The organism is Microvirga guangxiensis, assembly GCF_900102135.1.
Taxonomy (GTDB): Bacteria; Pseudomonadota; Alphaproteobacteria; order Rhizobiales; family Beijerinckiaceae; genus Microvirga; species Microvirga guangxiensis.
In genome coordinates this window covers 211,709-269,379 of the sequence record NZ_FMVJ01000002.1, presented here as the reverse complement: position 1 = coordinate 269,379, position 57,671 = coordinate 211,709, and the positions used below count along the sequence as shown (strand labels likewise).

Here is a 57,671-nt window from a genome sequence, read left to right as displayed (position 1 = left end):
CACATCGGCAGCCTTCGACACGTCGGCGGCAAGGCCTATGGCCGAGGAGCCGATCTTCTCCGCAGCAGCCTTTGCTGCAGCTTCGTTGATGTCGATAATGGCAACCTTCGCCCCTTCGCGAGCAAATGTTTCCGCGATGCCCAAGCCGAAGCCGGAACCGGCGCCAGTCACGAGCGCCACCTTGCCTTCAAGGCGTTTCATGTCTCTTACCCTTCTTAAATACGGTTTATGATCCTCCGCCCTCATCCTGAGGAGGCCTGAAAGGCCGTCTCGAAGGATGATCCAGAGCGTATTGGAGGCTCCTTCGAGATGGTCGCTTGAGCGACCTCCTCAGGATGAGGGCGGGGAACGCTGATTTCCTACCCGTGCGCGATAACGAGCGTTTTCGTCGTCGTGAACTCGACGAGGCCCTCGAAGCCTTTCTCGCGGCCATGGCCCGAACGGCCGAAACCGCCGAAGGGCAGTTCGATGCCGCCGCCTGCTCCGTAGCAATTCACGAAGACCTGACCGACACGCATGGCGCGGCCAACCCGGGTGGAGCGCATGGCATCGCGCGTCCATACGCCGGCGGCGAGACCATAGGGTGTGCCGTTGGCGAGCCGGATCGCGTCGGCCTCGTCCTCGAAAGGCGTTGCCACAAGAACCGGACCGAAGACTTCTTCCTGGGAGAGGATGCTTTCATGCGGCACGGGCGCAAGGAAGGCCGGTGGCACATAGAAGCCCTCGGCCGGCGCATCGATAGCCACGACGCCCTCGCCGACGATGCGAAGGCCTTCGTTGCGGGCGCGCTCCAGATAGCCAAGAACGCGGCGCTGCTGGGCTTGATTGATCATGGGGCCGAGATCGGGCTCACGTTCCGGGTGGCCTGCGCGCAGCGCCCGGAAACGCTCGGCGATTGCTGACACCACATCGTCGAAAATGCCGCGCTGGATCAGAAGGCGGCTGCCTGCAGAGCAAGTCTGGCCGCCGTTCTGGATGATGGCGTTCACGAGGGTGGGGAGCGCGCGTTCGAGATCGGCGTCGTCAAAGACAACCTGCGCCGACTTTCCGCCGAGTTCGAGGGTCACGCCCACATGATTTTTCGCGGCAGCAATCTGCACGGCGGTGCCGGTTTCCGGGCTTCCGGTGAAGGACAGGAAGTCGATGCCAGGATGTGCGGCCAGCGCGGCACCTGCGGTGCGCCCGAGGCCCGTCACGATGTTGAGCGCACCGTCGGGAAAGCCTGCTTCGCTCGCAAGCTGCGACACGCGAAGGATCGTAAGCGAAGCATCTTCTGCAGGCTTCACCACGGTGGCGTTGCCTGCAGCCAAAGCCGCGCCGACGGAGCGGCCGAAGATCTGCATCGGATAATTCCAGGGCACGATATGCCCAGTCACGCCGTGCGGCACACGCTCGACACCGATGAAATGAGTGTTGAGATAGGGAATGACATCGCCATGAAGCTTGTCGGCGGCGCTGCCGTAGAACTCGAAGTAGCGGGCGAGTGCAACGGCGTCGGCCCTGGACTGGCGCAGGGGCTTGCCGTTGTCGCGGCTTTCGAGCGTCGCAAGTTCGTCCGCATGCGCCTCGACGATGGTGGCGAGCTTCATCAATAAGCGGCCGCGCTCGGTGGCCGTCAGCTTGCCCCACGGCCCTTCGAAAGCAGAGCGTGCGGCTTTGACCGCCGCATCGACATCCTGTGCCGTGCCGGCGGCGATCTTGGCGAAGAGCGTGCCGTCCACAGGCGAGACGACGTCCAGCAGCATTCCGTCGGAAGCCGGAACCTCCTTGCCGCCGATGAGATTCTTGAAAACCATGTTCGGTGCGATGTGCGGATTGATCTGGTCGTTCACCGGTCTTGGACTCCTTCGAGTATTCTGGTTTTTCCCGGCACGGCAGCCAGGAGTTGGCGCGTATAGGCGTCGCGCGGATCGGCAAAGAGTTGCGCTGTTTCCGCCATTTCCACAATTCGACCTTTTTGCATGACAGCCACGCGATCGCAGATCTGGGCAGCGACCCGCAAATCGTGGGTGATGAAAAGGATGGAGAGGCCGAACTCCTTCTGCAACTCGCGGATCAGCTTGAGGATTTCGGCCTGCACGGATACGTCGAGGGCGGAAACCGCCTCGTCCGCCACCAGCACATCGGGCTTCATGGCAAGAGCACGGGCGATGCCGATGCGCTGACGCTGGCCGCCTGAGAACTCATGCGGGTAACGCTCGGCGGCCTGAGCGGGAAGTCCGACCCTTTCGAGCAAGGCATGAGCTTCCTTGAACGCCTGCTCGGGATCGACACCTTGCGTGATCGGGCCTTCAGCAATGATGTAACCCACCTTGCGCCGTGGGTTGAGGGAGGCGAAGGGGTCCTGAAATACCATCTGGATCTTGCGCCGATGCGGGCGCATATCGGCTTGCGACAGGGAGCTGAACATCAGGTCGCCGATCTCGATCTTGCCTCCATCGGGCTCGATCAGCCGGAGGACGCAGCGCCCTACGGTGGACTTGCCGGAGCCAGATTCGCCGACCAATCCCAGGGTCTCGCCGCGACGGATGTCGAAGCTCACGGCATCCGCGGCCTGGACCTCTCGGCTTCTGCGGAAGAAGCCGCGTCCGCCATAAGTCTTGGTGAGAGCGTCGACCTTGAGAGTGATCGGTTCGCGCTGCAATTCCTTCGCAGGGGGCGGGGTCAGGGAGGGCACGGCCGCCAGGAGGCGCTTGGTGTAAGGGTGCTGCGGGTTTTTCAGCACCTCGTCCACCGTTCCCTGTTCTACCAGCTCGCCGTGCTGCAGCACGGCGACGCGGTCGGCGATTTCTGCCACAACCCCGAAATCGTGAGTGATGAAGAGAACCGCCGTGCCCTTCTTGCGGCGAAGGTTGTCGATGAGCTTCAGCACCTGCGCCTGCGTGGTCACGTCCAGAGCCGTTGTCGGCTCATCGGCAATGAGGAGCTTGGGCTCCAGGGCGAGCGCCATGGCAATCATCACGCGCTGGCGCTGGCCGCCTGAAAGCTCATGCGGATAAGCCCGTGCGATGAGTTCCGGATTCGGCAGGTTTACCTCGGTGAGCAGTTCGATGGTGCGCCTGTGCCGGTCCGCCTGGCTCAACAGTCGGTGAGCCTGGAAGGTCTCGGCGATCTGGTCCGCCACGCGCATGACCGGGTTGAGAGAGGTCATGGGCTCCTGGAATACCATGCCGACATCCCGCCCGCGCACATCGCACCATCCCTCCTCGTCGAGGGACAGAAGGTCCAGACCGCCGAGCTTGATGGAGCCTGCGAGTACCGTAACCGAGGGTGGCAGAAGGCCGATGGCCGCCATGGCTGTCATGGACTTGCCGGAGCCCGACTCCCCGACAACACAGAGGGTTTCGCCAGCGCGAATATCGAGGGACAGGTTTTTGATCGCGTGCTGTCGGTCTGCCAGGGCGGGCAGTCCGATGGACAGGTTCTCAATCGACAGCACGGGGGAGGGATCGCTCACTCACATTCTCCTGCCGCGGACTGTGGGGAGTAGTCCGACGGATGGGGAAGCATCCTCGCCCCATGGGCCTCTCGTCAATCCACCCGCGCCCTTTGCCGCTTGAAAACCGGTTCGGTTGAGAATGAGCGGGCATCGCCCATATCTTAGCCGAGGTTCACGCGGAGTATGTGCTGGCGTGCATGATATTGTTTCTCTCCCGGCCAGGGGGCGGCTCCAGGACGTTTTTGATCTGCAAAGACGCGCCTGGTCCGAACAGGGGGCTCTTTCCGTCGAACGCCGTGAGGAGGCATTGGGCGCTCTTGCCGACGCGCTGGTGCGCCGTGCGGATGAGTTCGCGCGTGTCATCGCGCAGGATTTCGGCCATCGCTCGCTTCACGAGACGAAGCTCGCCGACCTCTATCCTGTCGTTTCCAGCTTACGCCACGCCCGAAAGCATTTCCGCCGCTGGATGAAACCGCAGCGACGGCCGATCCAGATGATGTTCCAGCCGGCTTCCGGACGCGTCCATTATCAGGCTCTCGGGGTGGTCGGCATCGTCAGCCCCTGGAACTATCCGGTTCAGCTTGCCCTCTCGCCGCTCGCAGGTGCCCTGGCCGCAGGCAATCGCATCCTGATTAAGCCTTCCGAACTCACGCCCCGCACTTCAGCCTTGCTGGCTCATGTGATTGAGGAGGTCTTTGACGAGAGCGAGGTGGCGGTGGTGCAGGGGGGCGTGGATGTCGCTCAGGCTTTCATACGGCTGAAGTTCGATCATCTCTTCTTCACGGGTTCGACGGCGGTAGGGCGCGAGGTGATGAAGGCCGCCGCCGAGAATCTCGTGCCAGTCACGCTCGAGCTCGGAGGCAAATCCCCCACGATCATCTGCCCCGAATACCCGATTGAGAAAGCAGCCGAACGCATTGCCGTAGGCAAGTTGTTCAATGCGGGTCAGACCTGCATCGCGCCCGATTACGTCCTCATTCCCCGAGCGCAGCAGAGTGAATTCATTGCTGCATTCCGCAATGCCGTCGTTCGATTATACCCGACTTTCTCCGCCAACCCCGACTACACGGCCATCATCAGCGAGCGGCATTACGAACGCCTCCGCAAGCTGATCGCGGATGCGCAGACAAAAGGCGCCGTCGTCCATGAGGTCGGTTCAGACAACGAAATCCTCGAAACTGCGGGACGCAAGATCGCGCCTGTCCTCCTGACCGAAGTGCCTGACAGCGCCCTGGCGATGCAGGAGGAGATCTTCGGTCCTGTTCTTCCCGTCGTCACTTATGAGGACATCGAGGACGCTATCCGCTTCATCTCGGATCGGCCGCATCCTCTGGCGCTTTACGTCTTCAGCCATGACAGGAGGCTCGTGGAGCATATCCTCGACCGCACAACCTCCGGCGGCGCCGCCATCAACGAGACGTTGCTCCATTGCGTGCAAGAGGAGTTGCCGTTCGGTGGCGTGGGGAACAGCGGCATGGGCGCCTATCACGGCGAGGCGGGCTTCAGGACATTCAGTCATGCGCGCTCCGTGTTCCAGCAGGCGCGGATCAACGGTGCAGGCATGACGAAGCCGCCCTATGGCAGCCGTATCGAGCGTATGCTGTCCTTCCTTCTACGCTGAGGGCAGGGGGACGGACAGGTCATAGGAAACACCCGACGCATCGAAGTCGATCGTGATGTTCCCGTCGAGTTCGCCTTCGATGCTGCGGCGGATAAGGCGGGAGCCGAAGCCCTGACGCTTGGGCGGCTGGACTGGCGGTCCGCCGCTTTCCTTCCAGGATAGGCGAAGCTGTGGGGGGGCGTCTTCAGGGGCAATGACTTCCCATGCTAGATGGAGACGTCCTGTCGGGACCGAGAGTGCCCCATATTTGGCGGCATTCGTTACGAGTTCATGCAGAACGAGGCCGAAATTGATGGCATAGCGTGACGGAAGATTCACCCTGGGCCCATCGATCACGACCCGCTCGTCTGCCTCACGCATGTAGGGAGCGAGTTCCTGCGCCGCGATGTCGTGCAGATCCGCCTCGCGCCAGGATTTCAAGGTCAGAAGGTTGTGTGTCATGGAAAGGGCAAGCAAGCGGCCCTCGAACGCCTCCTTGAACTGCGCCGAGCCGGTGCTGGAGCGCAGGGTCTGCGCGGCAATGGATTGCACGGTTGCCAGCGTGTTCTTCACTCGGTGATTCAACTCATCGAGGAAGAAGCGCTGCTGCTCCTCGATCTGCCTGCGCTCCGTGATGTCCTGGATGATCCCGACAAAAAAGATGGGCTTCTTCCGGGCGTCGAAGGAAACCTTTCCCTTCGAGTTGATCCAGCGGATCTTCCCGTCGGGACGCCGCACCCGGTATTCGTCTTCGTAGTTGCCATTCCCCTCGTTGAGAACGGCAGCGCGTAGTTTCTCGACAGCATGGTGCGCATCGTCCGGATGGAGAAGTGAGCGCCATTCCTGAACGTTGGTCGTCGATTTCGTCGGGGGCAGGCCCAGGATCTGGGCGGCCTGGCTCGACCAGCCGCCTATGCCCTTGCGGTGATCGTACCACCAGGTTCCCATATGGCCGGCCTCCAGGGCCAGCCGCGCCCGCTCCTCGCTGGCCTTCAAGGCCTCCTGACGCTCGGCGACATCATCCATGAGGTCATTGAACGCTTTTGAGAGAAGTCCAAGCTCACCCGAGTTCTTCGGCAGGTCGATGCGTGCCTGATAATCTCCGCGCCGCCAATCCCCGACGGCGTTCGTCATGATTTCGAAAGGCTTCGTAATGAAGGCGCGGCTTGCCAGCCATGAGAGCGAAAGGGCCAGGACCAGTGCCGCCGCAATCAGCATGAAGCCGCGCTTGGCTGCCTCGTTGATGGTGGCGAACGCCACCTTCGTCGACAAGCCCGCACTCACATAGATGTTGTCGGCGGGAGGGTAGTTCACCGGGATGTAGCCATAGATCCGGTTCGTGCCGTCCTGGCTGTTCGTCTTGAAGCTGCCCGGTCTGTCGGCGGTCAGCATGGGGAGGAATGGGTCAGGAATGCGAGTTCCGATGAAACGCTCCGGAAATGGCTCCCGCGAGATGATGACGCCGTTCCTGTCGCTAATCGTGAGAGAGCCTCCGGTGGGGATCACCCGCTCCTTCAACTCCTTGTCGAGCCAGTTAAGATCCAGAGCGGCGACGATGACCCCGACGACTTGCCTGTCGTTGCTCCAGATCGGCAGCGACAGGGGCAGGACGGAGTAGGCACCAAGCCCACCCTCCGTGAATTCCTGCGTATAGGTGCCGATGGAGAAGCCTTTTCGGGTGATCGTATCCTGGAAGTAGGGACGATCCTTGAAACGCAGATCGGAGTTGATGAACCCCCTGTCGTTGCAATGGACCTTCCCGTTCAGGTCGAGAACCACGAATGAAACGATGTGCAGCACCTTCTGCTGAACGGAGTGCAGATAGGCGTTGCAGGCCGGCGCGTCGAAGGAGCGGATGGCCGGCGCTTCGTCCATGGCCAGAAGCAGGCCGTTGATCCCCTCGAAGATGTGGTCGACCTCCGAGGCTGCCAGCTCTGCCTGACGGATGACGAGATCGTTGATTTCAGCCTCGCGGGCGCGCCTCAGGGAAACTTCCGTAAAGGCCCAGATGACGAGCGCTGGCAGCACGGAGATCAACGCCAAAAGGAGCAAACGTCTCGTCAGAGTCATGCAGAGGCCCAGCTTCAGGAGAGCAGGGGACCATAAAGATCGTTGAGCGTCCACCCCGTAACAACCACAGGATGGCCTTGCATCCTCAGGCAAGAGGTGTCAGGTGGCAGACATGGCGCTTCCTCCTCTGCTTCTCCTTCAGGAAATTGCTCTCACCTTCGGCGGTACGCCCTTGATCGAGAGCGCAGAACTTTCCGTTTCTCCCGGCGAGCGGGCCTGTCTTGTAGGCCGCAACGGCTCGGGAAAATCCACCCTGCTCAAGATTGCCGCAGGCCTCGTCGAGGCCGACGGCGGCAAGCGTTTCGTGCAGCCCGGAGCCACCGTGCGCTATCTGGCGCAGGAGCCGGACCTCTCCGCATTTCCGAACACGCTGGCCTATGTTGAGTCTGGTCTGGGACCTGGCGACGATCCCTACCGGGCACGCTACCTGCTGGAGCAGCTGGGGCTGACGGGCGAGGAGAAGCCGTCCGACCTCTCGGGTGGAGAAGCCCGCCGGGCAGCGCTCGCCCATGTGCTCGCGCCTCAACCCGATATCCTGCTGCTGGACGAGCCTACCAACCATCTGGACCTCCCGGCCATCGAGTGGCTGGAGAGCGAACTGAAGAGCCTGCGCTCGGCGCTGGTGCTCATCAGCCACGACCGGCGCTTCCTGGAAAGCCTGTCTCAATCCACCATCTGGCTCGACCGGGGACGGACCCGTCGCATGGATCAGGGCTTCGCCCATTTCGAGGAATGGCGCGATCAGGTGCTGGAGCAGGAGGAGGCCGAGCACCACAAGCTCGGACGCAAGCTCGTGGCTGAAGCCGATTGGCTGCGCTATGGCGTCACCGCCCGGCGCAAACGCAACGTGCGCCGCCTCGGCAATCTCCATGCGATGCGCCAGCAATACCGCGACCGCACGCGAGCCGTTGGCACGGTCAGCATGACCCTGGCCGAAGCCGAGCAGTCGGGAACCCTCGTGGTGGAGGCGGAAGGCGTTTCGAAGGCCTACGGAGATCGCCCCATCGTGTCGAACCTCTCCCTGAGGCTTCTGCGCGGGGACCGCCTCGGCATCATCGGCCCGAACGGGGCTGGTAAGACGACCCTCATCAATCTGCTCACCGGCAACCTTCAGCCCGATTCCGGCCGTGTGCGCCTTGGCTCGAACCTGCAGATGGTCACCCTCGACCAGCGCCGCGCGAGCCTCGACCCCAACGCCACCGTGGCGGAGACGCTCACCGGCGGGCGCGGCGACAGCGTCACCATTGGTGGCCAGACGAAGCACGTCATCGGCTACATGAAGGACTTCCTGTTCTCGCCCGAACAGGCCCGCACGCCCGTCGGCGTGCTCTCGGGCGGTGAGCGCAACCGGCTCATGCTGGCGAGGGCTCTCGCTCAGCCTTCGAACCTTCTTGTCCTCGACGAGCCGACCAACGATCTCGACCTCGAAACCCTCGACCTGCTGCAGGAGATGATCACGGATTACTCCGGCACGGTCCTTCTGGTCAGTCACGACCGCGACTTCCTCGACCGTACCGTCAGCTCCGTTCTCGTCTCGGAAGGCGAGGGGCGTTGGGTCGAATACGCGGGCGGCTATTCCGACATGGTGGCCCAGCGCGGGCAGGGTGTGCAGGCCCGCGTCGTCGAGAAGGATGCGAAGCCCAAGAGCACGGACAAGCCTGCGGCCGTTCCTTCTCAAAACACCAAGCGGAAACTCAGCTTCAACGAGCAGCACGACCTCAAGACCTTGCCCAAGCGCATGGAGGAGCTGGAAGCCAAGATCGTGAAGGTGCAGGAAATCCTGGCCGATCCTGAGCTCTATTCCCGCGATCCGGCCCGCTTCCAGAAAGCGATGGATGCGCTCACGCAACTCCAGACCGATCTGCATATGTCTGAGGAGCGCTGGCTCGAGCTGGAGATGCTGCGGGAGGAGCTTGAGGGTTGAGCTGGTTGCAGGCCTCTCAGACCTTTTGGGCCCGTTGTGCGTTCTAGCCCGAACGGCTCAATGTGCCGGGATTCCTCGTTCCTTGAAGGACAGCCGATGGCACCTGCAAAACTGTTCACGCCCTTCCATGTGGGAAAGCTCAATCTCGCCAATCGCATCGTGATTGCGCCCATGTGCCAGTATTCGGCCGAGAACGGCTGCATGACAGATTGGCACACGATCCACCTGGGGCAGCTTGCCCTGTCGGGCGCCGCGCTCCTCACCATCGAGGCGACCGCCGTCGTGCCAGAAGGGCGCATCACTTATGGCGACGTGGGGCTCTACTCGGATGAGACCGAGGCCGCCATGGGGCGTGTTCTGGACAGCGTCCGCCGCTGGTCCGACATGCCGATTGCGATTCAGCTGGCCCATGCCGGGCGCAAGGCTTCCACAGACCTGCCGTGGAAGGGCGGGAAGCAGATTTCTCCCGACCATGCCAATGGCTGGCAGACGGAAGGGCCGTCGGCGATTCCCTATGCATCGAGCGACAATGCACCCACGGCCCTGGATCGGGATCGGCTGGCGCAGCTTCGCAACGCATTCGCTGATTCAGCCCGGCGCGCAGCCCGTCTCGGCATCGGAGCCGTGCAGATCCATGCAGCCCATGGGTACCTGCTGCACGAGTTCCTTTCCCCACTGTCCAATCAGCGCACCGACGAATATGGCGGCTCGCTAGAGAACCGGATGCGGTTTCCGCTGGAGGTGTTCGACGCGATCCGTGAGTCATTCCCTGCTGACCGGCCCGTCACGGTGCGGGTTTCGGGAACCGACTGGGCCGAAGGTGGCTGGACGATCCAGGAAACCATCGCTTTCGCCCAGGCACTCGAAGCACGCGGCTGCGACGCGATCCATGTTTCGAGCGGCGGCCTGACCTCGGCGCAGCAGATCCCGATCGGCCCCAACTATCAGGTGCCGTTGGCCCGCGCAGTGAAGGAAGCCACCAGGATGCCCGTCGTCGCGGTGGGTCTCATTACCGACTACGTGCAGGCCGAAGCGATCCTGGCCACGGGAGACGCGGACCTCATCGCGCTCGCCCGCGCCATCCTCTACGATCCCCGCTGGCCATGGCACGCGGCAGCGCATTTCGGCGCCTCGGTCAAGGCACCCGATCAGTATCTGCGCTCGCAGCCCCATCAATATCCGCGCCTCTTCGATCTGCGTGCGGACGACTGATGGTTCGGAAGGGCGGCTTACGAGCCGCCTTCCTCCAGGGTGAAACCGGCCTTCAGCACGACCTGATAATGGCGCACCTTGCCATCCTCCACATGCCCGCGCGTTTGCAGGACCTCGAACCAGCGCATGTTTCGCAAGGTCCGTCCGGCCCGCGTGATTGCGGTTTGAATTGCGTCCTCGATGCTGGTTTCGGATGAGCCGACGAGTTCGACGACTTTGTAGACGTGATCGTTCATCAGGTGCTCCATGCTGTTCGGAAGAGCTGAATTGGAGCCGTAACGGGCGAAGCCTAGGGTGCACTCGAGGAAAGTTTGGGTGACTTTGGACGAAATAGCTGACGAGGCGCAGGAACTTAGGATGATGTTCCATCGTTGGGGAGCGTCGACTCGGCCATATGGGCCGGGGCAGGAAGGAATTTCCCATGAACATCAAGATAGCTCTCGTGGCGAGCGCACTGGCACTGGGCGTGGCAGGCTGCATGACGCCGACGGCATCGGCTCCTCCCACCGCCGCTGTGACGACCGCATCGGTTTTCGTGCCGACGGCGGCTTCCTCGAACCTGTTCGAGATTGAATCGAGCCGTCTGGCCCTGCGTCGCGCGCGGGATCCGGAAGTTCGCCGCTTCGCCCGCCAGATGATCCGCGACCATAACCTCGCGACCCGCCGCATGGCAGCGACCCTGCGCACCGCAGGCATCCCGGTGCCGCCGCCGGCCCTGAACGCCAAGCACCAGCAGATGCTGGCAACGGTCGAAGGTGCCTCCGACTTCGATGCAGCCTACGTGAATGCCCAGCTCATGGCCCACCAAGAGGCTGTCGCCCTGTTCACGTCCTACTCCTCGAGCGGCGACGTGCCCCAGCTCGCATCCTTTGCAGCCCAGACCCTCCCGACCCTGCAGATGCATCTCGATCACGTGCAGAGCCTGAGCGGCGGCGCAGCCGCAGCCATGTGAGACCTTTGAACTTTCGGAATATGGAGCCGCCGGCATGCCCGGCGGCTTTTTCTTTAGGTTTGATCGTTTCGATCATAGGCCACCACTTCCTGCTCGATGGCGCCGAAGATCGAGTGGCCGGTTCTGTCCTTCATTTCGATGCGGATGGTATCGCCAAAGCGCATGAAGGGCGTGCGCGGCTCGCCATGGAGGATGGTCTCCACCGTGCGTTGCTCCGCGAGGCATGAGTAACCGAGGCCTCCATCGGCGATGGGCTTGCCCGGTCCGCCGCCCTCGTCCCTGTTGGAAACTGTGCCCGAGCCGATGATCGTGCCCGCTCCGAGAGGGCGGGTCTTGGCCGCATGGGCGATCAGGGTCGGGAAGTCGAAGGTCATGTCCACCCCGGCATTGGGCCTTCCGATGGGCTGGCCGTTGAGGATGGAAAGCAGGGGCAGATGAAGCTTGCCGCCGTCCCAGGCATCCCCCAGCTCGTCGGGGGTGACGGCTACCGGCGACAGGGCGGAAGAAGGCTTTGAATGGAAGAAGCCGAAGCCCTTGGCGAGCTCGTTGGGGATGAGGTTTCTCAGGGAAACGTCATTGACGAGAACGACGAGGCGGATGGCTTTGGCCGCCTCCTCAGGTGTTGCGCCCATGGGCACATCCCCCGTGATTACGGCGATTTCAGCCTCGAAATCGATGCCGTGCGCCTCATCGACAGCGGGAATGGGATCGCGCGGGCACAGGAAGGAATCCGAGCCTCCCTGATACATGAGCGGGTCGGTCCAGAAGGATTCCGGCATCTCCGCCCCCCGGGCTTTGCGCACCAGCTCTACGTGATTCACATAGGCAGAGCCGTCCGCCCACTGGTAAGAACGGGGCAGGGGCGAAGCGCAGTCATGCTCGTGAAACCGGAAAGAGGGCACGGACCCATGTTCGAGCTGCTCGGCGAGGTCACGCAGGCGAGGCTCGACTTTTTCCCAATCGTCCAGGGCTTGCTGTAGCGTCGGAACAATGAAAAATGCGTCCGTCGCGCGGGTCAGGTCCCTCGAGACGATCACGAGCCGGCCATTACGGCCCTGTTTGAGCGAAGAGAGCTTCATAGCCACCCACCTGGTTGTTATGGTTCATTGAGCTTGCAACGAAAGAGACTGCGGGGAAACGCCAATGACGACGATGAAGAGAAGAAACTTCCTGAAAGGGGCGGGCCTCGCGGCTGCGGCCACCACGGTGGCGGCTCCCGCTATCGCACAGTCGATGCCTGAGATCCGCTGGCGTCTGACTTCGAGCTTCCCCAAGTCGCTCGACACGATTTTCGGCACGGCTCAGACCTTCGCCAAGTACATGGCGGATGCGACCGACGGAAAGTTCCAGATTCAGGTCTTCGCCCCGGGCGAGATCGTGGGCGGCCTTCAGGCCATGGACGCCGTCGAGAACGGCTCGGTGGAATGCGCTCACACCCCGCTTTATTACTATATCGGCCGTGAGCCGGCGCTCGGCGTCGCTACTGGCCTCCCGTTCAGCCTCAACGCCCGCCAGTCTCATTCCTGGTGGCACTTCGCCGGTGGACGGGAGATCATCAACGAGGTGCTCGCCAAGTATAACTGCACCTCCCTGGTCTGCGGCAATTCCGGTGCGCAGATGGGCGGCTTCTTCCGCAAGGAAATCAACACCGTCGACGATCTGAAGGGGCTCAAGTTCCGCATCGGCGGTCTCGGTGGCCAGGTGCTCGCCAAGCTCGGCGTCGTGCCGCAGCAGATCGCGCCCGGCGACGTCTATCCCGCTCTCGAGCGCGGAACCCTGGACGCCGCCGAGTTCGTCGGCCCCTACGACGACGAGAAGCTCGGCTTCCTGAAGGTCGCCAAGTACTACTATGCTCCCGGCTTCTGGGAGGGCGGCGCCATGCTGCACCTCGTGATCAACAAGGCGAAGTGGGACGAGCTGCCGAAGCACTATCAGGCCATCATGGCCAATGCCTCGGAAGCCGCGAACAACTGGATGCTCGCGAAATACGATGCGGTGAACGGTCAGGCCCTCCGCCGCATGGTCGGTGCGGGCGCGGAACTGCGCACGTTCTCCCAGCCCGTCATGGAGGCCTCGCTCAAGGCGGCCAACGAGCTTTATACGGAGCTCTCCGCCAAGAACGAGAACTTCAAGAAGGCCTACGATTCCATGGTGGCCTATCGCAACGATGTGCTGCCCTGGTGGCAGCTCAACGAATACGCCTTCGACACGTTCATGATTCGCACGCGCGGACGGGCGTAGTTCCTGGCATTGAGTGGCAAGGATCGGACTTGCAATGAACCTTGCCGTTTTGAAGAAATCACGCCGCCGCCCGGAAACAGGCGATATCTTTGCGATGTTGCCTCCGGACGGCGCTTTCTTGTTTGGCAGGGTCATTGCGACCAATGTCAACGCGGGAGGGTTCGAGGGCTCTAACCTCATATATGTATACAGGAATCGCTCAGTAGAGAGGTCATCGCCCCCGAAACTGAGCCGAGAGGAACTCTTGCTTCCTCCCATGATGACGAACAATCTTCCTTGGTCGAAAGGATACTTCGAATTTTTGGAAAACCGTGCGCTTGAGGCTGCAGATCGATTTCCCGTCCATTGCTTCAGAGATACACGAGGTTGGTATTTCGAAGAAACAGGCAGGCGGCTGACAGGCATTATTGATCCCGTCGGCACCTGGGGGCTGCATAGCTTTCGCACCATCGATGATGAAATTTCCAAAGCTCTCGGAATTCCCTTAGCGGCACCCGCCTGATACGAGGCAAATTCACTTCGGCTCGCGCTGGTTGGGATCGAAGTGCTTCTTCAAGTCCTTCCAGCAATCGATATAGTTGTCCTGCAGGGTCGAGAGTTCGGCGGCGTATTTCGTTACGCGTTGAGGAAAGCGTGTTTCGAACATGAAGGCCATGGTTCCGGTGAGCTTTACGGGCTTCAGCTCCACGTTGCTCGCATGCTCGAACGCCGTCGTATCGGGCCCATGCGGCAGCATCTGATTGTGAAGCGAGAAGCCGCCCGGCACGAATCCTTCGGGCTTCGCGTCGTAGACGCCGTAGATCAGCCCCATGAATTCCGACATCAGGTTGCGGTGATACCAGGGCGGGCGGAATGTGTTCTCCGCCACCGACCAGCGCTCGGGGAAGATCACGAAATCCACGTTCGCCGTGCCTGGTGTCTCGGATGGTGCGGTGAGAACCGTGAAGATCGATGGGTCGGGATGATCGAACATGATCGCGCCGACGGGCGAGAAGTGGCGCAGATCGTATTTGTAAGGCGCGTAGTTGCCGTGCCATGCCACCACATCGAGCGGAGACTGCTCGATCTCGGTGCGATAAAGTTCCCCGCCCCATTTCACGAAGAGGAACGAGAGCGCTTCCTTGTCTTCGTAAGCCGCAACAGGCGTGAGGAAGTCGCGCGGATTGGCAAGGCAGTTGGCGCCGATGGGGCCGCGGTCGGGGAGGGTGAACGCGCCACCGTAATTCTCGCACACATAAGCGCGCGCGGAGCCATTGAGTAGCTCCACCTTGAAGATCACACCCCGCGGAATGATGCAGATCTCGCCCGGCTCGATGTCGATCACCCCGAACTCCGTGCGGAAGCGTAAATTCCCCTCTTGCGCGACAACGAGATACTCGCCGTCCGCATTGAAGAAGTATTCGTTGTCCATGGAGTGCGTGACGAGAAGCATGTGGGCGGCCATGCCCACCTGCGTGTCGGAATCGCCCGCCGTGGTGATGGTTTGCAGCCCCGTTACGAAGGTAAGGGCTTCATCCGGAAAAGGGGTCGGGTCCCAGCGCAATTGCCCGAGGGGCAGGCCGCTTTCTTCCCGCGCAGCGGGTGCGGTGCGCATGAGGCCTTTGTCCACTTTTACGTAGCGCCCCGAGTGCTTCACGCTCGGGCGGATGCGGTAGAGCCAGGAGCGTTGGTTCGTCGCCTGCGGGGCCGTGAAGGGCGAGCCGGAGAGCTGCTCGGCATAGAGGCCGTAATTCAGCTTTTGCGGCGAGTTGCGGCCGATGGGAAGGGCCCCTTCCAGAGCCTCGGTCTCAAAGGAATTGCCAAACCCGGACATATAGCCAGGCACGATGGCGCTCTTGCGCGACTGCTCGGATTGGAAGCCGGAAACGTTCTGGACGTTCATGGCGCTCTCCCTGAAGCGGAACCGGTGGTGATCAAGGAATATTGACCGACTGATCCGCAAATCTAGTTGCTTGTGCAACGAATTCATCCTATTTAGTTGCATGCGCAACGAATTTGTCAACCATGGCCCATCAGATCGCAGCACAGAAACGTGAAAGCTCCAGCCCGACGGTGATCCTGGAGAGCTTTCTGCCGTACCGTCTCAATGTGCTGGCGAGCCTGACCTCGAACGCGCTGGCGCAGATCTATGCCGAGCGGTTCGGCCTCTCGATTCCGGCTTGGCGAGTCATCGCGACCCTGGGGCAATATGAGTACCGCACGGCGCGGGACATCGCTTCTCATGGGGTCATGCACAAGTCCACGGTCTCCCGGGCAGTGGCCTCCCTCGAGCAGCGCGGCCTGATCGTCCGCAAGCCCAACCAGGACGACCGACGCGAGGAATGGCTGGAGCTGACGGAGGAGGGGCGTGAGATCTACGAGGCTCTTGCCCCGGAAGCTCTAGCCTTCGAGGACCGTTTCGTCTCCGTGCTCACCGAGGAGGAGCAGAAGGTACTCGCGGCTCTCATCGATCGATTGAGCGGCCATGCTCGGCTGCTAGGGCCGGAAGGAGAGGTGGAGGGGTGAAGCTTTATACCTATTTCCGCTCATCGGCGGCTTACCGGGTTCGGATCGCGCTCAACCTGAAAGGCGTGTCTTACGAGGCCGTGCCGGTGAATCTCCTGAAAGGGGAACAGCGGGGAGAGGCTTATGGCGCCGTCAACCCTCAAAAGCGCCTGCCGGCTCTCGACATCGGCGGCACGGTTCTTGTCCAATCTCCCGCCATCCTCGAGTATCTCGACGAGGCCTACCCGCAACCGCCGCTGCTTCCCGTCGGAGCCGTGAACCGCGCGAAGGTGCGCGCCGTCGCTTCCATCATCGGCTGCGACATCCATCCCTTGAACAATCTCGGCCCGCTCAACTATCTCAAGAAAACCCTGGGGCACGATCAGCAGGTTGCCGACGAGTGGTATGCCCATTGGGTGCGTGAAGGGTTCGAGGCCATCGAGTCCATGATCGAGCCCGGTCCCTATTGTTTCGGCGCGCGCGTGACCCTCGCCGACATTTATCTGGTGCCGCAGGTCTTCAATGCGCGGCGCTTCAATATCTCTCTCGATGCCTATCCGAAGATCGTCGCGGCGGATGCTGCCTGCGCCGAGCTTGCCGCCTTTCAGGATGCCGCGCCGGAACGACAGCCCGACGCGGTTTGAAAAAACCGGCAGGCCAGTGAAGGGCCTGTCTTTGATAACAGGAGGAAAGCCATGGGACCGTTCCCGCACGACGCACCGCCGCCGGCCATCAGCGAAGAGAATCCGATGGGCACGGACGGTTTCGAGTTCGTGGAGTTCTGCCATCCGGATCCGCAGGAGCTCGACAAGCTGTTCAAGACGATGGGGTTCTCCGTCGTTGCGAAGCATCGCTCGAAGAACGTGCTGCTCTACCGGCAGGGCGACATCAACTTCATCGTGAATGCCGAGCCCGGCTCCTTCGCCGAGCGCTTCGCCAGCCAGCACGGACCCTCCGCGCCGGCCATGGCCTTCCGCGTGGTCGATGCGAAATACGCCTATGAGCGCGCACTCTCCATGGGCGCGAAGCCGGCACAGACACAGGTCGGTCCCAACGAGCTGGAGATCCCCGCGATCGAGGGCATCGGCGGCCTGCAGATCTATTTCGTCGACCGCTACGGCGCGAAGGGCTCGATCTACGACGTCGATTTCGAATGGCTCGGCGAAAAGGACCCCAAGCCGCAGGGTGTCGGCCTCTACTACATCGATCACCTTACCCACAACGTCTATCGCGGACGCCTGAACGAATGGGCGGGCTTCTACGAGCGCCTCTTCAACTTCCGCCAGATTCGCTACTTCGACATCGAGGGCAAGCTGACGGGGCTGCATTCCCGCGCTATGACGAGCCCTGACGGCAAGATCCGCATTCCGATCAACGAGGATGCGGGTGAAACCGGTCAGATCGAGGAGTATCTGCAGGAGTATAAGGGCGAGGGCATCCAGCACGTGGCTCTGGGCTCGCACGACCTCTACGAATCCATCGAGTCGCTGATCGGACACGGGCTCGAATTCATGCCTGCCCCGAACGAGATCTATTACTCCCGTATCGACAAGCGCCTGCCGAACCATGAGGAGCCGCTCGAGCGTCTGCAAAAGAACGGCATCCTCATCGATGGCGAGGGCGTTGTGGAAGGTGGCTTTACGAAGGTGCTGCTCCAGCGCTTCGGCAAGACCGCCATCGGGCCGATCTTCTTCGAGTTCATCCAACGGAAGGGTGACGAAGGATTCGGCGAAGGCAACTTCAAGGCGCTCTTCGAATCCATTGAGGAAGATCAGATTCGCCGTGGCGTTCTGAAGCCGAAAGTCGCCTGAAAAACGATTCACCAGGATGATTCCAAGGAGGCCGGGTAGCTCCCGGCCTCCTTTTTTGTGGCAGGTGACGTATGGTTCTGCCCCAATTGCGAACGGAGTTATTCACAGCCTCACCCGTTCGTGATTCCTGGAATAGAGCCTCCAAAGCTAAGTTTCGGGCACGCCCTTGAAGGTCTAAAGCCTTTGTATATTAAGGGTTTGTTAAGATCCCGCTCCAAAGTTTGACGAAAAGTAAACCGCCGAGGGTGAAAACGTTGCGTTTGTGCAACATGCCCCTGAAAAGCCCCTCGGGTTGCCCAGTTTGTGCCTTCATTCGGTTGCTTGCGGTCCCGCTCTGGCTAATGTGACACCAGCGACGGGGGCACCCCAGTCGTCATTTGATGAGTCCCAGCCAACCGGCAGGGTCATCAGATCACTAGGGGAAAAGGGTGTGTTTGAGGCTTCAATGAAGACTTCAGAGCACAACAAGCCCGACCCCCCAAGGGTCTCGAAAACTTTGGAGGTTTAACCATGAAGCTCGTTAAGAGCCTTCTTCTCGGTTCGGTTGCGGGTCTCGCCGCCGTTGCCGGCGCTCAGGCTGCTGATCTTCCCGCAAAGAAGGCCGCTGCTGTTGAGTACGTTCGCGTTTGCTCCACCTATGGCGCAGGCTTCTTCTACATCCCCGGCACGGACACCTGCCTCCGCGTCGGCGGCCGCGTCCGCGCTGAGTACCGCTACTTCGAGCCGGATGATCGCACCGACGACACGATCGGCTTCCGCGCTCGCGGCCGTATCCAGCTCGACGCTCGTACCGCCACGGCTTACGGCCTGCTGCGTACGTTCGTCCGCTTCGAGATCACCCGTGACACGGGCGTCTACAACAGCGCTCCGGGTGCTATCACCCAGACCCCGAACGTCGATCAGGCCTTCATCCAGTTCGGTGGCCTCACCGCTGGTCGTGCTCTGACCTTCTTCGACAACGGCGACATCGACGGCCAGTACTTCGGTACGGTTCGTTGGTCGGATCAGCCGAACGTCAACCTGCTGGCCTACACCTTCTCGTTCGGCAACGGCTTCTCGGCCACCCTGTCGCTCGAAGAAGGCCGCTTCGCTAGCCGCACGGGCCTCGAGGTCGGTGACGAGCTCGCTGGTCAGCGCATGCCCGACGTTGTTGCTAACGTGAAGTACGCTGGCACCTGGGGCTCCGTGCAGCTCTCCGGTGCTCTGCACCAGCTCCGCGGTCTGCCGTTCGTTCTCGCTGCGACCCCTGGCGTAGTGTACGAAGCTGACACCGATTATGGCTACGCCATTTCGGCTCAGGCTAACTTCAACCTGCCGATGCTCGGCGCTAGCGATGCCTTCTGGATCGCTGGTACCTGGACGGACGGTGCTCCGGCCTACGCTGGCTTCGGTGGCGCTGTTGAAGCTACCTACGACATCGACGGCACCGATGCCGACATCGACAATGCCCGCGCATGGTCGGTCGCTGCTGGTCTCCGTCACTACTGGACGCCTGAACTCCGCCAGAACGTGTTCGGTTCGTACGGCCGCATCGATTACAGCGATGTCTTCGGTCTTGCTGACCTCCGCGAATGGCGCGTTGGCACGAACGTCCTGTGGTCGCCGGTCTCCAACCTCACGCTCGGCGCTGAGGTTCTGTACGCCAACACCGACCTGAGCGGTGTTGACGAGGACGACAACGACCGTTGGGAAGCTCGTCTCCGCGTTCAGCGCGACTTCTAATCGGTTAAACCCGATTGGTTAGAGGAAACCCCGGTGGAAACACCGGGGTTTTCTTTTTGCGCGAATGGCTCCTGGCGAGCTTACAATCAAACACCAGGACTGCTCCTGCGAGCGCGCAGCTGCTCAGTCCATGTGAGCCGCGAGCGAAATCAGGAGATAGGCTTACGTTTGGAGGGAGGCTTCGGCTTTCAGGGCCAGATCTCGGATCGCCCGAATGATGGGGCCTTCGAGCATCGGCGCATGGCCTTGTCCTGAAACGGTGAGAGCTGTCAGGTCAGGGTGATGCTTCTGCATATCGCTGAGAATCTGTTCCGAGAGCAGATCGGAATTCTCGCCGCGAATGGCCAGAACAGGAACAGACTTGAGCCCTTCGAACAGTTTCCAGAGGTCAGGGACGGGAGCCTCGAGATCAAGCAACTCCAAGGGCTTCATGAGGTTCAGGTCGTAGCTGAGGACAGGGCCTCTGTCCGTCTCATGCCAAGTGCCCTGTGCCATCCTCTCCCATTGATCCGGGCCGAAGGCGGGGAAGTGTGCACCGGATACCTGCTGCAGGATTTGAGTGGCCTCTTGCATCGAGCCCGGCGCCGGCAGCTTTCCTACGTAATTCCTGATCCGAACCAGGCCCTTTGTCTCGATAACCGGTCCGACATCGTTGAGGACGGCGCCCGCCAGAAGCGCCGGTCTCATCGCGCTCAGCGCCATGGTGATGAGGCCGCCGCGTGATGTGCCGACGAAGACGGCTTTCTCGATTCCCGCAGCATTTAGAACCTGGAGGACATCGTTCGACTCGGTGCCGATGTCGTAATGACTCCAGTCGGGATCCCAATCCGAGCGACCGCGCCCGCGGTAGTCGAGTGCCAGAACGCGGCGAGGACGTTGCATATCCGTGCTGAGCGCTTCTGCGAGCAGATGGAAGTCCTGTGAGTTGCGGGCAAGTCCGGAGAGGCACACGACCGGCAGCGCACCTCCGCTCGAGGGACCGTAATCGCGCGCGTAGAGGCGAAGCCCGTCCGAAGCCTTCACAAAGAGATCCCGATAGGAGCTGCTCATAGGGAACTCAGCGCAAAGGGAGACGGGATAAGCGCGTCCCGTCTCAATACGTGGTCTCTACTGCATCAGCCGTTTCAGCTGGCGCCGCCGCGGACACGGCCGCAGTAGCAGGGGCGGGCACCGGCTTCTCATTCTTCAGGCGCGCCCGGTAGACATGCAGGTTTTCCATCACCCGCTGCACGTAGTTGCGGGTTTCATGGAATGGGATCCGCTCCACCCAATCGATCAGGTCCACATCGGGCTTGCGAGGATCGCCGTAGGCTTTGACCCATTTCTGAACATTGCCGCCGCCCGCATTGTAGGAGGCGAAGGCCAGAATATAGGAGCCTTTCCAATCCTCCATCAGTTCGCCGAGATGAGCCGAGCCGATCTTCGCGTTGTAGGACGGATCCTCGATCAGCCGCTTGAGATCGAAGCCGACGCCGAAACGCTGCGCGGTGCGCTTGGCGGTGGCGGGCATGAGCTGCATGAGGCCGCGCGCGCCTGCGCTCGAGATAGCCTTGGGATTGAAAGCGCTCTCCTGCCGCGCGATGGCATAGACCATTGCCGGCTCGACTTCGTCTCCCACCGGCTCGAAATCCGGAATGGCGGCAAGCGGATAAGCGTGCTGGTCGAGCGGAAAACCGCGCTGCAGGGCAATCTTGCCGATAGCCAGCACCGCGCGCGGGTTCTGCTGTGCGGTGGCGAGCGCGGCTATCGCGTCGAGCTGGCCCGGATCGTTCAAGGTCTGCGCCAGATCGCTATACAGGCCGATGGAAAGTTCCGTTTCGCCAGCCTGCTGGAGCAGGCTCAAGGCGCGAACCGGGATCAGGGTTTCGAACGCTTTGCGCTCCTCATCCTTCAGCGGCTCCACGGAGCGTAGAGAAAAGATCCCTCCCAACTTCTCGCGGGCAAGCTGCCCGTAATAGGTCGTTGGATGACTGGCGGCCCGGGCATAAAAGAGCTTCGCATCCTCGGCGGCTCCCGCCGCCTCTGCGGCCCGTGCCTGCCAATAGGCGACGCGTGAGAGAGAGATCGGGGTCGAAGCAGTCTGAGCAACCGTCGCGAAATGCTTTCCGGCCTTCTCCGGCTCGTTCAGGAAGCGGAGCGCGATCCAGCCGGCATGGAACTCCGCTTCGATCTGCTGAGCCGGGGATTCTGCGGCGTGATGGCTCGCTACGTCGTACGCGGTCTGGGCCTCGCCCTTGTCGAGAAGCTCCCGCGTAATCCGGCGCTGCTCGGCCCACCATTCGTCGCCGTCGACGCGCTGCTCATGGTCCTTCGGAGCCTGCATGATGATCTTCGCGGCCTCGGCGTAATTCTTGCTTCGGCGCTGCAGCAGGGCGCGGGAGAACAGATAGGAGGGATCGCTCCTCAGGGCGGCAGGCACGGCCGCAAAGGCTTTCTCAGCCTTTTTCTTTCCCTGGAACACGGCCATGCGCGCCTTGACCAGGGTGGCGTAATCCTTGCCCGCATAGCCTGCCGCACGCGAGGCAGCGCCCCAGTTCTCCTTCAGGAGGTGGCGCTCCATGCGGTAGCGGTGATCCGCTTGAGTCAGCAGGGTCGGCAGACGGGCGAGGATGCGGCTCTCGGTCTCGCTGCCGAAGGTATCTTCCCGCCAGGCATGGCGGATCAGGTCTGTGGCTTCCTGGTCGAGGCCATCATTCTTGAGGGCGAAGCCGAAGGCGATCCGTCCGGCTGGAGTGATAGGGGGCTGCTTGTCGAAGAAGGCTCGGATCTGTGCGGTCGTACGGGACTGGGCGAGGAAGGTATTCTCCATGCGCCGCCGAAGCTGCGAGGTCAGTGGCCAGTCCGGATAATCCTTCCGGAAGGTCATGATCCGCTCATGGCCCATATTCATGCCGCTGCGGATGACAAACCATTCCACGAGGGCCTGCGCCGCAGGGTCCGAGAGTTTCGACTTCAGGACGGCGGCTTCGGTCAGGTCATTATCCCGGTAGGCCTTGAAGATCAGAGGCAGCTGTTCCAGGTCTCCCATGGCCCGGGCGGGCGGCGCGAAGCTCTCCAGGGTCGTGGCTTCGGGCGACGGAGGCGGAACTTCATTGGCATGACCGGCGAGGGCGGACAATTGGAGCACGGCGACGGACGCCAGAAGACGGATCGAAACGCGCATTGTGAGGCTCACCCGCTAACCCCTGTTTCGTCGCCTGTCTGTTATGGCGACGTTTCTCTTGAGGAAACACCAAGTGCCGCGCTAGGACAACCTCCTAAAGGACTGTTTGCGCGGATGCGACGCACCCCTTATGTGTTAAGCCCTTGGTCTTTCTCATATCTGCCGTTTCTTATTTAGAGGACAATCATGACCCGCTTCAAAGGCTCCATCACGGCTCTGGTGACCCCCTTCAAGGATGGCGCCGTGGATGAGGCTGCCTTCCGGGCCTTCATCAACTGGCAGATCGAGCACGGCACCCATGGCGTGGTTCCGGTCGGAACGACGGGCGAGAGCCCGACGCTGAGCCACAAGGAGCACGACCGGGTCATCGAGATCTGCGTGGACGAAGTAAAGGGCAGGGTGCCGGTGATCGCGGGGGCGGGCTCCAACAGCACGGATGAGGCCATCGGCTTCTCCAAGCACGCGGAAAAGTGCGGCGCCGATGCGGTGCTCATCGTCACGCCCTACTACAACAAGCCGACGCAGGAAGGGCTCTACCAGCACTTCAAGGCGATCAACGACGCCATCGGCATTCCGATCTTCATCTACAACATCCCGGGCCGTTCGGTGATCGACATGTCCGTGGAGACCATGGCGCGGCTTTACGAGCTCAAGAACATCGCGGGCGTGAAGGACGCGACTGCGAACCTCGCCCGCACCAGCATGCAGCGTCAGGTCATGGGTCCGGACTTCATCCAGCTCTCGGGTGAGGATGCGACGGCTCTCGGCTTCATGGCCCATGGCGGCCACGGCTGCATTTCCGTGACATCCAACGTGGCTCCGCGCCTGTGCGCCGAGATGCAGGAAGCCTGCCTGAAGGGTGACTACGCGTCGGCCCTGAAGGTGCAGGACCGCCTCATGCCGCTTCACACCAACCTGTTCCTCGAGACCAATCCTTCGCCGGTGAAGTACGCCGCGTCCGTTCTCGGCCTGATGCAGGACGACGTGCGTCTGCCGATGATCCCGGTTTCCGAGGGCACCAAGCAAGCGGTGCGCTCGGCCATGGTCCATGCGGGCCTGATCAACGCTTAAAGAACAAATGGCAAAAGATCCGAAGAGCGGCCCCCGCGTTGTCGCCGACAACAGGAAGGCGCGTTTCAATTACGAAATCGTCGATACCTACGAGGCCGGCATTGCGCTTACCGGCACGGAGGTCAAATCCCTGCGCTCGGGTAAGGCTACCATCGGCGAGGCTTATGCCGGGCCGTCGGGCGAGGAGTTCTTCCTCTTCAACGCCTATATCCCGGAATATCTGCAGGCGAACCGCTTCAACCACGAAACGAAGCGGCCTCGCCGCCTGCTGCTGCACAGGAACCAGATCAACAAGCTCCTCGGCGCGACGCAGCGCGAAGGCTTCACGGTGATCCCGCTCAAGATCTATTTCAACGAGCGTGGACGCGCGAAGGTGGAGTTGGGTCTCGGTCGCGGCAAGAAGCTCCACGACAAGCGCGAGACGGAGAAGGAGCGCACCTGGAACCGCGAGAAGGCGCGCCTTATGCGCGAGAAGGGCTGACACGAGGCGCGGCTGCTCTAACTCATCCTTCCTAGGGGAGGGATCTGCATGGCATCCGTGGCACTCGTTTCCGTTCTTGGTCCTGACCGCGTCGGGCTCGTCGCCGCGATTGCGGAGCATCTGTTCAATATCGGGGTGAATCTCAGGGACACGACCTTCGCGGCCTTGGGCTCCGGCGCGGAGTTCGTCGCGATCTGCGAGTTGCCGACAGGGCTTGAAGCCCTGGAGGTCGAGGAGGGGCTCAAAGGGCTTCCAGAGCTCGAAGGCGCAGAGGTGAGGGCTGTGCCCTACGCCTTCGATCCGAGCCCGGGACCGGCAGGCAGCATCACGCATCGCATCACCATCAGTGGCGGCGATCAACTCGGTCTCGTGGCGCGGCTGGCCGAAGTGTTCAAGCAATACGATGCCAATATCGTGCGGCTGGAGGCCCGCAAGCTCTCGGGGGCTGAAGGCGGTCTCTACGTGACCCGGTTCGCGGTGTTCATCCCCGAAACGCTCACCAATCTATGCCTCGCCACCGTCAGCAACACCGCTGGAGCGCTGGGTTTGGATTGCGAGGTCGAAGCCAGCAGCCTTTAAACGACAATGGCCGGGCAAGCCCGGCCATTCCTGCATTCCGTTCGGAATAATCTCTCTCAGAGATCGAAGTCGTCGTCCTGGCCCTGGCGAATGCCGTAGCGGCTTTCCAGGGCGCCGTTGCGCGGCTGCTGCTGTTGCTGCGGGCGCGAACGGTCGTTGCCTTCTCCGGGTGCGCGCTGCGGACGATCGGACGGATCGCGGCCGATGCGGGAGGCAAGCTGCGACAGGTCGAGGAACTCGTCGGCCTGACGGCGCAGTTCGTCGGCCACCATCGGCGGCTGGGTGGTGACTGTGGACACCACCGAGACGCGCACGCCCCGGCGCTGCATGGCCTCCACCAGCGAACGGAAGTCGCCGTCGCCGGAGAACAGAACCATGTGGTCGATGAAGGGGGAGAGCTCGAGCGCATCGATGGCGAGCTCGATATCCATGTTGCCCTTCACCTTGCGGCGGCCGGCGGAGTCTACGAACTCCTTCGTCGGCTTCGTGACCACGCGGTAGCCATTGTAATCGAGCCAGTCGATCAGCGGGCGGATGGAAGAGTATTCCTGATCTTCGACAAGGGCAGTGTAGTAGAACGCGCGCACCAGGGTGCCACGGCCTTGGAATTCCTTTAGCAGGCGCTTGTAGTCGATATCGAATCCAAGCGTCTTTGTCGTAGCGTAAAGGTTGGCTCCGTCAATGAAGAGCGCGATCCGCTGCTGGCCTGACATAAGTATTCTCTGTTTGTGTCTGCCTGGGCGGCATAACAACCTTACGTGCCTGAGCGACATCTATTGTTTATGCGGACAATACACTTGCGCAATAAAAACGGACGGGCCCAGCAACAGGCAGCTATCAACCCTTTAGACGAGTAAAAACGAAACTTCAAATACTTAATGGCGTGTAAACAAAAAGAGTCAAGTTGGCGGAAAGGGGGCAGTCAACCCTTATGGTTAGAAATAAACAGTTTTTTACGCTTTAAGATTACGGCTGCCGGGTTTGGTAGCCGGAAGGGCGGCTAATTCGGGCGGCAGGTTGTCCGGCTCATAGGCCGGGATGTCGAGCTGGACCAGGGATACGAACGGAACGCCGAGGTCAGCTTTGCCGCCGGAGCGGTCGATGAGACAGGCAGCGCCCAGGAGCGTTCCGGGATGCTCCTTCAAGGCCGCGAGGCACTCGCGGGAGGAGAGGCCCGTGGTGACGATGTCCTCCACCATCACAACGCGGGCGCCTTCCGGAATGCTGAAGCCGCGGCGCAGGGTGAACACGCCGTTCTCACGCTCCACGAAGATCGCCTTGGCGCCCAGATGGCGGGCTGTCTCGTAGCCGGGTACGATGCCGCCTACCGCCGGAGAGACTACGTAATCGACAGGCCCGAAAGCCTGCTTGATCTTGTCGGCGAGCGCCCGGCAGACCCGCTCCGTGCGGGCCGGATCCTGAAACACGAACATCTTCTGCAGGAAGACCGGGCTGTGCAGGCCCGACGAGAGAATGAAATGCCCTTCGAGCAAAGCGCCTGCGGAACGGAATTCTTCGAGGACTTCGTTCTGGGTCATGTCGGATTCTCCTGCGTCAGGGGTGTTTGGCAGGAGGGGCTGCGGGAGGCAAGACCCAAACGTCTGTCCTTATGAAATAAGCGGCCCGCTCAGCTCCGACTTGCCGCCTGCACGAAGGCTTCAAAAATCGCATTGCCGGGATGCTCTTGTCGCGCGAACAGCTCTGGGTGCCATTGCACGCCGAGAGCGAAGCGGAGGGATGGGATTTCGATGGCTTCGATCATGCCATCCTCAGCGTGAGCGCTTGCGACGGCAGCGTCTGACAGCTGCACGACGCCTTCCCGGTGAAAGGTGTTCACGGTCAACTCCCGTCGTCCGACGATGCGGGAGAGCCTGGTGTCGGGTACGATAGCGACGGAGTGTTCGTGATCGCGCTTGTCGTGCTCCATGATATGCGGGCCCAGGGCGCGGATATCAGGCGACAGGCGGCAGCCATGAAGAGCTGCGAGAACCTGCATGCCGTTGCAGATGCCAAGCACAGGCTTGTCGCGCTCCAGGAAGCCGCGCATGAGCGCGAGTTCCACGTCGAGCCGCTCGGAGCGCGGCGCCTTGGAAACCTGCCCGTCGATGAACCATTCATCGGGAAATGCGAAGCGGCCGCCCACATTCACGAAGCCGTCGAATTCATCGACGACCGTCTCGACCATATCCATGAAATAGGGAATTCCGAAGGGCAGTCCGCCTGCATTGTGAACGGCGACGAAGTAGTTCTTCGTCATGTCGTAGCGCGTGCCGTCCACGCTGGTGTTTTCATCCATGATGATGGCGATGCGCGGCTTGTGCGACATGCGATACTCTTTATCCGGTCACGCGATCCACGCGGCTCACCACGCGCTTAGCGCGGAGCTCCGCGATGATGGCATTGAGGTGCTTCAGGTCCCACACGGTCAGGTCGATGGTCACATCCGTGAAGTCCTGCGTGCGGCGTTTCATGTTGACGCTGTCGATATTGCCGTCGTGATCGGCGATCACCTGCGCGATCTGCGCGAGCGAGCCGGGCTCGTTGATGGATTGCAGCTTGATGCGCGCGGGGAAACGCTGCGTGGAGTCGAGTTCGAGATCCCAACGCACGTCGATCCAGCGGTCGGGCTCGTTGTCGAAGTCAGCAAGCGCCGGTGACTGGATCGGGTAGATGGTCACGCCTTCGCCCGGCGTGAGAATGCCGACGATGCGGTCGCCCGGCACCGCGCCGCCCTCGGGGGCAAAGCGGATCGGCATGTCCTTGTTGAGGCCGCGGATCGGGATGCCGTCAGTCTGTTCGCCGTTCGGCCTCGCACCTGCGCCGTCCGGCTGCATCGCGCCCCTGCCATCGGCGCCCACGCGGCGCTCTTCCTTGTAATCCGGATAGACTGCGCGAACCACGTCGCCGGAGAACATCTCGCCACGGCCTACTGCGGCCAACACATCTTCCACGGAAACGCGCGCCAGACGGGGCAGGGCGCCTTTGAGCTTCTCGTCCGAGAAGGCGCGTCCTGCACGCTCGAAGGCGCGTTCCAGAATCTGATGCCCTAGGCCCGTGTATTGCCGCCGCACGGCGGCGCGGGTGGCGCGGCGGATCGAGGCGCGGGCCTTGCCGGTGACGACGAGGGATTCCCAGGCAGCTGGAGGCGTCTGGCCTTCGGCACGAACGATCTCCACCTCGTCACCGTTCTGCAGCTCGGTGAGCAGCGGCGACATGCGGCCGTTGATCTTGCAGCCGACAGCCGTGTTGCCGACATCCGTGTGCACCGCATAGGCGAAGTCGATGGGCGTTGCGCCACGCGGAAGTGCGATGAGGCGGCCTTTCGGAGTGAAGCAGAACACCTGATCGTGGAACAGTTCTAGCTTGGTGTGCTCCAGGAACTCTTCGGGGTTGTCGCCTTCGGCGAGAAGATCGATGGTGCGCCGCAACCATTGGTAGGCCCGGCTCTCATTCGCCAAGCGCGAATTGTCGTTCACGCCTTCCTTGTATAGTGCGTGCGCGGCGATGCCGTATTCCGCCACCTCGTCCATGTCGGCGGTGCGAATCTGCAACTCCACACGTTGGCTGCCTGGGCCGATCACCGTGGTGTGGATCGAACGGTAATCGTTCTGTTTCGGCGTGGAGATGTAGTCCTTGTAGCGACCCGGAACCATCGGCCAGCTTGTGTGCACGATGCCGAGCGCGCGATAGCACTCGTCGACGGTGCCGACGATGATGCGGAAAGCGAAGATATCGGACAATTGCTCGAAGGAGACGGATTTCCGCTCCATCTTACGCCAGATGGAGTAAGGACGCTTCTGACGTCCCGACACCTGTGCGTCGATGCCTTGAGCCTTGAGCTTGGTGGTGAGCGTGCGCTCGATCTCCTCGACGAGCTTTTCGCTCTTCGCCGTCAGCTCATGCAGGTGGCGGTTGATGGCGTCGTAGGCTTCCGGGTCGAGGTTCTGGAAGGACAGTTCCTCCAGTTCCTCGCGCATCTCCTGAATACCCATGCGGCCTGCGAGAGGCGCATAGATTTCGAGGGTTTCCTGCGCAATGCGCTGGCGCTTCTCCGGCGGCATGAAGCCGAGTGTGCGCATATTGTGAAGGCGGTCGGCGAGCTTGACCAGAAGCACGCGCACATCGTCCGCGATGGCGAGCAGCAGCTTGCGGAAGTTTTCGCCCTGAGCGGCGCGCTTCGACACGAGGTCGAGGCGTTTGATCTTGGTCAGGCCGTCGACGAGGGCTCCGATCTGTGGACCGAAGGTCTTGTTGATCTCCTCCAGGGTCGCCTCGGTATCCTCCACCGTATCGTGGAGCACGGCGGCCGCGATGGTCGCCTCGTCGAGCTTCATGTCCGTGAGGATGGCCGCGACTTCCAGGGGATGGCCGAAGAACAGGTCGCCGGATGCGCGCTTCTGGTTGCCATGAGCCATCATGGCATACACGTAGGCACGGTTGAGAAGCGCCTCGTCAGCCGAGGGGTTGTAGCGCTTTACCCGCTCGACGAGTTCGTACTGGCGCATCATGTCCGCCGCCACCTCCTTGAAACCGGTCTATCTGGCTGAAAAACAGAAGACTTTACAAAATATTGTAGGATGTCTTCTGACCGCAAGCTGAATACCGTGCCGCAGGCAGCAAAACCACGCCGTGGTTAAGGCCCTCACGAAAAAGCCCGGCACAAGGCCGGGCTTTCCAGAAAATCACTTGTCTCAGACGCTTATTCGCGCTCGTCGTCGTCCGAGCTGTTGTTGCTCGGGGGGACGAGGCCCTCGAGGCCGCGGAGGAGGTCTTCCTCGCTCATGCGGTCGAACTGGACGTCCGCGTCGTTGTCGCTGCCCGAAGCGGCGGCGGTGTTGCCGAGCATCGGAACGGCCTCGGCCTCCGGCTCGTCCACCTCGACATACTTCTGCATGGAGTGGATGAGCTGCTCCTTCAGGTCGTCGGGAGCGATGGTCTCGTCCGCGATCTCACGGAGAGCCACGACGGGGTTCTTGTCACGGTCGCGGTCGATGGTGAGCGGCGAGCCCGAGGAAATCAGGCGGGCGCGGTGGCTGGCCAGCAGCACGAGCTCAAACCGGTTATCGACCTTGTCGATGCAGTCTTCGACGGTCACGCGAGCCATGCAGGGCTCCTTTTTCAGGTTCAAGAGAATATCGGAAGGGCGACGGGATACACCGGATGCCCCAAGAAAACAAGAGGATGCGTTCCGGGACAGGGACTTAAACCCCAGCCTATGCGCTGGCAGCCCGCCTGCACCTGTGAGAGAGCCTCCTCTGCCGCAGGGGCAGGGCTCTCAAAGCCTGAGGATACCCCCATCTCGGGCTTGGATAAGCCCCTGAAATGCGCTCTTTTCCTTGACTCAGGGGCTGACGGGTGCGAGTCCCGCGCGAACTCGATGCAATAAAGGTTCCGCTCACGATGAAGCGTGCATTCATTTTCCCGGGCCAGGGAAGCCAGGCCGTGGGCATGGGCAAGGCCCTCGCCGATGCCTTCCCCCAGGCCAAGGCCGTGTTCGACGAGGTGGATGAAGCCCTCTCGCAGAAGCTATCCACCCTCATGTGGGAAGGGCCTGCCGAGGAGCTGACCCTCACGGCCAATACCCAGCCGGCCCTGATGGCCGTGAGCCTCGCCGCCATGCGCGTGCTTGAGGCGGAAGCCGGGCTCGACCTGAAGAAGCATGCGGCCTTCGTCGCGGGCCATTCCCTCGGCGAGTATTCGGCGCTGGCCGCCGCCGGGAGCCTCTCGATCGCCGATACGGCCCGCCTCCTGCGCATTCGCGGCAACGCCATGCAGAATGCGGTGCCGGTGGGGCAGGGTGCGATGGCGGCCCTTCTCGGGCTCGAGTATGACGCTGCTCTTGAGGTTGCCCGTGCAGCGGCCCAGGGCGAGGTCTGCGATGCTGCCAACGACAATGGCGGCGCCCAGGTCGTGGTCTCCGGCCACAAGGCTGCCGTCGAGCGTGCCGTGACCATCGCTCAGGAGAAGGGGGCCAAGCGCGCCGTGATGCTGGCCGTGTCCGCGCCCTTCCATTGCGCGCTCATGCAGCCCGCAGCCGACGCTATGCGCGAGGCTCTAGCCACCGTCACCGTGAACGCCCCCGTTGTTCCGGTCGTCGCCAACGTGGAGGCGGCCCCGATCACCGATCCGAATGCGATCAGGGATGCTCTCGTCCGTCAGGTTACCGGTACGGTCCGCTGGCGCGAATGCGTGGCCTATATGGCAGCTCAGGGCGTGGAATCGTTTCATGAGGTCGGCTCGGGTAAGGTCCTGACCGGTCTCGTGAAGCGTATCGCTGCGGGCGCCACTTCCAGCGCGATCGGCACGCCTGACGATGTCGCCGCCTTCAAAGCTTCCCTGCAAGGATAAGAGGAGAGCCTCATGTTCGATCTGACCGGCCGCAAGGCTCTCGTCACCGGCGCTACCGGTGGTATCGGCGGTTCCATCGCCCGCGCTCTTCATGCCCGAGGTGCTACCGTCGCCATCTCCGGCACCCGTCGTGCCGCTCTCGATGAACTGGCATCCTCCCTCGGCGAGCGTGTCCATGTGGTCGAGGCGAACCTCGCCGACAAGGATTCGGTCGAAGCTCTCGTTCCCGCTGCGGAAGCAGCCATGGAAGGCCTCGACATTCTCGTGAACAACGCCGGCGTGACCAAGGACAACCTGTTCATGCGCATGAAGGACGAGGAGTGGGATACGGTGATCGCCGTCAATCTCACCGCCGCCTTCCGCCTGTCCCGCGCCGCCGTGAAGGGCATGATGCGCCGCCGCTACGGCCGCATCGTCAATATCGGTTCCGTCGTGGGCTCCACCGGCAATCCGGGGCAGGGCAACTATGCCGCATCCAAGGCCGGCCTCATCGGCATGACCAAGGCTCTTGCCGCAGAGGTCGCGAGCCGCAACATCACCGTCAACCTTGTCGCCCCGGGCTTCATCGAATCCCCGATGACGGACGTTCTCAACGACAAGCAGCGTGAGGGAATTCTTGGCACCATTCCTATGGGAAGGCTTGGCAAGGGCGACGAGATTGCATCGTCTGTCGTCTATCTCGCTTCCGACGAAGCCGGCTACGTGACGGGTCACACCATGCACGTAAACGGCGGAATGGCGATGTTCTAAAGGCACTTAGCGGTTCCGGCAGAATCTGTTTGCAGGTGCCGCTGGCCTCTCGCCAGAGAGGATAAGCTTGTGTTAAGCATGAGCCCGATCACGCCAAAGGGGTTGACCGGCGCTCAAAAATGCGGCTTTGCACGGCGCAAGGTAGCCGTTTCAGCGTTGTCAGCTGAGCAGCTGATCTAAGTTTCTATTTTTAATCCGCCCAATTCCTGAGGCGGCAGCCACTGAGGAAGAAAACGATGAGTGACGTCGCTGATCGCGTGAAGAAGATTGTTGTCGAGCACCTCGGCGTTGAAGCCGACAAGGTGACGGACAACGCCAACTTCATCGACGACCTGGGCGCCGACAGCCTCGACACCGTCGAGCTGGTGATGGCCTTCGAAGAAGAGTTCAACGTCGAGATCCCGGACGATGCCGCTGAGACCATCGTAACGGTTGGCGACGCCATCCGCTTCCTCGAGAAGAACGCAGCCTAAAGAGCTGACGGGCGTCTGGTGACTCACCTGACGCCCGATTTTTATTCAACGATAGGGTAGAACGTTATGCGCCGGGTTGTTGTTACAGGTCTTGGCATGGTCACGCCGCTGGGCAGCGGAGTGGACGCCACATGGTCCCGCCTGATCGAAGGACAAAGCGGCGCGAACAAGATCACCGACTTCAAGGTTGACGATCTGGCCTGCCAGATTGCCTGCCAGATCCCAGTCGGCGACGGCTCCAACGGCACCTTCAATCCCGATGAGTGGATGGAGCCCAAGGAGCAGCGCAAGGTCGATCCCTTCATCGTTTATGCCATGGCGGCTTCCACCCAGGCCCTGCGCGATGCGGGCTGGGCTCCGAAGACCTATGAGGAGCAATGCGCCACGGGCGTGCTGATCGGCTCCGGCATCGGCGGCATCGGCGGCATCTACGAAGCATCCGCGACCCTCATCGAGCGTGGCCCGCGCCGTATCTCGCCGTTCTTCATCCCCGGTCGCCTGATCAACCTTGCCGGCGGTTATGTCTCCATCGAGCATGGCCTGAAGGGCCCGAACCACGCGGTGGTCACCGCCTGCTCCACCGGCTCGCACGCCATCGGCGACGCTGCCCGCCTGATCGCCCTGGGTGATGCGGACGTGATGGTGGCCGGCGGCACGGAATCTCCGGTCAACCGCCTTTCGATCGCAGGCTTCGCCGCCTGCCGCGCGCTCTCCACGAGCTACAATGACACGCCCGAGAAGGCTTCGCGCCCCTACGACAAGGACCGTGACGGATTCGTCATGGGCGAGGGCGCGGGCGTCGTGGTGCTGGAAGAGTACGAGCACGCCAAGGCGCGTGGCGCGAAGATCTATGCCGAGGTCATCGGTTATGGCCTGTCCGGTGATGCCTATCACATCACATCGCCCTCCGAGGATGGCGATGGCGCCTATCGCTGCATGGCCGCCGCCCTCAAGCGCGCAGGCATCCCGGTCTCCGAGATCGACTACGTGAACGCCCACGGCACCTCGACCCCGCTCGGCGACGAGCTGGAGCTGAAGGCCGTCGAGCGCATCGTCGGCAATGCGGCGGACAAGCTCTCCATGTCCTCCACCAAATCGGCCGTCGGCCACCTTCTGGGCGCGGCTGGAGCTGTCGAGGCGATTTTCTCGATCCTCGCCATGCGCGACGGCATCATTCCGCCGACCATCAACCTCGACAATCCGTCCGTGGAAACCGCTATCGACCTCGTGCCGAAAGTGGCCAAGCGCAAGGATGTCAACGTAGCCCTGTCGAACTCGTTCGGGTTCGGCGGCACCAACGCCTCGCTGGTCTTCCGTCGCGTAGCCTGAGGATAAACGCTCCTCCGTTACGGCTTTTCGCCATAATCCCCGTTAGGGTGTCGGAAGAGTCGGGAAAGACCCGGCCGGCACCAGAAAAGCATCGTGATGTTCGGACGAAAAAAGAAAAACACCCTGATTTCTGAGCACGAGGCCGAGGTTCAAGGTCAGGAACAGCCACGTCTCGCGCCCCGTTCGCCAAGCGAGGCGCTCAAGCCCTCGCTGGCCCCTCCGCCTCCGCCCCGCCTGCGCCGTCGTCGGGGCGGGATGCTCGGCATCATGAGCGGATTGCTGACGCTGATCGTGGCGTTGGCCCTGGCCGGCCTTTTCGGCTTCACGATGCTCCAGCATGAGGTTACCGCCAAGGGGCCTCTGCAGAATGACAAGGTCGTGGTGATTCCGCGCAATACCGGCACGAGCGAGATCGCCGGCATCCTGAAGGACGAGGGCGTCATCAATCAGCCCTTCATGTTCGAGGCCTATGCGCTCATCAACCGCCAGCGCGGCCACCTGAAAGCCGGCGAGTTCCAGTTCAAGGCAGGTACCAGCATCGAAGAAGCCATCGACACCCTCGTGCAGGGCAAGGCGATCCTTCACTCCGTCACCATTCCCGAGGGGCTCACGAGCGACCAGATCGTGGCTCGCCTATACGAGAACGAGATTCTCACCGGCGATATCTCCGAGACGCCGCGCGAGGGAAGCCTGCTGCCCGATACCTACAAGTTCGAACGCGGCACCACGCGCCAGCAGATCGTTAATTCCATGCAGGCGGCCCAAAAGCAGGCGCTCAATCAGATCTGGCAGCGCCGCTCGTCCGAGCTGCCGATCAAGTCGCCGCAGGAGCTCCTCATCCTCGCTTCCATCGTCGAGAAGGAAACGGGCCGCGCCGACGAGCGCACCCGCGTGGCGGGCGTGTTCATCAATCGCCTGATGAAGCGTATGAAGCTCCAGTCCGATCCCACTATCGTTTATGGCCTGGTGGGCGGGAAAGGCACGCTCGGTCGCGGAATTCTGCGCAGTGAAATTACGACCCCGACCCCCTACAACACCTACGTGATCGATGGCCTGCCGCCGGGACCGATAGCGAATCCAGGGCGCGCTGCGCTCGAGGCAGTGGCCAATCCGTCGCGGACGAAGGATCTCTACTTCGTCGCCGATGGCTCGGGCGGTCACGCCTTCGCCGAATCCTACGATCAGCACCAGCGCAATGTCTCCCGCTGGCGCCAGATCGAGAAGACGAAGGCCACTACGGACAGCGACAACGTCGATCGTGTCGTTGATCCGGATGCATCCGGCCAGCCTGCAGCACCGGGACAGTCCGGTGCTGTCGATGACGGCTTGTCAGAGCTGCGGGGCACGGCCAATGCCCTGCCCGCATCCGGGACACGCACCGCCGCCGGTGCAGTGGGCAGGCGCCCTCGCGGCTTCGACGCCAGCGAGGGCACCGAGAAGGATCCGCTCAAGAACAAGACCTTCGATCTGACCAACCCGAAGAACGTTCCCGACCTCAAGCAGCCCTGATCGCTCACGGCAACGCTCTTGCGAGCGACTTCGGGATCGGCTCGGAAAACCGAATCCACATTTCCGCGCGATACGTTATGGTCGCGCGGATTTTTCGTTTTAACAACCCCTGAGGTTCAGTGCATGTCGATTGCAAGCATGACCGGCTTTGCCCGCGAGGCCGGTGTGACCGGTGCCTATCAATGGGCTTGGGAGATCAAGACCGTCAACGGACGCGGCCTTGAAGTGCGCGTGAGAACGCCCTCCGGTCTCGATGCGATCGGGGAGGAGGCGCGGGGGCAGATCCTCAAGGCTCTCGCTCGCGGGCAGGGACAGCTCAACCTCTCGATCTCCAAGGCCTCTTCGACACCGAAGCTCAGGGTCAATCAGGATGTGCTTCAATCGCTCCTGGCCGCCATCGGCGGCCTTGCCTTGCCGGATAACGTGAAGCCGGCCTCCCTTGATGGACTTCTCTCCGTGCGTGGCGTCGTGGAGCTCGATGAGGATGCGGTCGATCCAGGCCAGGACGAGGCATTGGCTGCGGCGCTCAGGTCGGGCATTTCCAAGCTGATCGAGGCTTTGAAGGCGGCAAGGTTGAAGGAAGGCCAAGCGCTCGCCATCGTTCTCAACCAGCAACTCGATGCGATTGCCGCGCTTGTGAACGAAGCCGAAGCCTGCCCCGCCCGTCAGCCAGACGCCATTCGTGCGCGGCTCGAAGCGCAGATCGCAGAACTCCTGGAGGGCAAATCCGCTCTTGATCCTGCCCGCCTGCACCAGGAGGCGGTGCTCATCGCCGCCCGCGCCGATATCCGCGAGGAGATCGACCGTCTGCGCGCCCATGTGGAGGCTGCGCGCGGTCTTCTGCAGGAGGGGGGCGGCGTCGGCCGCAGGCTCGACTTTCTGGCGCAGGAGTTCGGCCGCGAGGCCAATACCCTGTGCGCAAAGGCCAATGATGTGTCTCTCTCAAGGATCGGCCTTGAATTGAAGGCCGTTATCGAGCAATTCCGCGAGCAGGTTCAGAATGTGGAGTGATGCGGTGAGCCAAGATTCGAAAATGCCCGTCGGCCGTCGCGGCCTCATCCTCATCCTGTCCTCACCCTCGGGCGCCGGAAAGACCACTCTGACCCGCAGTCTCGTCGAGGAGCGTGCCGGTGCGCTCTCCATCTCCGTCACCACGCGTCCCAAGCGCCCGTCCGAGATCGAGGGCAAGCACTATCACTTCATCGATGTGGAAGAGTTCAAAGCGATGCGCGATCGCGACGAACTCCTCGAATGGGCCGAGGTTCACGGCAATTTCTACGGAACGCCGCGCAAGCCCGTCGAGAAGACCCTCGCCTCCGGCCAGGACATGATCTTCGACATCGACTACCAGGGCACCCGTCAGGTGCGGCAGAAGCTGCCCGACGACGTGGTGACCGTCTTCATCCTGCCTCCGAGCTTCAAGGAGCTGAAGGCCCGCCTGGAACGCCGCGCGGAGGATGCTCCGGACGTCATCTCCAAGCGGCTTGCCAATGCCCGCGTCGAGATGGAGCGATGGGTCGAGTACGATTACGTGATCGTCAACGAGGACCTGGGCGAATCCTTTGAAAAGCTCAAGGCGATTCAGAACGCCGAACGGCTCAAGCGCGACCGCCTCGTAGGCTTGCAGGAGTTCGTCGAGGGCCTGCTGTCGGAGAAGGTCGACTAGCTCTTGGCTCGTGTGGCGTCATAGGCATTGGCCAGCGCCACATAACCCTCGACAGGCACATTTTCTGCGCGCGTCGTTTCTTCCAGACCTGCAGCTGCAATGATGGCCGCTGGATCCGGTGTGATTGCCTTCAGGCTCTGTCGCAGCATCTTGCGACGCTGGCCAAAGGCGGCGCGGGTGATGGCTTCCAAGGCTCCGATGCGACAGGAGAGTGGCGAGGCTTTCGGCGTCAGGTGCACGATGCTCGACGTGATCTTCGGCGGTGGGACAAAGGCGGAGGGCGGCACGTCGAAGAGAATGCGCGCATCCGTGCGCCAGCCGCAGAGCACGCCGAGGCGTCCGTAATCCTTCGGCTCGTCTTCCGTCGCCACGATGCGCTCGGCTACTTCACGCTGGAACATGAGAGTGAGCGACGACCACCAGGGCGGCCATGCCTCTGTCGTGAGCCACCCGGTGAGAAGGGCTGTACCCACATTGTAGGGAAGGTTGGAGATGATGCGCACCAGCCCGTCACCCACCAGGGGACGCGGGTCGAATTCCAGCGCATCGGCTTCGATCACCTCCAGGCGTCCCGGATAGTGATCGGCGATTTCCGCGAGTGCCGGTAGGCAGCGGCTGTCGCGCTCGATGGCGATGACCTTTTTCGCGCCCGCCGCCAGGATGGCGCGGGTGAGGCCGCCGGGACCGGGGCCGACCTCGATCACGGTGGCATCTTCCAGCGGTCCTGCCGAGCGGGCGATGCGGCTCGTCAGATTAAGATCGAACAGGAAGTTCTGTCCAAGGGACTTCTTGGCCATCAGACCATGCGTGCGAACGACTTCACGTAGCGGTGGAAGATTGTCGATCTGGCTCATGGTGACTTAGCCCCAAGGCGCGCGGCCAGCTTGATAGCGGCCATCAGGCTGTCCGGACGCGCAATCCCCTTGCCCGCTATGTCGAAAGCAGTCCCGTGATCCGGAGACGTGCGCACGAAGGGCAGCCCCAGCGTGACATTCACACCCTCATCGAAGGCGATGGTCTTGATCGGGATGAGAGCCTGGTCGTGATACATGGCAAGGGCTGCATCATAGGCCTTGCGGGCACGGGTGTGGAACATGGTGTCCGCCGGGAGCGGGCCGAAGGCGGCGATGCCCTCAGCCTGCAAAGCGGTAACGGCTGGAGCGATCACAACCTGATCTTCCGAGCCCATGGCTCCGTTTTCACCGGCATGGGGATTGAGGCCAGCAAAGGCGAGCCGGGGATTGGCGATGCCGAAGCGATCCTTCAATTCCCGCGCCACAATGCGGCCTGTCAGGAGGATCAGCTCCGTCGTCAGAGCCGCAGGCACGGACGCGAGCGGGATATGCACGGTGACAGGCACGACAGCGAGTTCCTCGCTCCAGAGCATCATCACCGGATGATAGGAGTTCCCGTCCTCGCTTGCGAGGGCAGCGAGAAACTCCGTATGCCCCGGGTGCCGAAAACCGGCTTCATAGAGCACATGCTTGGCAATGGGATTCGTGACGAGGGCGCTGGCCTCGCCGTTCCGTACAAGATGAACCGCCGTCTCGATGGATTCGATCACGGAAGCAGCACCGGTCGGATCAGGCCGTCCTGCTTGAGCGGAAACACTTGCCTTCAGGGGAATGACAGGGAGGGCATGCGGAAAGATCGATGCAATCTGCGGCACGCCTACTGAAGCGACAGGGACCGTCCAGCCTAAAGCGCTCGCCACTTGCTCCAGATGCGCGGGATTCGCCAGAACGGCAAAGGGTGGAAGCCCAATCTTATCCCGTTGGAGCCAAGCCTGGAGAGTAAGTTCCGGTCCTATGCCCGCCGGATCGCCTTGAGTGAGAAGAAGAGGGCGCTCAAGCGCGGCCACTAGTTCGCAACGCCTTCTTCGCCGGCATCGCCATCGATGCGCTGGCTGATCGTTGCTTCGCCCAGAGTGCGGAGCTCAAGGCTGAGCATGACGGTGTGGTTGGTGTTCTTCTCGCCTGAGCTCGTGGTGAGGGAGCGCGGCGTCATGCTGTAGCGAACCGACAGGGTGGTGCATTCGTCCACATAGCCGATACCGATCGACATGGCGCTGACATAGACCTGATCCTCACGGGTCGTGCCGGGATAGTTGGCGTTCTGCAGGGCATAGGTTTCCCTGGCCAGCAGATAACGGTCGAGATCCAGCAGCACCGAGCCGGACAGAGACCAGTTCGGGGTCACGTTCCAAGTCGCGGTGCCGAGGAGGCCCTCACGACGGCGTGGGAAGCCGATTTCCGGCTGTGCCTCATAGCGCGCATATGTCAGCGAGGTCGACAGCGGGAGATAGGGGTTGAAGTTCGCGCGGACACCCGCCTCGATCCTGTTGACGTCGAAATCATCGTGGTCGAACCGGGCGCGGGTCACAAAGGAGAAGTTCTGGTTCGGAGCAATCTGGATGCGGCCCACGTAATCCGAGGCGCGGGACTCGAGGCCGGACTCGAGTCCGACATTGGCGAGGTCCGCCTGCCGGAACGAGTTGCGTCCGGCCACTTGATAGGATTGCCCGAAGAGAGCGTTGGCATAGAAATTATCTGCGCCCGTCACCGTATACTGGATGCCGAGATTGGCGCGAACGCCGCCTTCGGCACGGTCGTAGCCGGAGAACTTGTCCCAATCGAAGAGGGAGGTGTCGTCAAAAACGAGGCTCTGGGCATCCTCGTTGGGAAGGTTGCCGATCTTGGTCTCGTTCGGACGGGCGATGATCTGCGCAATCGGCTCGATGACCTGACGTCCCGAGGTGCCGAGGCTGGCCACGAAGGGATAGCGGTATTCGACACCAACGGCCGGGGTGGCGCGGAAGAGATAATCGTCGTCGCCTGCGAGATAGTTCGTCAGTTCGTTATTCTGGTAGCCGTTGAAATCTGGAGCGATCCAGAAATTGTCGGCGCGGACATAGGCGAAGGGCGTCCAGACCTGACCGATGGGGTCGATGAATTCACGACGCCAAGAAGCAGTGATCGAGGCGCGGGACATGGTGCCGCTGGCGCCACGCACCAGACACTCCTCCGGGTCGAAGATCGCGCAGGTCTGGTAGATGCTGTAGCTTGCCCTGTTCGTAGCCGTCAACGGCTCGAACTGGGCTGCTTCACGCGAGAGGCTCGTCACGTTGACGTTGATGCCGAACTCGCCGCCGAGGAACGACGGCGTGATCCGCTTGTCGTAATCGACCACCGGGTGAACGACGGGCTGCTGCTTCTGCCAATCCTGCGTGGACAGGCCCTGGAAATAGTAGCCGCGCATGTCGAAGAACGAGCGGTCGCCCTGGCCTTGCAGATAGAGCGTCGAGACCGACTCTTTCAGATAGATCGACTGAAGGCTTTCGCTGCGGACACGGTAGTTTTCCAGAAACCACTTGTCCGAGACGAGGGCGATGTCCCAGCCCCATTTCCAGCGCTCATTGATATGAAACTGGCCTGCGGTTTCCAGCGAGCCACGGAAATCGCGATCGCCCGGTCCAAACGGGCTGGGCAGAAAAGCGTCCTTATCCTGCTGGTCGATGCCTGCGACCCGGATGTTGTAGGCGCCCGTCTCGAGCCGGTGGCGCCATTCGGCCTGACCGAGAACGCCTTGGCGGGTCAGGAAGGTGGGTGCCAGCGTCAGATCGTAGTTCGGGGCGATGGCCCAGAAGAATGGAAGCGATGCCCCGAAGCCGAGCGTGTTCGAGATCACATAGCGGGGCGCGAGGAAGCCGGTCTTGCGCTTAACGGTCGGGTCCGGCGTCCAGAAATAGGGGAGATAGGCAACGGGCAGGCCGAGGACCTCAAGGGTCGCGTCCTCGTAATAGATCGTCTGCTCGCTGTTGTTATGGATGATCCTGGCGGCCTTGACCTGCCAGAGCGGCGGACGCTCCGGATTGTCCTTACAGGGTTCGCAGGCCGTGTAGGTGCCGCTCTCGAAGGTGGTCGTCTCACCGGCGGCGCGCTCTGCACGTGGCGAGGAGAAACGCGTCGTGACCGGACGGCCGTTATCGACCGTGGTCTGAACCACGCGCAGAGAATCGATGAAGCCGTTCTTGAAATCGTCCGTCAGCTCGAAACGTTCGCCTGTGACGACTGCACCGCTGGCATCGGTGAGGCGGGCATTGCCCTCGGCATAGACGCGGCCGGTGTTCCGGTCATAGGTGACCCGGTCGGCCTGTAGGGTGCGGCCCTGATAGTTCATCTGCACGTCGCCGGAGGCGGCGATCGTGTTGCGGTCGTTGTCGTAGATGATCTCGCGGGCATCGACGAGAAGCCGGTCGCCGTTCGGATTAGCCTGCAGGCGCGATCCAAGGCTCTCGTTGAGGGACTGGGCAGGCGCGGGCATTGACCCAACGGCACACAGAAGCGCCGTTGCGACCGCAGACGTTGCGATCGTTGTCTTGAGCCGCTGCATCCCCACTCCTTAATCTACGCCCTTAAGTGAGGACGGGGTCAGCCATCCTCTTGGTATAATAACGCCAAGGTTCCTAATAGACTGCCTACTACAGCAGGGAACCAGGCTGCAACAACCGAGCTGATGATTCCCGAAGCGCCAAGCTCCGCCATAAGCTCAGTGGCGACATAAAGCATGAACCCGGCAGCAACGCCACCCAGAACCATCATCGCTACACCGCCAAATCGAAAGAATCTTAACGATACGGATGCGGCCACGAAAACCATGGCGATGAAGAGGAGAGGGCGCGCCAGAAGGATGTCGTAATGGAGCTTGTAAGCGGTGGTGTTGATGGCCGCCCGGTCCATGCGCTCGATGGTCTCCCGCAGGTCCCAGAACGGGACGGAATCGGGCGCTATGAAGCTCTGGCGCAACTGGGAAGGCTGAAGGTGAGAGGCGATCAGGTAACGCTCGTGAGATTCCGGCTCCTCTGTTGCCGAAAGGACACGGGCATTCCTCAGCTCCCAGAACCCTTCATGGAGCGTCGCCTCCCGGGATTCGATTCGGTGGGTGAAGCTGCCGTCCATGTCGAAGGTGTACACCGTCACGCCGACCAGGCTCGCCGCGTCGGTCCGCGAGCCGTCCGCCCGGAAGATCGCATGCCCGTCCTGGCTCCTCTGCCGCAGCCAAATGGTTTTGCCCGATGTCTGGGTCGTGCGGGAGAAAATGCTGGTTTCCAGGTTGGCGGCCTGCTGCTTCAGGCTGGCCGAGACCGGGTTGTAAATCGTTACAGACCCCACGCCGATGAGGAGGGCCACGAGAAAGCCCGGCTGCAGGAACTGCCAAGCGGAGATGCCAGCGGCGCGGGCAACGACGAGTTCGAGCTTGCGGCTGAGCTGCAGGAGCGCGGCCATGCTGCCGAAGAGCACGGCGAAGGGCATGACCTGCTCCGCGATGGCAGGCGTGCGGAACAAGGCAAGCTGTGCGACGAGCCCTGCGGTCGCATTCTCGGCATCGCCCGCGCGGCGCATCAATTCCACGAAATCGAGAGTGTAGACGAGGGCGAACACGGTCGCGAAGACGATGAAGATCGTCTTGATGAACTGGCGTGCGAAATAGAAACCGAGCGTACGTCCTAGCAGCATGCTCAAATCCCTTCGCTGACGGCTTTGCGCGAAGGACCCAGACCCCGAAGGGCCGACTGAATCTTGGCGTTCAGGGCCCGAACCTGCGGCCCCTTGAAGATAATCAACAGACAGAGGGCAATGCCTGCCAAGGGGACGCCATAGACAGCCAGGATGGCTGTTTGCGAACGCGTCACGGCGCTGGAGGCGGCAAAGCCCAGAACCCTGAGCAGCACAACCCCCGCGATAGCCATGGCGATGGCCATTCCGCGTCCTTGGCGGGTCGTGCGCGCCTCTCCAAGGGCTGCAAACGCAATCGCCATCATGGCTAGGGGATACAGCCAGGACGAAAGGCGGTCATGGAGTTCGGCTCTGAAGCGGCCTTCCTGAACTTGGTAGATATATTCGCTCTTGTCGGGGAACAGGAGCTGCGTGGTGCTGCGCTCTCGCGGCTTGTAGACGACCTCGTTGTTCTCCTGGTTGAAAGCGGCGAGGTCCACCGCGTAACGCTCGAACGCAACAATGGAGGAATCCTTGCTGTTCGGGTCCTTGCGTTGCACGCTGCCCTTCTCGAGCACGAGATAGGCCTGCCCGTTCTGCTCCACGGTCTGACCGCGCTCGGCGAGGTAGACGATAGGCTTGGCCTTGTCGCGCTGATCCTCCATGAAGATCCCGAGCAGGGCATCGCCCGCTCGTTCACGATAATGGAAGGTGATCCCGTTCTCCAGAGAGATAAACTGGCCTTCCTTGGCCATGGTGGCCACGAAATCCGCCCTGATCCTGGTGAACAGAAGACGCAGTTCCTGGAAACTCGCGGGCATGAGGTAGAGGGAAATCATTCCCACGACGAGGCTGATGAAGACGGCCAGGGCAATGAAAGGTCGCAGAAGGCGCTGCGGGGCCATTCCGCCTGCGCTCATGACGATGAGCTCGGAATCGCCGTTCAGCTTGTTGAGGGTATAGATCGTCGCCATGAACAGGGCGACCGGGGCAATGACGTTGATGAGCGCCGGCAGGGAGAGGCCGGTCACGGTCAGGAAGATAAAGAGCGTCTGCCCTTTACCCGTCAGAAGATCGAGTTCGCGCAGGGCCTGCGTGATCCAGATGACGCCGGTCAGGGCGAGCAGGCACGCAGCAAAGGCGCTGAAGGCGATTTTCAGAATGTAGCGTTCGAGAAGTGTCATGAAGCCCTTCGCCCCTGAGCGCGGAGCCCCGGGTTACCCTGTCACTTGGTCTTAAGGCAAGATGGCCGTTTTCAACAGCCTGAGAATGCGCCTATTTCACGGCGGGCGCAGGCATGCCCTATATGATGCCGATCACCAAGAATGGGCTGGCCCGAATCCGGCGCCAGCTGGTCTTATTACAAGAGGGTTTCATGGCCGAGAGCTTCAAGATCGACTTCCAGCCGTACGGCAAGGTCGAATCCGGCGATCTCATCATCTTCGTCGGAGACGATCTCAAGCCTACGCCGGCGGTTGCCAAGCAGATCGGTTCCAAGGCCGTCGATCTCATTGCCAAGGCTGCGGCGGCGGAGAGCTTCAAGGGCAAGGCCAAGTCGGTCATGACGATCGTGGTGCCGAACGGACTGACCGTTGATCGCCTGATCGTGATCGGGCTCGGCGGTGAAAAGGAGAGGGCGGATGTGGATTTCGTCCAGCTCGGCGGCCTGATTTCCGGCAGAACCAACGGCAAGGCCGCAACGGCCGTGCTCGATCTCCCCGGTATCGACGTTTCCCCCGAGGCGGCGGCCGATATCGCCCTTGGCGTACAGATGCGGCGCTACAGCTTCGACCGCTACAAGACCAAGAAGGATAACGGCGAGCAGAAAGGCGTTACCCGCCTGACCCTGAGCGTAGCCGATCCGGCTGCGGTAAAGAAGGTCTACAAGGCCCGCGAGAGCGTGCTCCAGGGCGTTACTCTCGCCCGCGACCTCGTCAACGAGCCGCCGAACGTGCTCGGTCCCCAGGAATTCGCCGCCCGCGCCCAGGCGCTTACCAAGCTCGGCGTCGAGGTCGAGATTCTCGACGACAAGGCGATGAAGAAGCTCGGCATGGGCGCTCTGCTCGGCGTGGCTCAAGGGTCCGTGCGCGGCGGGCGCGTCGCCATCATGCGCTGGAACGGCGGCAAGGCGAGCGACAAGCCCATCGCCTTCATCGGCAAGGGCGTTGTGTTCGATACTGGCGGCATCTCGATCAAGCCTGCCGCCGGCATGGAGGACATGAAGGGCGACATGGCGGGCGCGGCCTGCGTCGTCGGCCTGATGCATGCGCTGGCCTCCCGCAAGGCGAAGGCGAACGTGGTCGGGGCCATCGGTCTTGTCGAGAACATGCCGGACGGCAATGCGCAGCGCCCCGGCGACATCGTCACCACCATGTCGGGACAGACCATCGAGATCATCAACACCGACGCGGAAGGCCGCCTCGTGCTGGCCGATGTGCTCTGGTACGTGCAGGACCGCTTCAAGCCGAAGTTCATGATCGATCTCGCAACCCTGACCGGCGCGATCCTGGTGGCGCTGGCGCAGGAATATGCAGGCCTGTTCTCGAACAACGACGAACTCGCCGAACGCGTGAGCGCGGCAGGCAAGGCCACAGGCGAGCGGGTCTGGCGCATGCCCATCGGGCCGGAATTCGACAAGATGATCGAGTCCAAGTTCGCCGACATGAAGAACACCGGTGGCCGTTTCGGTGGGTCGAGCTCTGCGGCGGCGCTTCTGCAGCGTTTCGTCAACGACACGCCCTGGGCGCATCTCGACATCGCGGGCACGGCCATGGGCTCGCCGCAGAGCGAGATCAATCGCGGCTGGGCTTCGGGCTGGGGCGTGCGCCTGCTCGACCGCCTCGTGCGCGATCATTACGAAGGGTGAGACTGAAAAAGAGCGTCATCCCGGACCGGCTCGCGTCGTCCGGGATCGCTCGACGAGAATAGTGAGTTATTCTGACAACAATCCTGGATGAGCGGAGGCTCCTCCAGGATGATAAGGAAACAATGGCCGAGATCCTCTTTTATCACCTGCAGCAGCAACCGCTTGAGGCGGTCTTGCCCACACTCCTGCAGAAGACGCTGGAGCGTGGTTGGCGCGCGGTGGTGCAGGTGACTACCGAGGAGCGCATGTCGGCGCTTGACGATCACCTCTGGACCTTCACCGACGAGAGCTTCCTGCCGCATGGCACGGATCGCGAGGCCCATGCGGCGGACCAGCCGATCCTGATCACCCTGAGCGGTGAGAACCCCAATGGCGCCGCCATCCGCTTTCTGGCGGAAGGCGCCAACCTGCCGGACGACATCGCCTCCTACCAGCGCCTCGCGATCCTCTTCGACGGCAACGACGTGCAAGCGCTCGCCATCGCCCGCGATCAGTGGAAGGCGGTGAAGGAAGGCGGCCATGACGCGACCTATTGGCAGCAGGACGATTATGGGCGCTGGCAGCGAAAGGCTTGAGGCGAACACAAAGTGTTCATCGCCGAGCAGCTTGCAACCTGTCGGCACTTCTCCAGTTTTCCGAAGGCCATAAGGATAAAAGCCATGCTTCGTGCTTTCCGATTGCCTGTGTTCGCCACCCTTTGCCTTTTGCTTGCCGTGCCAGTCGCCATGGCGCAGGAGCAGCAGCGGGGTGAGCAGGAGGCCCGCAGGCCGCGTGCCGAGGCGCAGGCGTTGCCGCCGGAATCGGTGACGCGTCATACGCTCGAACTGTCGGGACGGACACTGCAGTTCACGGCGACTGCGGGGCATCTCACCCTGACCGACCAGCAGGGCGCGCCACAGGCTGAGATTGCTTTCGTGGCCTACACGAAGGATGGCTCGGATGCCGCGACGCGGCCTGTCACCTTCGCGGTGAATGGTGGGCCGGGCGCATCCTCCGCCTATCTGCATCTTCTTGCCATCGGCCCCTGGCTGTTGCCGCTCGACGGTCCGACGATCAGTCCCTCCGCTCCGACAGCGCTCGTGCCGAACGCAGAGACTTGGCTCGACTTCACGGATCTCGTCTTCATCGATCCGCCGGGCACCGGTTACAGCCGCGTGCTCGGTGGGGATCAGGTGCGCGAGCGATTCTATTCCGTTCAGGGCGACATCGACGGATTGGCCGCTGTCGTGATGCGCTGGCTGAAGGAGAAGAACCGGCTCACGTCGCCGAAATTCTTCGTGGGCGAGAGCTATGGCGGGTTTCGCGGGCCGCTGCTGGCGCAGAAATTGCAGAACGATCAGGGCATCGGTTTCAGCGGCCTGATACTCGTCTCGCCCGTGTTCGATTTCGACTGGCTCGGCCAGGATGCGGGCGCGCCGTGGGTCAACGCCGCGTTGCTGCCTTCGCTCGCGGCAGCAAAGCAGTCGCGAGACGGATCGGTCTCGCGAGAGAGCCTTCGCGAGGCCGAAACCTACGCATCCACCGAGTATCTCGTCGATCTCATGCGAGGCTTGCAGGACAAGGAGGCCGTTGAGCGCGTCAGCCGTCGTGTCGCCGAGTTGAGCGGGCTGTCTCCCGACCTCACACGGCGCTTAGCAGGGCGCATCGACATGCGCACCGCGCAGCGCGAGTTGCGGCGCGACACGGCGGAAATCGTGAGTGCCTACGATACCAACATTGCCATCGCCGACCCGAATCCGAATTCGCAGTTTTCCCGGTTCGACGATCCCGTCCTTGATGCCATGACCGCGCCCCTGTCGAGCGCCATCATCCAGCATCTGACACAAACGCTGAACTACAAGGCGGAGGGGCGCTACAACCTGCTCAACGGCTCCATCAATGGCGCATGGCGCTGGGGGAACGGACGCAACAGCCCCGAAAACCTTCAGGAATTGAAGCAGGCCCTGTCCCTCGACGGCAAGATGCGCGTTCTTGTCACTCATGGCTTCACCGATCTGGTGACCCCGTATTTCGCTTCCAAGCTGCTTCTCGACCAGCTGCCCGAGATCGGCTCTCAAAACCGTGTGGCTTTGAGTGTTTACGAAGGAGGCCACATGTTCTATTCGCGGCAAGGGTCGCGGCAGGCTTTCCAGAACGATGTGCGGCGGCTGTTCGATGAGGCCCTGCAAGCCAGGGCCGCCAGTAGGGATTGATCGATGCGTCTCAAGGTTTTGTCGTGTGTGGCTCTCGCCGCTCTGGGCCTCTCGGCCTGCAACAGCACGAGTTCCGCTCCGCCGGTGTCTGCGCCTCTTGCCTCCGCCCCGGTTGCCGCTGCCCCGACCGGTCCGACCTTCGACGGTCCGCTCCTTGGTCCTGACGGCCGCTGCACCGGCCCTTCGAGCGGCTCTGCCACTGTGATCGAGCCCGGTATCAGCGAATGCGATCTCGTGCGCCTCAAGGGTAAGCCCGCCACCGATGTACTCGTCGGTGAGAGTGGCAAAGGCCAGCGCGAGGTTCAGGTGCTCTATTCCGAGCCCGGCGGCCGCGAGCTGTATTTCTTCGTGAACAACCGGCTTGATCGGATCGCGAAGCCTTAATTGATCAAACGTCATCCCGGACGAAGCGTAGCGCGGATCCGGGATCGTACTCAGAAGTATGGCGCCACTCTCGTCACGCGGTTCCGGGTCTTGGATTGCGCTCCGGGATGACATGAGAGATGTCGGTGCAATGGATGAGATTAAGCGCTCGCTTCCTCGATCTCACCGCTGACCATCAGCCATTCCTCTTCGAGCGCTGCGAGCGTTTCCGCAGCATCCGCGCGCATCTTCGACAATTCCGTCGCCTTCGCCGCGTCTTTCAGAAACGCCGTGCCGTCGGCAAGGGCGGCATCCACCTTGCCGATCACCTCGGTGAGTTTCGCCATGCGCGTTTCGATGGTCTCCAGCTTCTTGCGCAGGGGCGCTAGGGCCGTGCGCTTCTCGGCTGCCGCGCGGCGCTCGTCTCCTTTCGAGACAGTCGGAGCCTGCTGCTTCTCGTTCTGTTTCTGCGGGTCGAGATCGCCCGACAGGATAAGCTGACGATAATCGTCCATATCGCCGTCGAAGGATTTTACCGTGCCGTTGCCGACGAGCCAGAGACGGTCGGCGCAGGCCTCGATCAGGAAGCGGTCGTGGCTCACCAGGATCACCGCTCCGTCGTAATCGTTGATCGCTTCCATCAGCGCGGTGCGGCTGTCGATGTCCAGATGGTTCGTCGGCTCGTCGAGGATGAGCAGGTGAGGGCCGTTGAAGGCGGCCAGACCCATGAGGAGACGCGCCTTCTCGCCACCGGAAAGCGAGGAAACCGGAGTGTCTGCCTTCGCGCCGGGAAAGCCGATCTGCGCCGTGCGGGCGCGGATTTTGGCGATGGGCGTGTCCGGCATGCGCTCGGCGACATGATCGTAGGCGCTTGCCTTCGGGTTCAGCTCATCCAGCTGGTGCTGCGCGAAATAGGCGACGTCCATGCGGCTCGGCGTGCGCATCTCGCCCTTCATGGGCTCAAGCCTGCCGCCGATGAGCTTACAGAAGGTGGATTTGCCGTTGCCGTTGGAGCCGAGCAGCGCGATGCGGTCGTCGGGCGCGATCGTGAGGTTCAGGCGGTCGAGCACGATGCGCTCGCCGTAGCCCACCGCTCCACCTTCCACCGTCACCAGAGGCGGCGCCGCGGGCCGTTCGGGGCCCGGCAGATTGAAGGGCATCACGTCGTCTTCGACGATGGTCGTGATGGCTTCCATCTTGGCCAAGCGCTTCACGCGCGATTGCGCCTGGCGCGCCTTCGAGGCCTTGGCCTTGAAACGGTCCACGAAGGCCTGCAGGTGCTTGCGCTCGGCTTCCTGCTTCGCCGCCATCTTCGCGGTCAGCTCGCGCTTTTCCGCATATTGCTTGGCGAACGATGTGTAGCCGCCGCGATAAATCGCGAGCTTGCCCCGGTCGAGATGCAGGATGTGGTTGACGCAGGTGTCGAGCAGCTCCCGGTCGTGGCTGATGACGAGCACCGTGTGCGGGTAGCGTCCCAGATAATCGTAGAGCCAGAGCGTGCCTTCGAGGTCGAGATAGTTCGTCGGCTCGTCGAGAAGCAGCAGGTCCGGCTCGGTGAACAGGACGGCGGCCAGTGCAACACGCATGCGCCAGCCACCGGAGAAGTCGGAGCAGGGGCGTTGTTGAGCCTCGGCATCGAAGCCGAGGCCATGAAGAATGGTGGCTGCGCGGGCGGGCGCGGAATGCGCGCCGATATCGGTGAGCCGCATCTCGATCTCGGCGCGGCGGATGCCGTCCGCATGCTCGGCCTCGGCGAGGAGGGCGGTGCGTTCCTTGTCGGCGGCGAGCACGACATCGATGAGGCGCTCTGGGCCGCCCGGGGCTTCCTGTGCCACAGCGCCGATGCGCATGCCGCGGGGCAGGGTGATGCTGCCGCTCTCGGTCGCGAGCTCGCCCTGGATGATCTTGAAAAGAGTGGTCTTGCCCGCGCCGTTGCGCCCGACGAGCCCCACCTTCGCGCCATCCGGCAGGTTGAAGGAGGCGTGGTCGAGGATCAGGCGGCTGCCGATGCGGTAGGTCAGGTCGTTGACGTGGAGCATGCCGCCTTTTGGCCTGTGAAAAGGGCGCTGGCAAGGTGCTGACGCAACGTAAGCGAACTTGGGCTTTTCTCCCCGGTGACATAGGTATGGATTCGTGACCTAACGAGATGCTTAAGGGGGCCTCCAATGCCGGCCGATCACGTCAATTCTGCCGCCCATGCGATGGGCGTTGCGCAGCTTCTGGAGCGGTTCAAGGCGCGGCAGGCGACCATCGGCATCATCGGCATGGGGTATGTGGGCCTGCCGCTCGCGCTCACCGCCGCCAAGGCAGGCTTCAGCGTGCTGGGCTTCGACATCAACGCCACTTACGTGGAGCGGCTCAACCGGGGCGAGAGCTACATCAAGCACGTTCCCTCGCAGCCCATCGCCGAGGCCGTGGGCGGGAAGCGGCTTGAGGCGACGAACGATTTCAGCCGTCTCGCCGAGCCCGATGCCATCCTCATCTGCGTGCCGACGCCGCTGACAAAGCATCGCGAGCCCGATCTCTCCTACGTGGAGAAGACAGCCCGTTCGATTGCCGAGCGCCTGCGCCGGGGACAGCTGATCGTTCTCGAATCCACCACCTATCCCGGCACCACGGACGAGGTGCTGAAACCCATCCTCGAAGCCACGGGCCTCAAGAGCGGCAAGGACTTCTTCCTCGCCTTCTCCCCCGAGCGGGAGGATCCTGGCAATCCGGATTTCGGCACCTCCACCATCCCGAAGGTGGTGGGCGGCGACGGGCCGGAGGCCCTCTCACTGGCGGATACCCTCTACAGCCAGCTCGTGGTGAAAACCGTGCCGGTCTCCTCGGCTGCGACGGCCGAGGCGGTGAAGCTCACCGAGAACATCTTCCGGGCCGTGAACATCGCCCTCGTGAACGAGCTGAAGGTGGTCTACGCCGCCATGGGCATCGACGTATGGGAGGTGATCGACGCCGCCAAGACCAAACCTTTCGGATTCATGCCGTTCTATCCGGGTCCGGGCCTCGGCGGGCACTGCATTCCCATCGATCCGTTCTACCTCACCTGGAAAGCGCGCGAATACGACATCACCACCCGCTTCATAGAGCTCGCGGGACAGATCAATACTCACATGCCTTATTACGTGGTGGAGCGGCTGGCCGAAGCCGTGGACCGGAGCGGCAGGGCGTTCAGCGGCTCGCGCATTCTCCTGCTGGGGGCGGCCTATAAGAAGAATGTCGACGATATGCGCGAAAGCCCCTCCTTGAAGCTCATCGAGCTGATCGAGGCCCGGGGCGCGAGCGTGGACTATCACGATCCTCACATCCCCGAGCTGCCGCCGACCCGGAAGCACGGCCCCCTGGCCGGACGCCGCTCTGTCCCGTTGACGGCGGAGAACTTGGCCTCCTACGATGCCGTCTTGATCGCCACGGACCACGACAACGTGGATTACCGGCTCGTCGCCGGGCACGCGCGGCTCGTGGTGGACACACGCAACAGTTTAGCGAAAGCGGGCCTCGCGAATGACCGGATCGTGAAAGCCTGATAAGTTAGGAAAGCTGGACGGCTGCAAAATGTGACATAGTTCTATCAGGGATGCGGTCGCGATCGGGGAAAAGACATGGCACGGCTTGCCAACGTTCACTTGTTCAAGGGCTTGGATCTCGATCTCGCTCCCTTCGAGGCGCGCTCCAAATGGCGCCGTTTCGATCCTGACGAAGTGCTGGTCGACTTCGACGAGCTTTCCACAGACGTCTATTTCCTGCTCTCCGGCGAGGTTCGCGTTCTCATGCGCACGGCCTCCGGCAAGGAGATCATCCTCAACGAGATGAAGCCCGGAGAAGTCTTCGGCGAACTTGCAGCCCTCGACGGCATCAAGCGTTCCGCGAATGTGACGGCCCTCACGAGGGGCGAGGCCTGCGTGATGCCGGCCGCCATCTTCAAGGATCTGCTCTTCTCCAACCGGAGCGTGGCGGAGCGCCTCTTCTGCCTCATGGCCTCGCGCCTGCGCGATCTGAACGCCAAGTTCATGGAGCAGACGGTGCTCGACTTAAGGCATCGCCTCTATTCGGAGCTGCTGCGCCTCTCCGTTCCGCGCGGCGAAAAGGGCATCGAGCGCGTCATCACCCCGCCGCCCTTCCATCACATCGTCGCCGCCCGCATCGGCTGCCGCCGCGAGCAGATCACCCGCGAGTTCACGATGCTGACGCAGGAGGGCCTGATCGAGCGGACAAGAGGCGCGCTGATCCTGCGCCAGCCGGACGTGTTGAAGGCGCGTGTCGCCGAGGCCATGCGGGCGGATCATTAGGCCTATCGGTGAAGGCAGCTAGGCGCGCCGCTGACCAAGTTTAGATATTTCAAAAATGGCCTTCTCTGTTCACAGCAGGGAGGCCATCGACGTTTGGGCGGTTTGTATTGAAAATTTCAAGGTCATGTTTGCTCAAATTTTGAAAATTTAACAAACAGAATTACTGTCACCGACTTATATCGGTTCTGCGTTAATTAGCATTTCTTCGCCTCGTTCTGTGTATTTTCAGAAGTGACCAGCATAGACCAAATGGTCTATATCTACGGATATAGGGCGAAATCTTACCTTTGGTAATGCGATTATTCATCGCTTATACAAGTAACTTTCTTTGGAGCATCTATAGGCCCTCTTCGATTGTGGAGTAGTCAGCCGCACCTTGGATAGGAATCACTAACCAAGCGTAGCTGTGCCGTACTATGCGGGCCGGGGAAGGATCCACAGGTACGGGGCAATGCTGATCGGCGTAGCTCCAACTGGAAGTCTGATATGTCTAGAAAAGAAAATCCTTTCAACTACCACACAGATCTGAGCTACGCGGGTTTGATGGCCCTGCAGAGCGAAATGATTGCGTCTACACTTTCTTCGGCTGTGGACAGTTATTTTAGTGTCGATAGAGGCATCTACGGCGGGGCGCGGGCCGTATGGGGAGCCGATCAGGTTGTTGGTTGTGGCGTGGATTGGGCTTCTCTCTATCCAGCCGATGAAGTTCTTGATGGGGGTGGCGGAGGCCCCGGTGGGGGACCGGTTAATTCCAATCTGCCTCTTTCTTGCGAGTTTCCTCCGGAGGGCGAAACCCGGATCATTATCGAGAGCACGGGTTTACCAAACCATAACAGAGTAATTGAGTTCCACACGAATGGTACCGTCCTGATCTACTATACGGACAACGATGGGAACATCCGAGGCAATCAATACAGCGGCGATGTTCAGATATCGATCTCGACGACGGACCAGCCGAATCTGTTTGTCAGACTAGAGGAATACCCCGACGGGTCGTGGGTCGAGTCTATCATCGACATCGATGGCAATGTGCTCGAGTGGGAGACTTACACTGTCGTCGACAATCCGGATGGAACGCGGACGGATATTTACTACGATAGCAATGGTCATGGATCCCGATTGACCTACTCTTCCGACGACGTATCTCCGTGGAGTGAGACTTATCCTGACGACGCTATCCGGCCCATTTCCAGCGTTCCTCCTCCGGAGGGCGAGACGCGAACCGTTATCGAGAGTACAGGCGTATCGGGCCATAACAGAGTAGTTGAGTTCTACTCGAACGGCACCGTCCTGATTTATTATACGGATAACGATGGAAATCTTCGTGGCAATCAATACAGCGGTGATGTCAAAGTAACGATCAAGGAGACAGAAGAACCCAACATATACTACAGAGTAGAAGAATATCCTGATGGATCATGGGTCGAGACTATCATCGATATCGACGCCAACGTGATTGGCTGGGAATCTTCCACTATCATCGACAATCCGGATGGAACAAAGACGGAAATCTATCGCGACAGCATGGGCAAAATGAGGCTCACTTCGGGCCAATCCACGGTACAGTACGGAAAAGTGGGCGACGATCACCTTCTGGGCGGTTCTGGGAACGACAGGCTGAAAGGTGCGAGCGGTCAAGATACCCTTGATGGCTCTGCTGGCGACGATGCCCTCTTTGGCGAGGCTGGCGACGATCTCTTGGATGGCGGAGTGGGTGATGATCTACTTCTCGGCGGCGTGGGCAACGATCTCGCACTGGGAGGTGAAGGTCGCGATACGTTGGATGGCGGGGCAGGGAATGACACGCTCAATGGCGGCGGAGGTTTCGATCTCTTGAGCGGCGGCTCCGGGGACGACGTCATTTCAGGCGGCTCCGGCAATGATCTGCTCAATGGTCAAGACGGAAATGACATCCTCCAGGGTGATGATGGCGCTGATTTCCTGACGGGCGGGGCGGGTGACGATACGATCCGCGGCGGTTCGGACAATGATAGTCTCTTCGGCAATGAAGGAAACGATCTCCTCGATGGCGGAAGCGGCAACGATGAACTCTACGGCCTTGCCGGTAACGATATGCTGGACGGCGGCGCGGGCAACGACTTGATGGATGGGGACGAGGGCGCCGATACGCTCCTGGGCGGAGCCGGCAACGATTATATGAGAGGAGGCGTCGGTGCTGATGTTCTCGACGGTGGGGAGGGTATCGACACGGTCGATTATTCCGGCAGCGATGCCGGCATCGTGGTCAACCTCTCAACCGGAATTGGCACGGGCGGTCATGCACAGGACGATGTCCTGCGCAACATCGAGAATGTCATCGGTAGTGCCTACAACGACCTGCTGGTAGGGCATGCTGGGCACGACGTGCTATGGGGTAATGATGGCAATGACACGATCCATGGCGGTCTCGGCAACGATACGCTGCACGGTGAGGCGGGCGATGATCATATGTCGGGCGGTGCCGGCCACGACACGCTGCATGGCGGTGACGGCCAGGATCAGCTCTACGGCGAGGACGGCAACGACGCCCTGCGCGGCGATGCCGGCAACGACTCCCTCTATGGTGGGGCGGGCAGCGACGAGCTGATCGGAGGCACCGGGGACGATCATCTGGCCGGCGGGCTCGATCAGGACTGGCTCTACGGCGGCGACGGTCAGGACTGGCTCTATGGCGAGGATGGCAACGACATCCTCCATGGCCAGAACGGCAACGACTACCTCTACGGCGGCAACGGCAACGAGCTTGATGCCGGGGGCTCGGTGTTCCTGGAGGGCATCAAGGCGGAGCAGCTGAAGGGCGGCATCGTGGATGGCGCCTGGCAGTGGTGGATGTAAGAGGCATCCTCTCGTCACGCCCATAAAACACAAGCCCGCGGAGAAATCCGCGGGCTTTTTCGTTTGAGTTGGATGTCTGAGCGAACTTGCTGCGCCGCTGCAACTAGCGGCTCATGCTGAAGTTCACCATGCTGGTCCAGGGAAGGCCTGATCGGGCGTATACGTGGCGCGCTGATCCTGCGCCAGCCGGATGTCTTGAAGGCGCGTGTCGCCGAGGCAATGCGGGCGGATCACTAAGGCTTTCCCGGTGATCTGAGCCGGCTTTTGATGAGGCTTTTCTCTTCCCCAAATGGGCCCTCGCGGAAGCAAGGGTTTTAATATTCGAATCTGTTGGCCATTATGTAATAAAATTATATATGCGGGCGCAAAGCGAGAATATATGTTCGTATTAAAACTGTTACCCAGCGTATTAGAGCGTATATAAATCACAAAGCGAAGTAAGATAGTCTAGTCCGAATGGTCTATGCCCATATTGAAAGTAGCGTAATGACGCTAGGTAATGCAACTTTACGTGAAAGTCTTTAGGAATATTATTTTGCTTAGGTCTAAATCCTCCATGAATGAAGAGTAGTCAAGCGATCTTCAATCCATCTCAGTGCGACGCATGGCAATGTAGGAGCAGTGGGCTGGTGAGGTCCCGCAGCCTCCTAGAGCGTATTTGGGCAATGACAGGCCCGCACATGGAGGACCCTTATGGCTTTGAATGAAGAAGAGCTTCGCCCGGCTGGCTTAGATCTGAGTTATGCAGGCCTGATGGCTGTTATGTCCGAAATGGTTTCGTGGGGACTCGCAGGTGCAGCCAACGCCTATTTCGATGGGAGTGGGGGTAAGGCAGGCTATGGCGGTTCCCAGGCTGGTAATGCAATTACGGGCAGCGGCGTTGTGACGACTGTCACCGTCAATGGCGTTACCACGACAACTTATGCTGATGGCTCTCAAGCTGTTACCACCAAGCAGTCAGACGCTGTGACCACCATTCTAGTCAGAAAAGATGGAAGCAAAGTTGAAACCACCACCAGTTCGGATGGATCTCAGGTAGTTGTGCACTATAGCGCTGACGGAAAAGCCGTTGGGTGGATAAAGCATAGTTACATTAAAGAAAATGATGGTACGATTACTAGAATTTCTACCGATAGCGATGGTGATATCGTTGGCAGGTACGCTATAGATTTGAAGAAGTTTTTGCATCATGATGATCTAGGTAAGATTTATGATATGTTCTTTGCTCCTGACACCGTCCAGGAGGCGAATGCAGAGCGTTGGAATGCGGTCTATGGTAGCGGGGGCTACATGGATCAGCTGCTCAACACAATCGAGTACCATATTTTCGGTGCGACGCGGTATCCGAATGGTCTGAACGGCGGCGTCTACATCGATGGCAACGGGGTTCCGTTGGTCGCTGATCCTAATTGGACAGGCTGGAAAGAAAACGGCGGCACGATCGATAGGACTCGTATCGATATTCAGAACAAAATGACCATTGGCACTAAAGAGGAGATTGTGCGTTTCGTGACGGGAGGCAGCGAGGCCGATAGCTTCGTTGGCGGCGCATCCTTTGACATCGTGTATTCCGGTTTCGGCAACGATACCGTCTATGGCGGCCTTGGCTCTGATGATCTCTTCGGCGAAGCTGGCAACGATGTGCTTGACGGCGGCGAAGGGAATGATCAGCTCAACGGCGGCGCAGGCGACGACACGTTGGATGGGGGAAGCGGCGCCGATATCCTCGAAGGTGGCGACGGTAATGATCAGCTCGATGGTGGCGAGGGTAACGATCTGCTGGGCGGCGGCTTGGGCGACGATGTCATCCAGGGTGGCTCAGGCGACGATCGTCTCTATGGCAACGAAGGCAGCGATACGCTCCAAGGCGGAGCGGGCAACGATTATCTGAGTGGTGGCGCGGGGTCCGACTCCCTCGACGGCGGCGAGGGCATCGACACGGTCGACTATTCGATCAGCGATGCCGGCATCGTGGTCGACCTCTCTGTGGGCACCGGCACCGGCGGTTATGCCCAGGGCGATCGTCTGCGGGGCATCGAGAATGTCATCGGCAGCGCCCACAACGACGTGATCCTGGTCGGCACTCATGACGGCGCGCACTTCGACGTCGCCGACTACCTGGCCCGGCACGCCGACGTGAAGGCGCATATCGAGGGCAACGGTCTGGATCGGTCCTGGGCCTATCATCACTGGCTCGCCTGGGGCCGCTTCGAAGGCCGCCAGGGCGGCTGGGCCGGCGGCGCGCAACTCGGCGCCGACTGGGGCACCAGCTTCGATCTCGCGGGCTACCTGATGGCCAACGACGACGTGCGCCAGCACAAGCTCCAGTACAACCTGTCCGATGCCTGGGTCTACGAGCACTGGTTGACCAATGGCCGCAATGAGGGCCGCGCCGGTGCGCTCAAGGTCAGTGGCTCGATTATCGATGCCGGGGCAGGCAACGACGAGGTTCATGGCGGCGTCTACAGCGACTACCTCATCGGTGGCACCGGCGACGACGCGCTGGTGGGTCATGCCGGCCATGATGTCCTGCTGGGCGGTGAGGGCCACGACACCCTTTACGGCGGCGACGGCAACGATCAGATCTTCGGCGGCGCCGGCGACGACGTGCTCGAGGGCGGCGAGGGCCAGGACAGCCTCGATGGCGGGGCCGGGCTCGACCGGCTGTCGGGCGGTGCCGGCCACGACACGCTGCATGGCGGTGACGGCCAAGATCAGCTCTACGGCGAGGACGGCAACGACGCCCTGCGCGGCGATGCCGGCAACGACTCCCTCTATGGTGGGGCGGGCAGCGACGAGCTGATCGG

The 57,671-nt window shown here is 61.5% G+C and carries 48 protein-coding genes (1 of these 48 cut by a window edge); 28 read left to right on the top strand and 20 right to left on the bottom strand.

What is annotated here, in order from left to right:
• From BLP10_RS01280 to BLP10_RS01270, 3 genes are all read right to left on the bottom strand, one after another.
• Positions 1-201, bottom strand: partial view of an SDR family oxidoreductase gene (locus tag BLP10_RS01280; RefSeq protein WP_091128547.1) — the 5' portion only. 549 nt of this gene lie to the left of the window's left edge; the window shows 201 of its 750 coding nt (coding positions 1-201); the start codon lies at positions 199-201; its stop codon lies beyond the left edge, outside the window.
• 158 nt (positions 202-359) lie between these two features.
• Positions 360-1,796 carry an aldehyde dehydrogenase family protein gene (locus BLP10_RS01275; RefSeq protein ID WP_091130000.1) on the bottom strand — a complete coding sequence of 479 codons (1,437 nt, stop codon included), beginning with the start codon at positions 1,794-1,796 and terminating at the stop codon, positions 360-362.
• Positions 1,797-1,828: 32 nt separating this feature from the next.
• Entirely contained in the window at positions 1,829-3,457 is a 1,629-nt protein-coding gene (locus BLP10_RS01270; protein ID WP_091128543.1) for an ABC transporter ATP-binding protein, read from the bottom strand.
• 175 nt (positions 3,458-3,632) lie between these two features.
• On the opposite strand from BLP10_RS01270, the gene BLP10_RS01265 reads away from it, so the two are divergent.
• Complete coding sequence (locus BLP10_RS01265; RefSeq protein ID WP_091128539.1) at positions 3,633-5,060, top strand: coniferyl aldehyde dehydrogenase; 1,428 nt, start codon at positions 3,633-3,635, stop codon at positions 5,058-5,060.
• Here the strand turns inward: BLP10_RS01265 and BLP10_RS01260 are convergent.
• On the bottom strand, positions 5,052-7,109 hold the full coding sequence (locus BLP10_RS01260; protein WP_091128535.1) for a sensor histidine kinase: 2,058 nt from the start codon (positions 7,107-7,109) through the stop codon (positions 5,052-5,054). The two genes, BLP10_RS01265 and BLP10_RS01260, sit on opposite strands and share 9 nt — an antisense overlap.
• A 112-nt stretch (positions 7,110-7,221) precedes the next feature.
• Here BLP10_RS01260 and BLP10_RS01255 point away from each other — a divergent pair, with 112 nt between their 5' ends.
• Complete coding sequence (locus BLP10_RS01255; RefSeq protein ID WP_091128533.1) at positions 7,222-9,033, top strand: ABC-F family ATP-binding cassette domain-containing protein; 1,812 nt, start codon at positions 7,222-7,224, stop codon at positions 9,031-9,033.
• Positions 9,034-9,129: 96 nt separating this feature from the next.
• Positions 9,130-10,245: an NADH:flavin oxidoreductase/NADH oxidase gene (locus BLP10_RS01250; protein WP_091128531.1), complete on the top strand. Its 1,116-nt coding sequence runs from the start codon at positions 9,130-9,132 to the stop codon at positions 10,243-10,245.
• Positions 10,246-10,262: 17 nt separating this feature from the next.
• On the opposite strand, the gene BLP10_RS01245 is transcribed toward BLP10_RS01250, so the two are convergent.
• Positions 10,263-10,481 (bottom strand): dodecin, encoded by a 219-nt coding sequence (locus BLP10_RS01245; protein ID WP_091129996.1) that lies wholly within the window; start codon positions 10,479-10,481, stop codon positions 10,263-10,265.
• A 185-nt stretch (positions 10,482-10,666) separates the two neighbouring features.
• Here BLP10_RS01245 and BLP10_RS01240 point away from each other — a divergent pair, with 185 nt between their 5' ends.
• Positions 10,667-11,197, top strand: coding sequence for a DUF4142 domain-containing protein (locus BLP10_RS01240; protein ID WP_175493720.1), 531 nt, complete (start codon positions 10,667-10,669; stop codon positions 11,195-11,197).
• A 53-nt stretch (positions 11,198-11,250) separates the two neighbouring features.
• On the opposite strand, the gene BLP10_RS01235 is transcribed toward BLP10_RS01240, so the two are convergent.
• The gene (locus tag BLP10_RS01235; RefSeq protein WP_091128523.1) at positions 11,251-12,276 is read right to left on the bottom strand and encodes a fumarylacetoacetate hydrolase family protein; all 1,026 of its coding nucleotides are present in this window, start codon (positions 12,274-12,276) and stop codon (positions 11,251-11,253) included.
• Between the two features lie 73 nt (positions 12,277-12,349).
• Between BLP10_RS01235 and BLP10_RS01230 the strand changes: the two genes are divergently transcribed.
• On the top strand, positions 12,350-13,438 hold the full coding sequence (locus tag BLP10_RS01230; protein WP_175493765.1) for a TRAP transporter substrate-binding protein: 1,089 nt from the start codon (positions 12,350-12,352) through the stop codon (positions 13,436-13,438).
• A 34-nt stretch (positions 13,439-13,472) separates the two neighbouring features.
• Positions 13,473-13,940 carry an Imm26 family immunity protein gene (locus BLP10_RS01225; protein WP_091128513.1) on the top strand — a complete coding sequence of 156 codons (468 nt, stop codon included), beginning with the start codon at positions 13,473-13,475 and terminating at the stop codon, positions 13,938-13,940.
• 12 nt (positions 13,941-13,952) lie between these two features.
• On the opposite strand, the gene hmgA is transcribed toward BLP10_RS01225, so the two are convergent.
• Positions 13,953-15,320 carry a homogentisate 1,2-dioxygenase gene (gene hmgA / locus BLP10_RS01220; protein WP_091128510.1) on the bottom strand — a complete coding sequence of 456 codons (1,368 nt, stop codon included), beginning with the start codon at positions 15,318-15,320 and terminating at the stop codon, positions 13,953-13,955.
• 122 nt (positions 15,321-15,442) lie between these two features.
• Between hmgA and BLP10_RS01215 the strand changes: the two genes are divergently transcribed.
• From BLP10_RS01215 to BLP10_RS01200, 4 genes are all read left to right on the top strand, one after another.
• Entirely contained in the window at positions 15,443-15,943 is a 501-nt protein-coding gene (locus BLP10_RS01215) for a MarR family winged helix-turn-helix transcriptional regulator (RefSeq protein ID WP_091128507.1), read from the top strand.
• Positions 15,940-16,566, top strand: coding sequence for a maleylacetoacetate isomerase (maiA, locus tag BLP10_RS01210; protein ID WP_091128504.1), 627 nt, complete (start codon positions 15,940-15,942; stop codon positions 16,564-16,566). Before BLP10_RS01215 ends, maiA begins: the two co-directional genes overlap by 4 nt.
• 51 nt (positions 16,567-16,617) lie before the next feature.
• A complete protein-coding gene (hppD, locus tag BLP10_RS01205; protein WP_091128500.1) occupies positions 16,618-17,733 on the top strand; it encodes a 4-hydroxyphenylpyruvate dioxygenase in 1,116 nt (371 codons plus the stop codon).
• Between the two features lie 510 nt (positions 17,734-18,243).
• Positions 18,244-19,455, top strand: a complete 1,212-nt coding sequence (locus BLP10_RS01200) for a porin (protein ID WP_091128497.1) — start codon at positions 18,244-18,246, stop codon at positions 19,453-19,455.
• Between the two features lie 162 nt (positions 19,456-19,617).
• Here the strand turns inward: BLP10_RS01200 and BLP10_RS01195 are convergent, their stop codons facing one another.
• Together BLP10_RS01195 and BLP10_RS01190 are read right to left on the bottom strand one after the other, a co-directional pair.
• Positions 19,618-20,505: an alpha/beta fold hydrolase gene (locus BLP10_RS01195; RefSeq protein ID WP_091128494.1), complete on the bottom strand. Its 888-nt coding sequence runs from the start codon at positions 20,503-20,505 to the stop codon at positions 19,618-19,620.
• A 43-nt stretch (positions 20,506-20,548) separates the two neighbouring features.
• The gene (locus BLP10_RS01190) at positions 20,549-22,618 is read right to left on the bottom strand and encodes a lytic transglycosylase domain-containing protein (RefSeq protein WP_091128492.1); all 2,070 of its coding nucleotides are present in this window, start codon (positions 22,616-22,618) and stop codon (positions 20,549-20,551) included.
• Between the two features lie 186 nt (positions 22,619-22,804).
• Here BLP10_RS01190 and dapA point away from each other — a divergent pair, with 186 nt between their 5' ends.
• From dapA to BLP10_RS01175, 3 genes are read left to right on the top strand one after another with little or no spacing between them, the layout of a single operon-like run.
• Complete coding sequence (gene dapA, locus BLP10_RS01185) at positions 22,805-23,689, top strand: 4-hydroxy-tetrahydrodipicolinate synthase (protein ID WP_091128486.1); 885 nt, start codon at positions 22,805-22,807, stop codon at positions 23,687-23,689.
• A 7-nt stretch (positions 23,690-23,696) separates the two neighbouring features.
• Positions 23,697-24,170, top strand: a complete 474-nt coding sequence (smpB, locus tag BLP10_RS01180) for an SsrA-binding protein SmpB (RefSeq protein ID WP_091128482.1) — start codon at positions 23,697-23,699, stop codon at positions 24,168-24,170.
• 48 nt (positions 24,171-24,218) lie between these two features.
• Positions 24,219-24,749 (top strand): glycine cleavage system transcriptional repressor, encoded by a 531-nt coding sequence (locus tag BLP10_RS01175; protein ID WP_091128479.1) that lies wholly within the window; start codon positions 24,219-24,221, stop codon positions 24,747-24,749.
• A gap of 56 nt (positions 24,750-24,805) precedes the next feature.
• On the opposite strand, the gene BLP10_RS01170 is transcribed toward BLP10_RS01175, so the two are convergent.
• The 5 genes from BLP10_RS01170 to rpoZ form a co-directional block, all read right to left on the bottom strand.
• Positions 24,806-25,462 (bottom strand): LabA-like NYN domain-containing protein, encoded by a 657-nt coding sequence (locus tag BLP10_RS01170; RefSeq protein ID WP_091128473.1) that lies wholly within the window; start codon positions 25,460-25,462, stop codon positions 24,806-24,808.
• A gap of 240 nt (positions 25,463-25,702) precedes the next feature.
• On the bottom strand, positions 25,703-26,287 hold the full coding sequence (pyrE, locus tag BLP10_RS01165; protein WP_091128470.1) for an orotate phosphoribosyltransferase: 585 nt from the start codon (positions 26,285-26,287) through the stop codon (positions 25,703-25,705).
• Between the two features lie 89 nt (positions 26,288-26,376).
• Entirely contained in the window at positions 26,377-27,075 is a 699-nt protein-coding gene (locus BLP10_RS01160; RefSeq protein WP_091128468.1) for a gamma-glutamyl-gamma-aminobutyrate hydrolase family protein, read from the bottom strand.
• Between the two features lie 10 nt (positions 27,076-27,085).
• On the bottom strand, positions 27,086-29,257 hold the full coding sequence (locus tag BLP10_RS01155; RefSeq protein ID WP_091128466.1) for a RelA/SpoT family protein: 2,172 nt from the start codon (positions 29,255-29,257) through the stop codon (positions 27,086-27,088).
• A gap of 191 nt (positions 29,258-29,448) precedes the next feature.
• Entirely contained in the window at positions 29,449-29,853 is a 405-nt protein-coding gene (gene rpoZ, locus BLP10_RS01150; RefSeq protein WP_091128462.1) for a DNA-directed RNA polymerase subunit omega, read from the bottom strand.
• A gap of 296 nt (positions 29,854-30,149) precedes the next feature.
• Here rpoZ and fabD point away from each other — a divergent pair, with 296 nt between their 5' ends.
• The 7 genes from fabD to gmk all read left to right on the top strand — a co-directional run bounded on the left by fabD (position 30,150) and on the right by gmk (position 36,824).
• Complete coding sequence (gene fabD, locus BLP10_RS01145; RefSeq protein WP_091128459.1) at positions 30,150-31,097, top strand: ACP S-malonyltransferase; 948 nt, start codon at positions 30,150-30,152, stop codon at positions 31,095-31,097.
• A 12-nt stretch (positions 31,098-31,109) separates the two neighbouring features.
• A complete protein-coding gene (gene fabG / locus BLP10_RS01140; protein WP_091128455.1) occupies positions 31,110-31,847 on the top strand; it encodes a 3-oxoacyl-[acyl-carrier-protein] reductase in 738 nt (245 codons plus the stop codon).
• A gap of 236 nt (positions 31,848-32,083) precedes the next feature.
• Entirely contained in the window at positions 32,084-32,320 is a 237-nt protein-coding gene (locus BLP10_RS01135; protein ID WP_009764365.1) for an acyl carrier protein, read from the top strand.
• Positions 32,321-32,386: 66 nt separating this feature from the next.
• A complete protein-coding gene (gene fabF, locus BLP10_RS01130; protein ID WP_091128451.1) occupies positions 32,387-33,649 on the top strand; it encodes a beta-ketoacyl-ACP synthase II in 1,263 nt (420 codons plus the stop codon).
• Between the two features lie 96 nt (positions 33,650-33,745).
• Positions 33,746-35,158, top strand: a complete 1,413-nt coding sequence (gene mltG, locus BLP10_RS01125) for an endolytic transglycosylase MltG (RefSeq protein WP_091128449.1) — start codon at positions 33,746-33,748, stop codon at positions 35,156-35,158.
• 123 nt (positions 35,159-35,281) lie between these two features.
• Complete coding sequence (locus tag BLP10_RS01120) at positions 35,282-36,169, top strand: YicC/YloC family endoribonuclease (RefSeq protein WP_091128445.1); 888 nt, start codon at positions 35,282-35,284, stop codon at positions 36,167-36,169.
• Complete coding sequence (gmk, locus tag BLP10_RS01115; RefSeq protein WP_175493719.1) at positions 36,159-36,824, top strand: guanylate kinase; 666 nt, start codon at positions 36,159-36,161, stop codon at positions 36,822-36,824. The genes BLP10_RS01120 and gmk overlap by 11 nt, the downstream gene beginning before the upstream one ends.
• On the opposite strand, the gene rsmA is transcribed toward gmk, so the two are convergent.
• Genes rsmA through lptF form a run of 5 tightly spaced genes read right to left on the bottom strand, consistent with a single transcriptional unit; the run spans position 36,821 to position 43,503 of the window.
• On the bottom strand, positions 36,821-37,678 hold the full coding sequence (rsmA, locus tag BLP10_RS01110; protein WP_091128438.1) for a 16S rRNA (adenine(1518)-N(6)/adenine(1519)-N(6))-dimethyltransferase RsmA: 858 nt from the start codon (positions 37,676-37,678) through the stop codon (positions 36,821-36,823). The genes gmk and rsmA overlap by 4 nt on opposite strands.
• Positions 37,675-38,685, bottom strand: coding sequence for a 4-hydroxythreonine-4-phosphate dehydrogenase PdxA (gene pdxA / locus BLP10_RS01105; protein ID WP_091128434.1), 1,011 nt, complete (start codon positions 38,683-38,685; stop codon positions 37,675-37,677). Before pdxA ends, rsmA begins: the two co-directional genes overlap by 4 nt.
• Positions 38,685-41,216, bottom strand: coding sequence for an LPS-assembly protein LptD (locus tag BLP10_RS01100; protein WP_091128430.1), 2,532 nt, complete (start codon positions 41,214-41,216; stop codon positions 38,685-38,687). The genes pdxA and BLP10_RS01100 overlap by 1 nt, the downstream gene beginning before the upstream one ends.
• A 38-nt stretch (positions 41,217-41,254) precedes the next feature.
• Entirely contained in the window at positions 41,255-42,340 is a 1,086-nt protein-coding gene (lptG, locus tag BLP10_RS01095; protein WP_091128426.1) for an LPS export ABC transporter permease LptG, read from the bottom strand.
• Positions 42,341-42,342: 2 nt separating this feature from the next.
• Positions 42,343-43,503 carry an LPS export ABC transporter permease LptF gene (gene lptF, locus BLP10_RS01090; RefSeq protein ID WP_091128422.1) on the bottom strand — a complete coding sequence of 387 codons (1,161 nt, stop codon included), beginning with the start codon at positions 43,501-43,503 and terminating at the stop codon, positions 42,343-42,345.
• A 191-nt stretch (positions 43,504-43,694) separates the two neighbouring features.
• On the opposite strand from lptF, the gene BLP10_RS01085 reads away from it, so the two are divergent.
• From BLP10_RS01085 to BLP10_RS01070, 4 genes are all read left to right on the top strand, one after another.
• A complete protein-coding gene (locus tag BLP10_RS01085) occupies positions 43,695-45,185 on the top strand; it encodes a leucyl aminopeptidase (RefSeq protein WP_091129993.1) in 1,491 nt (496 codons plus the stop codon).
• Positions 45,186-45,307: 122 nt separating this feature from the next.
• A complete protein-coding gene (locus BLP10_RS01080; RefSeq protein WP_091128419.1) occupies positions 45,308-45,760 on the top strand; it encodes a DNA polymerase III subunit chi in 453 nt (150 codons plus the stop codon).
• Between the two features lie 84 nt (positions 45,761-45,844).
• Entirely contained in the window at positions 45,845-47,377 is a 1,533-nt protein-coding gene (locus tag BLP10_RS01075) for a S10 family peptidase (RefSeq protein WP_091128415.1), read from the top strand.
• Between the two features lie 3 nt (positions 47,378-47,380).
• Positions 47,381-47,761, top strand: a complete 381-nt coding sequence (locus BLP10_RS01070; protein WP_091128412.1) for a hypothetical protein — start codon at positions 47,381-47,383, stop codon at positions 47,759-47,761.
• Between the two features lie 140 nt (positions 47,762-47,901).
• On the opposite strand, the gene BLP10_RS01065 is transcribed toward BLP10_RS01070, so the two are convergent.
• On the bottom strand, positions 47,902-49,779 hold the full coding sequence (locus tag BLP10_RS01065; RefSeq protein WP_091128410.1) for an ABC-F family ATP-binding cassette domain-containing protein: 1,878 nt from the start codon (positions 49,777-49,779) through the stop codon (positions 47,902-47,904).
• Positions 49,780-49,905: 126 nt separating this feature from the next.
• Between BLP10_RS01065 and BLP10_RS01060 the strand changes: the two genes are divergently transcribed.
• The 4 genes from BLP10_RS01060 to BLP10_RS23445 form a co-directional block, all read left to right on the top strand.
• Positions 49,906-51,267, top strand: coding sequence for a nucleotide sugar dehydrogenase (locus BLP10_RS01060; RefSeq protein WP_425286924.1), 1,362 nt, complete (start codon positions 49,906-49,908; stop codon positions 51,265-51,267).
• Positions 51,268-51,342: 75 nt separating this feature from the next.
• On the top strand, positions 51,343-52,029 hold the full coding sequence (locus BLP10_RS01055) for a Crp/Fnr family transcriptional regulator (protein WP_091128406.1): 687 nt from the start codon (positions 51,343-51,345) through the stop codon (positions 52,027-52,029).
• A gap of 486 nt (positions 52,030-52,515) precedes the next feature.
• A complete protein-coding gene (locus BLP10_RS01050; protein WP_091128403.1) occupies positions 52,516-54,864 on the top strand; it encodes a calcium-binding protein in 2,349 nt (782 codons plus the stop codon).
• A gap of 693 nt (positions 54,865-55,557) precedes the next feature.
• Positions 55,558-57,671 (top strand): calcium-binding protein (locus BLP10_RS23445; RefSeq protein WP_280141060.1); only part of this gene is annotated, 2,114 nt, incomplete at its 3' end.

Coding starts and splice junctions, on each gene's coding strand:
- BLP10_RS01275 (WP_091130000.1), bottom strand. CDS start 1,796: ATGGTTTTCAAGAATCTCATCGGCGGCAAGGAGGTTCCGGCTTCCGAC.
- BLP10_RS01260 (WP_091128535.1), bottom strand. CDS start 7,109: ATGACTCTGACGAGACGTTTGCTCCTTTTGGCGTTGATCTCCGTGCTG.
- BLP10_RS01255 (WP_091128533.1), top strand. CDS start 7,222: ATGGCGCTTCCTCCTCTGCTTCTCCTTCAGGAAATTGCTCTCACCTTC.
- BLP10_RS01250 (WP_091128531.1), top strand. CDS start 9,130: ATGGCACCTGCAAAACTGTTCACGCCCTTCCATGTGGGAAAGCTCAAT.
- BLP10_RS01245 (WP_091129996.1), bottom strand. CDS start 10,481: ATGAACGATCACGTCTACAAAGTCGTCGAACTCGTCGGCTCATCCGAA.
- BLP10_RS01240 (WP_175493720.1), top strand. CDS start 10,667: ATGAACATCAAGATAGCTCTCGTGGCGAGCGCACTGGCACTGGGCGTG.
- BLP10_RS01235 (WP_091128523.1), bottom strand. CDS start 12,276: ATGAAGCTCTCTTCGCTCAAACAGGGCCGTAATGGCCGGCTCGTGATC.
- BLP10_RS01230 (WP_175493765.1), top strand. CDS start 12,350: ATGAAGAGAAGAAACTTCCTGAAAGGGGCGGGCCTCGCGGCTGCGGCC.
- BLP10_RS01225 (WP_091128513.1), top strand. CDS start 13,473: ATGAACCTTGCCGTTTTGAAGAAATCACGCCGCCGCCCGGAAACAGGC.
- hmgA (WP_091128510.1), bottom strand. CDS start 15,320: ATGAACGTCCAGAACGTTTCCGGCTTCCAATCCGAGCAGTCGCGCAAG.
- BLP10_RS01215 (WP_091128507.1), top strand. CDS start 15,443: ATGGCCCATCAGATCGCAGCACAGAAACGTGAAAGCTCCAGCCCGACG.
- hppD (WP_091128500.1), top strand. CDS start 16,618: ATGGGACCGTTCCCGCACGACGCACCGCCGCCGGCCATCAGCGAAGAG.
- BLP10_RS01200 (WP_091128497.1), top strand. CDS start 18,244: ATGAAGCTCGTTAAGAGCCTTCTTCTCGGTTCGGTTGCGGGTCTCGCC.
- BLP10_RS01195 (WP_091128494.1), bottom strand. CDS start 20,505: ATGAGCAGCTCCTATCGGGATCTCTTTGTGAAGGCTTCGGACGGGCTT.
- BLP10_RS01190 (WP_091128492.1), bottom strand. CDS start 22,618: ATGCGCGTTTCGATCCGTCTTCTGGCGTCCGTCGCCGTGCTCCAATTG.
- dapA (WP_091128486.1), top strand. CDS start 22,805: ATGACCCGCTTCAAAGGCTCCATCACGGCTCTGGTGACCCCCTTCAAG.
- smpB (WP_091128482.1), top strand. CDS start 23,697: ATGGCAAAAGATCCGAAGAGCGGCCCCCGCGTTGTCGCCGACAACAGG.
- BLP10_RS01175 (WP_091128479.1), top strand. CDS start 24,219: ATGGCATCCGTGGCACTCGTTTCCGTTCTTGGTCCTGACCGCGTCGGG.
- BLP10_RS01170 (WP_091128473.1), bottom strand. CDS start 25,462: ATGTCAGGCCAGCAGCGGATCGCGCTCTTCATTGACGGAGCCAACCTT.
- pyrE (WP_091128470.1), bottom strand. CDS start 26,287: ATGACCCAGAACGAAGTCCTCGAAGAATTCCGTTCCGCAGGCGCTTTG.
- BLP10_RS01160 (WP_091128468.1), bottom strand. CDS start 27,075: ATGTCGCACAAGCCGCGCATCGCCATCATCATGGATGAAAACACCAGC.
- BLP10_RS01155 (WP_091128466.1), bottom strand. CDS start 29,257: ATGATGCGCCAGTACGAACTCGTCGAGCGGGTAAAGCGCTACAACCCC.
- rpoZ (WP_091128462.1), bottom strand. CDS start 29,853: ATGGCTCGCGTGACCGTCGAAGACTGCATCGACAAGGTCGATAACCGG.
- fabD (WP_091128459.1), top strand. CDS start 30,150: ATGAAGCGTGCATTCATTTTCCCGGGCCAGGGAAGCCAGGCCGTGGGC.
- fabG (WP_091128455.1), top strand. CDS start 31,110: ATGTTCGATCTGACCGGCCGCAAGGCTCTCGTCACCGGCGCTACCGGT.
- BLP10_RS01135 (WP_009764365.1), top strand. CDS start 32,084: ATGAGTGACGTCGCTGATCGCGTGAAGAAGATTGTTGTCGAGCACCTC.
- fabF (WP_091128451.1), top strand. CDS start 32,387: ATGCGCCGGGTTGTTGTTACAGGTCTTGGCATGGTCACGCCGCTGGGC.
- mltG (WP_091128449.1), top strand. CDS start 33,746: ATGTTCGGACGAAAAAAGAAAAACACCCTGATTTCTGAGCACGAGGCC.
- BLP10_RS01120 (WP_091128445.1), top strand. CDS start 35,282: ATGTCGATTGCAAGCATGACCGGCTTTGCCCGCGAGGCCGGTGTGACC.
- gmk (WP_175493719.1), top strand. CDS start 36,159: ATGTGGAGTGATGCGGTGAGCCAAGATTCGAAAATGCCCGTCGGCCGT.
- rsmA (WP_091128438.1), bottom strand. CDS start 37,678: ATGAGCCAGATCGACAATCTTCCACCGCTACGTGAAGTCGTTCGCACG.
- BLP10_RS01100 (WP_091128430.1), bottom strand. CDS start 41,216: ATGCAGCGGCTCAAGACAACGATCGCAACGTCTGCGGTCGCAACGGCG.
- lptG (WP_091128426.1), bottom strand. CDS start 42,340: ATGCTGCTAGGACGTACGCTCGGTTTCTATTTCGCACGCCAGTTCATC.
- lptF (WP_091128422.1), bottom strand. CDS start 43,503: ATGACACTTCTCGAACGCTACATTCTGAAAATCGCCTTCAGCGCCTTT.
- BLP10_RS01085 (WP_091129993.1), top strand. CDS start 43,695: ATGGCCGAGAGCTTCAAGATCGACTTCCAGCCGTACGGCAAGGTCGAA.
- BLP10_RS01080 (WP_091128419.1), top strand. CDS start 45,308: ATGGCCGAGATCCTCTTTTATCACCTGCAGCAGCAACCGCTTGAGGCG.
- BLP10_RS01075 (WP_091128415.1), top strand. CDS start 45,845: ATGCTTCGTGCTTTCCGATTGCCTGTGTTCGCCACCCTTTGCCTTTTG.
- BLP10_RS01070 (WP_091128412.1), top strand. CDS start 47,381: ATGCGTCTCAAGGTTTTGTCGTGTGTGGCTCTCGCCGCTCTGGGCCTC.
- BLP10_RS01065 (WP_091128410.1), bottom strand. CDS start 49,779: ATGCTCCACGTCAACGACCTGACCTACCGCATCGGCAGCCGCCTGATC.
- BLP10_RS01060 (WP_425286924.1), top strand. CDS start 49,906: ATGCCGGCCGATCACGTCAATTCTGCCGCCCATGCGATGGGCGTTGCG.
- BLP10_RS01055 (WP_091128406.1), top strand. CDS start 51,343: ATGGCACGGCTTGCCAACGTTCACTTGTTCAAGGGCTTGGATCTCGAT.
- BLP10_RS01050 (WP_091128403.1), top strand. CDS start 52,516: ATGTCTAGAAAAGAAAATCCTTTCAACTACCACACAGATCTGAGCTAC.